Here is a 56,533-nt window from a genome sequence, read left to right on the forward strand (position 1 = left end):
CGGTACGCAGGGTCAGGCCGGTGTTCATGGAGCCGTCGAAGCCGATGAAGCCGATGGCGCCGCCGTACCACCTGCGGGTCGTGGCCTCGTGGTCCTCGATGAACTGCATGGCCCACGTCTTGGGCGCGCCGGTGACCGTCACGGCCCACATGTGGGTGAGGAACGCGTCGAGCGCGTCGAACTCCGGCCGCAGCCGCCCCTCGATGTGGTCGACCGTGTGGATCAGGCGGGAGTAGAGCTCGATCTGGCGGCGCCCGATGACCTTGACCGTGCCGGGCACGCAGATGCGCGACTTGTCGTTGCGGTCGACGTCGGTGCACATGGTCAGCTCCGACTCCTCCTTGACGCTGGACAGGAGGGTGCGGATGGCCTCGGCGTCCTCGACCGGGTTGCTGCCGCGGGCGATGGTGCCGGAGATGGGGCAGGTCTCGACGCGGTCGCCGCTGACCCGGACGTACATCTCGGGCGAGGCGCCGACCAGGTGCTCGCCCTCGCCGAGGCTGATGATGAACTCGTACGGCGCCGGGTTGCTCTGCCGCAGGCCGCGGTAGAAGGCCGACGGGTCGGCGCAGACGGAGTGGAAGACCTGCCCGGGCACGACCTCGAACAGGTCGCCGCGCTTGAACTTCTCCTTCGCGGCCGCCACGACCTTGGCGTACGTGCCCCTCTCCGGGTTCTCGGGCAGCTCGCCGGGGGTGACGGGCTCGGCGGTGGCGCCGGTGCGCTCCAGGCCGCGGGTGGTGGCGCCGTCGACGGTGAACTCGTAGCGGAATTCGACGCTGGACTCGCGCTGCCGGTCGATCACGATGATGCGGTCGGGCAGGTGGAGGACGAGGTCTCGCTGGTCGTCGGGGCGGACGAGCTCCTGCCTGATGGGCTCGAACTGGAAGGCCAGGTCGTAGCCGAACGCGCCGTAGAGGCCGAGGTGCGGGTCGTCGCCCTTGAAGGCGGCGATGACCTCGCGGATCGCGGTGAACACCGTGGGCCGGCGGCTGCGCATCTCCTCCGGCAGCAGGTCCTCCGATTCGGGGACGTACACCTCGACGCGGTCCGGCGTCGGCTCGGCGACCGGCTTCCCGGCGGCCAGCAGGCAGGAGGCGACGGCGGGCAGCACGACCCTGCCGCGCTCGTTCAGCGCGGTCGCCGAGATGACGCGGCCCTTGGCCACCAGCTCCAGGCACGGGTCGACGTAGCCGAAGGCCCATCGGCTGTAACGGCCCGGGTAGTCCATGCCCGAGGAGAACGCGCCGCCGCGCCTGTGCCCGAGCGAGGTCACGATCTCTTCGAGTGCGGCCTCGTCCACCTCGCGCGCCTCGCGCTCGACACCGATGCCCCCGGCGGTGGTATATCCGCTCGTCTCCACTTCCTGCCCCTTTACCACGTCAAATGATCGAGCCCCGGGGGCGGACACGCGAAAGGCCGCCATCCGGGGCGGCCGTCCGTTGAGAAATGCGAAACACGCGCCGCCTAGGAGCGGCGCCACCACTGGAGCTGAGCGTGACTTCGCATGCGAACAGGTTAACCGGCGGACCATGATCGCGCAACGCCGACCCGCCCCCTGCCGGCATACGGCGCGCCGGCCCCCTCGCGCCCGGTGGGCGGCCGAGGGTGGGGTGGGTGCGCGAGTTTGAATACAGAGCTGTACTGTATTCATGGATCGAGAGGAGAACCACGATGTCCGAGACCGAGGCGATCACCCTCCCCACCCTGCGGCCGAACCCGTTCGACCCTCCCGACGGCCTCGCCGAGCTGCGCGCGACCACCCCCATCACCCGCCTCGCCTACCCCGACGGCCACCTGGGCTGGCTGGTCACCAGCCACGCGCTCGTGCGCGAGGTGCTGGCCGACCGGCGCTTCAGCACCCGCACCGAGCTGCGGCACGTCCCCATCGAGAGCACCACCACGGGCCGGCCGAGCCCGCCCGGGATGTTCATCGGGATGGACCCGCCCGATCACACCCGTTACCGACAGTTGCTCACCGGCGAGTTCACGGTGCGCAGGATGCGCATGCTCACCGAGCGCATCGAGCAGGTCACCGAGCGGCAGCTCGACCTCATGGAGCGGCAGGGCCCGCCGGCCGACCTGGTGGAGGCGTTCGCGGCGCCGGTGCCGGCGGTGGTGATCTGCGAGCTGCTCGGCGTGCCCGACGAGGAGCGGGCGGGTTTCATGGCCGAGGCCACCGAGCTGGTACGCCCGGACACCCCGCAGGAGCGGAAGGTCGCCACGTTCCTGACGATGCAGGCGCGCATCCGCGACCTGGTCGTGGCCAAGCGGGCCGAGCCCACCGACGACATGCTCAGCGGCCTGACCAGGAGCGACCTCACCGACGAGGAGCTGGCCAACATCGGGTTCCTGCTCCTGGGCTCCGGCCTCGACACCACCGCCAACATGCTCGCCCTGGGCACGTTCGCGCTGCTGCGCCATCCCGGCCAGCTGGCCGTCCTGCGCGACGAGCCCGGCCGGGTGGACCAGACGGTGGAGGAGCTGCTGCGCTACCTCACGATCGTCCCCTTCCTCGTCCGTACGGCGCTGGAGGACGTCGAGCTGGGCGACGAGCTGGTCAGGGCCGGTGAGACGGTCACCGTCTCGATGCCGTCCGCCAACCGCGACCCGGGCCGCTTCCCCGACCCGGACGTCCTCGACCTGCGCCGGGACACCGGCGGGCACGTGGGCTTCGGCCACGGCGTGCACCAGTGCCTGGGCCAGCAGCTGGCCAGGGTGGAGATGCGGGCCGGCTATCCGGCGCTGTTCAGGCGGTTCCCGTCGCTGCGGCTGGCGGTCGAGCCGGAGCAGGTGCCGCTCCGTACCGACATGCTCATCTACGGGGTCCACAGCCTCCCGGTGACCTGGGACGTCCAGGGATGAGCGGCCGGGTCTGCCTCGTCACGGGCGCGTCGTCCGGCATCGGCCGCGCCACCGCGCTGGAGCTGCTGCGCGCCGGCCACACCGTGTACGGCCTGGCGCGCCGCGTGGAGCGGATGGACGCGCTGCGCGACGCCGGCGGCCACGCGATCGGCGCGGACGTGACCAGCGACGCCGACCTGGAGCGGGCCGTGCGGACGGTCCTCGACGAGCAGGGGCGCATCGACGTGCTGGTGAACAACGCGGGCACCTCCGTGTACGGCGCCACCGAGGAGGTCCCGATGGAGCGGGCGCGGCAGGTGTTCGAGGTCAACCTGTTCGGCCTGGCCCGGCTGACCCAGCTCGTCCTGCCGCACATGCGCGAGCGCCGCTCCGGCACGATCGTCAACATCTCCTCGATCGGCGGCGAGATCGCCCTGCCGCTGGGCGCCTGGTACCACGCCTCCAAGCACGCGCTGGAAGGGTATTCCGACTCGCTCCGGGAGGAGGTGGGGCGGTTCGGGGTGCGGGTCGTGGTGGTGCAGCCCGGGATCATCAAGACGGAGTTCGGCGACGACACGCCGCGCGAGCTGCGGGAGATCTCGGGGCACGGGGCATACGCGGACGACGCGGAGTGGATGGCGCGGCGGACCGAGGCGGGGTTCGGGCCGGGCAGCAAGGCGTCGGACCCGAGCGTGGTGGGCCGGGCCGTCGTGCGGATCGTGGCCGCGCGCGACCCGAAACCCCGCTACGCCGTCGGCTACCTGGCCGGGCTGCTGCTGTGGGTCAATAGACTCCTGCCGGACCGCCTCTACGACAAGATGGTGACCCGCCGCGCATGATGACCACCGACGACCTCGGCACGACCGGCACGCGAGCCGCGCGACCGGCCGGGCGGCCGCGCAACCAGGAGGCCGACACGGCCATCCTGGCGGCCGCGCTCGACCTGCTCATCGAGTACGGCGCCCAGCAGACCAGCATCGAGCAGGTCGCCAAGCGGGCCGGTGTGACGAGGGCGACGGTCTACCGCAGGTACACCGACAAGACGGCGCTGCTGGTGCGCACCCTGAAGTGGGCTTTGCACGACAACGACCCGGCGCTCACCGGCTGGCGCGACCTGGACCACATGTTCGAAGAATGGGCGCTGCATCTCGCCGATCCGCGTAACCGGGTCCTGCTCCGGCGGGTCTTCGGCACGGTCGACGACTATCCCGAGCTGGTGCGGACGTACCGGGAGAGCAACGGCGGGCGGCGGGCGGCGGTGGTGCGCGAGGCGCTGACCGCGGCCCGCGAGCGCGGGGAGCTCCCGCCCGACCTCGACGTGGACGTGGTGCAGGAGCTGCTGACCAGCGCGGTGACGGGCCATCTGGTCGGCCGTCCCGACGACGAGGGCGCCGAGGAGATCAAGGCGTACTTCCTTACGATCATGCGGCAGGTCGGTTACCGGCGACATATCAGCTGACCAGATTACATTTCAGGCAGTCACGTTACATTTCGCGACACGTCTTGCTTTCCCGACACGATCTCTTCACGCTTCTCGACAGAAGCGTAAAGATCACCTCTTGTCTCGAGGGACTCGAAGGAGAGTCGCGTGCCCAACACCCCCCGCTGGCGTGCGGTCCTGGCCGGGATCGCCGTCATCGCAGGCTTATGCGTGCCGCAGGCCCCGGCGCTGGCCGCGCCGGAGCCCGCGAAGATCGACGCCGCCGTCCAGGCGCAGCTCGACAAGGACGACAAGGCCACCTTCTGGGTCCGGCTGAAAGGGGCGGCCGACCTGAGCGGCGCCCGCCGGGCCGTCACCAAGGACACGAAGGCCGAGCTGGTCTTCGAGGCCAAGACCGAGCGGGCCGCCGCCTCCCAGGCGGGCCTGCGCAAGCTGCTCGACTCCCGCCGCACCGACTACACCCCGTACTGGATCGTCAACGCCGTACGGGTGACCGCCGACGCGAAGCTCGCGGGCGAGATCGCCAAGCTGGCCGAGGTCGAGAGCATCCAGCCGGTCCGCACCGTCAAGCTGCCCGACCCCACGCCCGGTAAGGCCGAGGCCAAGGTGAACGCGGTCGAGTGGAACATCGACCGGGTCAACGCCCCGCGCGTCTGGAGCGAGCTGGGCAACCGCGGCGAGGGCATCGTGATCGCCCACATCGACTCCGGCGCCCAGTTCGACCACCCCGAGCTGGTGCAGAGCTACCGGGGCAGGAACCAGGACGGCACGTTCACGCACGACTACAACTGGTTCGACCCGGCGCACGTCTGCCCGACCGCCGCGCCGTGCGACAACAACGGCCACGGCACGCACACCATGGGCACGATGGTCGGCGCGAACGGCATCGGCGTCGCGCCCGGCGCCAAGTGGATCGCCGCCAAGGGCTGCGAGGTCAACACCTGCACCGACGCCTCCCTGCTGGCGGCCGGGCAGTGGGTCCTGGCGCCGACCGACCTGAACGGCCAGAACCCGCGCCCCGACCTGGCCCCCGACATCGTCAACAACTCCTGGGGCGGCGACGGGTACGACCCCTGGTACAAGGAGACGGTCGAGGCGTGGGTCGCGGCCGGGATCTTCCCGGCGTTCGCCAACGGCAACGAGGGCCCCGCCTGCCGCACCAGCGGCTCGCCCGGCCAGTACGTGGAGAGCTACAGCGCGGGCGGCTTCGACATCAACAACGCGCTGTACAACCGCTCCAGCAAGGGCGAGGGCGAGAACGGCGAGATCAAGCCGAACATCGCGGCCCCGGCCGTCAACGTGCGCTCCTCGACCCCGGGCAACTCCTACGAAAGCTTCACCGGCACCTCGATGGCCTCGCCGCACGTGGCGGCCACGGTCGCGCTGATCTGGTCCGGCTCGCCCGGCCTGCAGGGCAAGGTGGCGGCCACCCGGCCGCTGCTCGACGGCACCGCCGTCGACGTCAGCGACACCAGCTGCGGCGGCACCGCGGCCGACAACAACGTCTGGGGCGAGGGCCGGCTCGACACGTACGCCGCCGTGCAGGCCGCGCCGCACGAGGACCTCGGCGACCTGCGCGGCACCGTCACCTCGGCCGGCTCGCCCGTGGCGGGCGTGACGATCACGGTCTCGGGGCCGCTGAGCCGTACGGTGACGACCGGCCAGGACGGCACGTACGCCGTGCCGCGCCTGCTGCCGGGCGACTACCAGGTCAGCGCGGAGAAGTTCGGCTACGAGAAGGCGGGCGCGACGGCCACGATCGCGGCCGGGCAGTCCGCGACCGCGGACGTGTCCATGACCAGGCTGCAGTCCGGCGTGGTGTCCGGCACGGTCAGCACCGCGGGCACGCCGGAGGCGGGCGCGACGGTGGAGGCCACCGGCACGCCGGTGAGCGCCGTGACCGACGCCTCGGGCCGCTACAGCCTGACGCTGCCGCGGGGCGACTACGAGCTGCGGATCACGCCGGTGTCCCGCTGCTCCAGCGGCACGACGGCGTCCGTCTCGGTGGCCGGTGACGTGACCAAGGACATCGAGCTGCCGCTGCGCGGCGACAACTTCGGCTACACCTGCAAGAGCGGCGCGCAGGCGTACGTGGCGGGCACCGAGAAGCTGGCGCTGAGCGGCGACGACGAGGCCGTGCAGGTGACGCTGCCGTTCCCGATCCCGTACTACGGCACGGGGTACGGCAAGGCGTGGATCGGCACGAACGGGTACGTCTCGTTCGCCACCGACCGGGTCACCACCGGCAGCAACGGCCGGCTGCCGACCACGACCACGCCCAACAACGCCGTCTACCCGTACTGGGACGACCTCATCATGGACGCCCAGGCCGGGGTCTACACCGGGGTGACGGGCACGGCGCCGCACCGGACGTTCGTCGTGGAGTGGCGCAACGCCGGCTTCTACAACGCCGCCGGCCTGCGGGTGTCGTTCTCGGCGCTGCTGGGTGAGGACGGCTCGATCGCCTTCCGGTACAAGGACATCGACAGCGAGCGCGAGCAGGGCTCCAGCGCCACCATCGGCATCGAGAACGCGGGCGGCACCGACGCCATGCTCTACTCCTACGAGGAGCCGGTGGTGTCCACCGGGCAGGGCCTGACGTTCACGGCCAGCCGGCACGGCCTGGTCACCGGCGCGGTCACCGACGCCAACGACGGCAAGCCGCTGGCCGGGGCGACGGTGAAGGTGGGCGACGTGGCCACGTTCACGACCGCCGAGGACGGCTCGTTCTACGGGCAGGTGCTGGCCGGCGACTACGAGGTCGTGGTGTCCAAGGAGCACTACGGCACCTTCACCAAGGCCGTCACGGTCGCGCCCACCACGGTGACGCGGATCGACACGGCGCTGGTCACCGGCCAGGTGAGCGCGTCGGCGGGCGAGCTGACCGTGGTGATGCCGGCCGGGTCCACCCGCACCAGGACGCTGGAGCTGACGAACCTGGGCGCGCCGACTCCGTACACGGTGGCCTCGGAGCCGTGGTTCGCCACGACGCCGGCCTCGGGCGAGCTGGCCAAGGGGCAGAAGGTGACCCTGAAGGCCACGCTCTCCAGCGCGGGCGTCGCGCCCGGCACGGTCAAGACCGGCACGCTCCTCGTCCGGTCGGCCAGCGGCCGGCAGCCGACCATCGAGATCAAGGTGTCGGTCGTGGTGCCGAAGCTGCAGGTCGCCATCGACACGGGCGCCACGAAGAACGTGGTCGACGGCGCCGGTGACACCTGGACGCCGGACAAGAAGTACGCGGCGGGGAGCTACGGCTACGTGGCCACCTCGACCAGCACGTCGAGCACGTCCAAGACCATCGCGGGCACCGCCGACCAGGCGCTGTTCAGGACCGCGAGGGAGAAGATGCTGGAGTACCGCTTCGACAACGTGCCCGCCGGCACGTACACGGTCGAGCTGGACTTCGCCGATCTGAAGAGCACGCAGCCGGGCAAGCGGGTCTTCGACGTCCTCGTCGAGGGGCAGCTGGCGATCCCGGCGCTCGACCTGGCCCTGGAGGCCGGCACGTACACGGCGGTGAGCAGGCAGTACACGGTGAAGGTCACCGACGGCCAGCTCAACGTGCGCTTCGCCACCCGGCAGGGCGCCACGATCGTGAACGCCGTCCGCATCTCGGAGCGCCCCGACCGGGCGACCCCGTAGCGGCCCACGGGTGCCCCCGGGCTGTCACGGCCCGGGGGCATCTGTTACTGGTTAGTACATGAGACGCGTGCGGCTCCAGCGGGATCTTCCCGTTCCGATGCCCGACGGCGTGACACTCCTGGCCGACCACTACGCCCCGGCCGGAGGCGAACGGGCACCCGTCATCCTGATGCGCTCCCCGTACGGCCGGCGCGGCCTGTTCGGCTGGTACTACGGCCGCGGCTTCGCGCGGCACGGCTTCCACGTCGTCATCCAGAGCTGCCGTGGCGGCTTCGGCTCCGGCGGGCTGCTCGATCCGCTCGGCGACGAGCACGACGACGGCCTGGCCACCATCGCCTGGCTGCGCAAGCAGGCCTGGTACGGCGGCTCGTTCGCGATGTTCGGCCCCTCCTACCTCGGCTACACGCAGTGGGCCGTCGCGCCCTACGCCGGGCCCGAGCTGAAGGCCATGGCCACGCAGATCACCGCCTCCCAGTTCAGGGACGCGGCGTACGTGGGCGGCGCGTTCGCGCTGGAGTCGACGCTGAGCTGGACCACGCTCACCGACAGCATGTCGCGCCGGTTCGGCGGCGCCGCCCTGCTGACCGCGCCCCGGCTGACCCGCAGGGCGGTCCTGTCCGGCCGCCCCGTGGCCGAGCTGGACCTGGCCTCGGCCGGGCGGCCGCTCCGGTTCTACCAGGACCTGCTCATGCACCACGCCCACCCGGACGTCCCCTACTGGGACAAACGTGACTTCTCACCGCAGGTGGGCGAGGTGGAGGCGGCCGTCACCATGCTGGGCGGCTGGTACGACGTCTTCCTGCCGTGGCAGCTCAAGGACTACACGGCGATGCGGGCCGCGGGGCGGCGGCCGTACCTGACGATCGGGCCCTGGTACCACATCGACACCCGGCACGGGCGGCCCGCCATGGCCGAGTCGCTGGCCTGGTTCCGCGCGCACCTGCTGGGCGACCGCTCCGGGCTGCGGCCCGACCCCGTGCGCCTGTACGTGACGGGGGCCGAGGAGTGGCGTGACCTCCCCGACTGGCCGCCGCCGGGGATGCGGGAGCAGCGCTGGCACCTGCAGCACGGCTTCGGGCTGGGGACGGACGGGCCCCTGGACGCCCCGCCCGACCGGTTCCGGTACCACCCCTCCCATCCGACGCCGGTGATCGGCGGGCCGGTCCTGCTCGGCGACTCCCGGCCGCGTGATCAGCGGCGGCTGGAACAGCGGCGCGACGTGCTGGTGTACAGTTCGGCGGCACTGGAGTCGGACGTGGAGATGATCGGGCCGGTGCGGGGCGAGCTGTTCGTGCGGTCGAGCACGCCGTACGTGGACGTGGTGGTGCGGGTGTGCGACGTGCACCCGGACGGGCGCTCGTTCAACGTGTGCGAGGGCGTGCGCCGCCTTTCGGCGTCGGACTCCCTCGACGGGGTACGGCGGGTCTCCGTGGACCTGTGGCCGATCGCGCACCGGTTCGGGCGCGACCACCGGATCAGGGTGCACGTGGCGGCCGGGGCGTACCCGACGATCGCCCGCAACCCCGGCAACGGCGACCCGCTCGGCGGGGGCGACGGCGCGATGGTGCCCGCCGACATCGAGGTGTTCCACTCCCCCGACCGTCCCTCCGCCGTGGTGCTGCCGCTGTGCGCGCCTCGCGGTTGATGTCGCTGGTCCTGCTGCTGCAGGGCCGGGGCGGGATGACGGCGGCCGAGCTGGCCAAGGAGCTGGAGGTCTCCGAGCGGACCGTGCACCGGGACGTGCTCGCGCTGTCGGAGGCGGGCGTGCCCGTCTACGCCGACCGGGGACGGGGCGGCGGCTACCGGCTGCTGGACGGGTACCGGACGCGGCTGACCGGGCTGGACCGGGCCGAGGCGGAGGCGCTGTTCCTGTCGGGGGTGCCGGCGGCGCTGCGGGAGATGGGGCTGGAGGAGGTGGCGGCCACGGCCCGGCTGAAGGCCGCCGCCGCGCTCTCCCCCGCGCTGCGGGACGCGCCGGCCGTCGCGGCGCAGCGCTTCCACCTGGACGCGCCCGGCTGGTTCGTCGGCGACGACCCCCCGCCGGAGGCGCTCGCGCCGCTGGCCAGGGCCGTGTGGAACGACCGCCGCGTCTCCGCCGTCTACAAGGGGAAGGTGCGCACGCTGGAGCCGTACGGGCTGGTGCTCAAGGCGGGCGCCTGGTACCTGGCCGCGCGGCTAGGGACCCGGTTCCTGATCTTCCGGGTGCACCGGTTCGGCGCGGTGTCCGTGCTCGCCGAGCCGTTCGGCCGGGAGCCCTCCTTCGACCTGGCCGCCTTCTGGGCGGAGCAGTCGGCGGAGTTCAGCCGGTCGCTGCTGCGGGACGTGGTCACGCTGCGGCTCAGCGAGCACGGGGTGCGGATGCTGCGGCACATCGCCGACCCGGCCGCGCTCGACGACGCGCTCGCCTCGCTCCAGCCGGACGGGACGGTGCGGCTGGCGGTGGAGTCGGTGCCGGTGGCGTACTCGCAGGTGCTGCGGTTCGGGCCGGAGGCGGAGGTGCTGGACCCGCCCGAGCTGCGGGAACTGGTCGCCGACGCCGCCGCCCGCACGTCCGCCCTCTACCGGCCCTGACCGGCCTTCAGCGGTACTCGGCCGGGTCGGTGTCCTTGCCCGGCTCCCGTGCCTCCGTGATGAAGCTCCACACCCGCGGGCGGCTGCCGTCCACGTCCGTGAAGCCGTACGCGCCGGCCAGGTCCTCGCTGGAGACCGACCTGCCCGACCAGCGCTGCCGATCGGGGTCGGTGGCGAGGGCGGCGACGCCTCTGCCGACGTACGCGGGGGTCTCGGAGACCATCCAGGTGACGTCCACCTTCGCCTCGCGCCAGTTGTCCTCGGTGACGCCGAAGTTGTCGAGCATCGCCTCCGAGCGCAGGAACCCCGGCGTCACCGCCACCGCGGTCCCCCCGTACGGGCGCAGCTCGCGCGACCAGGCGAAGGCCAGCCGGTTCACCGAGACCTTGGCCAGGTCGTAGTAGACGTTCTCGCGGTAGCGGGTCTCGTTGAAGGCCCAGGTGCCGTCGGTGACCTCGACGACCAGGCCGCCCTCGTTCCTGATCAGCAGCGGGAGCAGGTGGCGGCTGCTGATGATGTGCGTGTCGACCGCCAGCCTGAGCAGCCGGAAGCCCTTGTCCATGTCGTGCTTCCAGACCGGGGTGTCCCAGGCCCAGAGGTGGTCGCTGCCCCACACGTCGTTCACCAGCACGTCGAGCCTGCCCTGCTCGCGCTCCACCCGCTCGGCCAGCGCCTCGACCTGGCCCGGGTCCAGGTGGTCGACCTGGACCGCGATGCCCGTCCCGCCGGCCGCGGTCACCAGTTCGGCCGTCTCCTCGATGGTCTCCGGCCGGTTCATCTCCGAACGCCGCTCCCGCGTGCTCCTGCCCGTGCAGTAGACCGTGGCGCCGGCCGCGCCCAGCGCCACCGCGATGCCCCGTCCCGTTCCGCGGGTCGCCCCCGCCACCAAAGCAATCATGTGGCCGATCGTTCCCCGAATACCCGACATCTCGTGTCATGTTTTTTCATATAACCCTGTGATAAGTACGGAGTTACTATGAACAGCGAATTCGAGCTCCGCGGGGTCAACCATGTCGCGCTTGTCTGCTCGGACATGAAGCAGACCGTCGACTTCTACTCGGGCGTGCTGGGCATGCCGCTGATCAAGACGATCGAGCTGCCCATGGGCTGGGGCCAGCACTTCTTCTTCGACTGCGGGGGCGGGAACGCGCTGGCGTTCTTCTGGTTCCCGGACGCGCCGGAGGGCGTGCCGGGGGTGTCGGCGCCGAAGAACCTGCCGGATCGGGGGGAACTATTGTCGGCGGTCGGGTCGATGAACCACATCGCCTTCGACGTGCCGCCGGAGCGGATCGAGGAGTACCGGGAACGGCTCGTGGCCAAAGGGGTGGACGTGGGGGTGCTGCTCAACCACGACGACAGCGAGTTCGGGGTGGCGCCGGAGATGCACGACGGGGTGTTCGTCAGGTCGATCTACTTCAAGGATCCCGATGGGGTGCTGGTGGAGTTCGCGGCCTGGACGCGCCGGGTGGGGCAGCCGGGGGACGTCCACCACGACCCCAAAACCGCCGCCGACCGCACCGTCTGACCCACCAACGCGGCACCCGGCTTGACGGCACGACCCGCCACCCCACCGGGCCGGGCACCGTCGACGGCGCCGACCTCCACCGCACCCGACCCGCCGACGCGGCGCCCCGAAGCGCCGTCGCGTGTTACCGACCCATCACGGCGCCTACGACGGTCCCAGGACGTCGCGCCATGCCCGCACGCCGCCCTGCAACGGCCCGTCCTGTCCCGTTATCCGGGGTCTCGCCGGTGCGGTGGCTTGGTGGGGTGCGGGACCGTTCGTCGCGGGGAAGGGACCATTCGGCGATCAGGGGGAGGCGTGCGGCGGGTGAGTGTTTATGGTTTCTGTGGCGACGCGTGTGGCCCCCTGTCAAGGGCCAAAGATTTAGGCCAAACCGTAATATTGCCGACATTTGGATTAATACCGCCGCAAAGCTACTCTCCCTCCATTGACTACCCGTCAGGAACCGGTCACAGCCGGCTCCAGATCCACTCATCGGAGGGTTGATGACTACCGGGGAACCCGGGCAGCCACGCACCGACCGCAGCCCCTGGAACTGGCTGCTGATCCTGCCCATCGTGCTGCCGCTGCTGACGTTCCTGTTCAACGCCGACGAGCCCCGCCTGCTGGGCTTCCCGCTCTTCTACTGGCTGCAGCTGGCCTTCATCGTGGTCGGCGTCGTGTCCACGACCATCGTCTACAGGATGACCAAGTGAGCGCGCACACGACCGAGCTGGTCGTCTTCGTGCTGCTGTTCCTCCTGGTCACCGTCATGGGGTTCGTGGCCGCGCGGTGGCGGCGGCCGAACGACCTGGCCAGCCTCAACGAGTGGGGGCTCGGCGGGCGCAGCTTCGGGTCCTGGATCACGTGGTTCCTGGTGGGCGGCGACCTCTACACCGCCTACACGTTCGTGGCGGTGCCGGCGCTGGTGTTCGGCTCCGGCGCGATCGGGTTCTACGCGCTGCCGTACACGGTCGTGGTGTACCCGCTGGTGTTCCTGGTGCTGGCGCGGATGTGGTCGGTGTCGCACGTGCACGGGTTCGTCACCCCTGCCGACTTCGTCCGGGCCCGCTTCGGGTCTCCGACGCTGGCGCTGGTGATCGCGATCACCGGGCTGGTGGCGACGATGCCGTACATCGCGCTCCAGCTCATCGGCATCGAGGCGGTGCTGAAGGCGATGGGCATCACCGGGCACCTGCCGATCGTCATCGCGTTCGCGATCCTGGCCGCGTACACCTACCAGTCTGGCCTGCGAGCGCCCGCGCTGATCGCGTTCGTGAAGGACGCGCTGATCTACATCGTGATCCTGGCGGCCGTCATCTACATCCCGGCCAAGCTGGGCGGCTGGGACTCGATCTTCGACGCGGCCAAGGCCAAGTTCGACGCCACCCCGGTGCCGGGCGACGGCATCCTGCTGAACGCCAACAACCAGCTCCAGTACGTGACGCTGGCCTTCGGCTCGGCGCTGGCGCTGTTCCTCTACCCGCACAGCCTCACCGGCGTGCTGGCCTCGAAGAACCGCAACGTCATCAAGCGCAACATGTCGGCGCTGCCCGCCTACAGCTTCGTGCTCGGCCTGATCGCGCTGCTCGGCTTCATGGCCATCTCGGCCGGCATCAAGCCGGTGGTGAACGAGGCGGGCACGGCCGACACCAACACGATCGTGCCCCTGCTGTTCGACAAGATGTTCCCCGACTGGTTCACGGGCGTCGCGTACGCGGCCATCGGCATCGGCGCGCTCGTCCCGGCGGCGATCATGTCGATCGCGGCGGCGAACCTGTTCACCCGCAACATCTACCGCGAGTACTTCAACAAGACCGCCAGCGACGCCCAGGAGGCCAACGTCTCCAAGGTCGTGTCGCTGGTGGTCAAGGTGGGCGCGGTGCTGTGCATCCTGCTGCTCGACCCGCAGTTCTCGATCGACCTGCAGCTCATCGGCGGCGTGATCATCCTGCAGACGCTGCCGTCGGTGGCGCTGGGCCTGTACACGCGCTGGTTCCACAAGGGCGGCCTGATCGCCGGCTGGGCGGCCGGCCTGGCGACGGGCATGTGGATGCTGTACCTCACCCCGAACCCGGCCAAGCACCAGGAGCACTTCGGCGGCTCGGCGTTCGCGCTGTCGAACCTTGGCTTCGACACCAAGATGACGATCTACACCGGGTTCCTGGCGCTGGCCGTGAACCTGGTGGTGGCGGCGCTCGGCACGCTCCTGTTCCGGGCGACCAAGGTGGCGGACGGCGAGGACGCGACGGCCCGCGACGACTACTTCGCCGACGAGGGCGATCCGAAGGTCAAGGACCTGGACCTGACCGGTTCGCACTGATCCCCCGGGTGACGGCCCGTCCCGCTACGAGCGGGGCGGGCCGTCAGTCTTGCGGGTAGGCGGGGTTGGCGACCGCCAGCTTCGCCCGTACGGCCTGCTCCAGGGCGGTGACGAGCGCGTGGTCGTCCTCGATCCGGCCCTCGCGGATGGCGGCGGCCAGCTCGGCGTCGTCGGCCATGCCGAGCGCGGCCAGCCGCGCCGCGTGCTCGCGGGCCTGCTCCGGGCCGAGCGTGATCTCCCGTTCCACCATGCCGAGCACGTTGATCGCCACCCGCGCGTGGAAGCGCACCCGCCCGTCCACGGCCGGGAGCACGTCGCTCTGGAGGAAGTCGCGGACGGCGGCCACGAGCTGGGCCGCCGTGGGCACGTCGTGCGGAGCAGATGTCATCTGATTTCTCCTCAAGGCACTATTTATTCGCGTCCGATCGATGAACGGCTAGCCTGCGGCCATGCGCACAGAGTCTCCCACCGCCTCCCCCCTGGGCCCGCTCCCGGCGCTCGGGCCCCGGCTCATCCGGGCCGAGCTGTTCGTCGTGTTCTCGGTCTCCCTCGGCGCCAGCGGCCTGCTGGCGCTGCTGCGGCTGATCGGCTCGCTCACGGCGCCCGAGCAGCTGAAGGGCCAGCAGGCCGTGCTGGTCCGGTCGATGGCGCCCGGGCGGCCGTGGCTCGACCTGGCGCTGCAGCTCGCCGACATCGCCGTCAGCGTGGCGCCGGTCGCGCTGGTGGCGTACCTGATGGTGCGCTCCGGGGAGTCGCTGCGCACGATCGGCGTGGACTTCCGGGAGAAGGGCCGCGACACGGTGCGCGGGGCGGTGCTGGCGGCCGCGATCGGCGGAACCGGGCTGGCGTTCTACCTCGTCGTGTGGGCCACGGGCGTGAACCTGACCGTCGTCGCCGGCCAACTCCCCCAGGTGTGGTGGCAGGTCCCGGTGCTGCTGCTCGCGGCCGCGCAGAACGGGGTGCTGGAGGAGGTGCTCGTCGCCGGATACCTGCTGCACCGGCTCGGGCAGGCCGGGTGGACTCCGTGGAAGGCGGTCGCGGTGTCGGCGCTGCTGCGGGGGTCGTACCACTTGTATCAGGGGTTCGGCGGATTCGTCGGGAACGTCGTGATGGGCGTGGTGTTCGGGCGGCTCTACCAGCGCTGGGGGCGCGCGATGCCGCTGGTGGTGGCGCACACGCTGATCGACGCCGTCGCCTTCGTCGGGTACGCCTTCCTGCACGGCCGCGTGAGCTGGCTGCCCTGAAACCGTCCCGAAACCGTTGACCTGACAACTGGTTTCGGGTGAGATCCGGAACATGAGCTTCGCCGTTCCCGACGGTGTCCGGCCGATCCGCGACGCCGTCCACGCGTTCATGACCGAGCGGGTGGAGCCGGCCGAGCCGGTGCTGCACGCGGGCGGGCCCGAGGCCGCGGCGGCCCTGGACGAGCTGCGGTCCGAGGCCAGGAAGGAGGGCCTGTGGGCGCTCGGCCACCCGCGTGAGCTGGGCGGCGGCGGCCTGCCGTTCCTCGACTACGTCTACGTCAACGAGGTGCAGGGCCGCAGCGAGTACGGGCAGCTCGCGCTGGGCACGTTCACGCTGCAGGACTCGCTGATGCTGCACGAGCACGCCTCCCCCGAGCAGCGCGAGCGCTACCTCGAACCGCTCGTGCGGGGCGACATCTGGCCCAGCTTCGCCATGACCGAGCCGTCGATCTCCAGCAGCGACCCCACCCAGATCAGGACCGCCGCGGTGCTCGACGGGGACGAATGGGTGATCAACGGGCACAAGTGGTTCACGACCGGGGCCTCGCGGGCCGCGTACACGACCGTCATGTGCCGGACCGAGCAGGACGCGCCGCCCCATCTGGCCTTCTCCATGATCCTCGTGCCGACGGACACGCCCGGCTACCGCATCGTCCGCGAGACGCCCGTGCTGGGGCTCGACGGGGCGCACTGCGAGGTCCGGTACGAGGACGTCCGCGTCCCCGCCGCCAACCTGCTCGGCCCGCGCGGCCACGGGTTCGTCATCGCGCAGCGGCGGCTCGGCCCCGGCCGGATCTTCCACTGCATGCGCTGGCTCGGACAGGCGCAGCGCGCGTTCGACCTGATGTGCCGCAGGTTGCAGGAGCGGACCGCGTTCGGCGAGCCGCTGGCCGGGAAGCAGCTCATGCGCCAGCACGTGTTCGACTCCTACGCCGAGATCCAGGCCGCCCGGCTGCTCACGCTCCACGCCGCCGAGGCCATCGACGCGGGCTCGCAGGCCCGGGTGGAGATCGCCGCGATCAAGGTGGTCGGGGCGCGCACGCTGCACAACGTGATCGACCGGGCCATCCAGGTGTACGGCGCCGCCGGGCTCACCCCCGACACGCCCCTGGATCGGATGTACCGGCACGCGCGGGCCGGGCGGATCTACGACGGGCCCGACGAGGTGCACATCGACGCGGTGGGGAGGCGCATCCTGGGCGAGTACGCGGCGGGCGGCAACTGGGAGTTCGGCCTGCGATGACCCGGCTCCACGAGATCGTCGGCGAGGTGTTCGGGGCAGGCGCGTCGGTGCCCTTCAGCGCCCGGCTGCCGGGCGGGGCATCCCGGGAGACCTGGGCCCTCGACGTCGTCACGGGCTCCGAGCGGCACGAGCTGATCCTGCGGCTCGACTCCCCCGGGGCCGCGCTGGAGGCCGGCGCCCCGCTCGCGTCGGAGGCCACGCTCATGCGGGCCGCGTCCGGCGCCGGGGTGCCGGTGCCCGCGATCGTCGCCGCCGGGGAGTCGTACATCCTCATGACCCGCGTGGCCGGCGAGACCATCCCGCGCAGGATCCTGCGCGACGACGCCTACGCGGCGGCGCGGCCCCTGCTGGCCGGGCAGTGCGGGCGGGCCCTGGCCGCGATCCACCGCATGCCGCCCTCCTGCCTGGAGCAGGAGGCGCCGGAGGATCCGCTGCGGCGCTGGCGGGACGTGCTGGACCTGCTGGGCGAGCCGCACCCGGTGTTCGAGCTGGCGCTGCGCCGGCTGGCCGCCGACCGGCCCATCGACCGGCCCACCGGCACGCGGCGCACGGTCGTGCACGGCGACTTCCGCAACGGCAACCTCATCGTCGGGCCTGACGGCATCAGGGCGGTGCTCGACTGGGAGCTCGCCCACCTCGGCGACCCCCTCGAAGACCTCGGCTGGCTCTGCGTGAAGGCGTGGCGGTTCGGCTCGCCGCTGCCGGTGGGCGGCTTCGGCGCCTACGACGAGCTGATCGACGCGTACGAGGCCGCCGGCGGGGACCCGGTGGACCGGGACGCGCTGCGCTGGTGGGAGACGTTCGGCGTGCTCAAGTGGGGGATCATCTGCGTCATGCAGACCATGCGGCACCTGCGCGGCGGCGCCCGGTCGGTGGAGCTGGCCGCGATCGGCCGGCGCGTGTGCGAGAACGAGTGGGACCTGCTGCGCATGCTCCGGGGAAAACCCGTTGCCCCGGCGTGACCCCGGACCGCACGCTTGACCGGTGACCATCCTGGAAGCGTCCCATCTGGTCAAGCGGTTCGGCGGGGTCACCGCCGTGCGCGACCTCAGCCTCACCGTGGGCGAGGGCGAGGTCGTCGGCCTGCTGGGCCCCAACGGCGCGGGCAAGTCGACCACCCTCCACATGCTGCTCGGCCTGATCACCCCCGACGCGGGCACGATCCGGCTGTTCGGCCTCGAGCTGGCCCGGCACCGCACCGAGACGCTCAGCCAGGTCAACTTCGCCGCCAGCTACGTGGACCTGCCCGGCGTGCTGCACGTGCACGAGGTGCTCGACGCGTTCGCCCGGCTCTACGCGCTGCGCCACCCGCGCCGCCGGGTGGAGGAGATGATCGAGCTGTTCGAGCTGGGCCCGCTGCGCAGGCGGAAGGTGATGGACCTGTCGTCGGGCCAGCGCACCCGCGTGCACCTCGCCAAGGCGCTGCTCAACGCGCCCAGGCTGCTGGTGCTCGACGAGCCCACGGCCAACCTCGACCCCGACGCCGGCGACCGGGTCCGCAGCCTGCTGTCCCGCCTGGCCAGGGAGGAGGGCAGCGCCATGCTGATCACCTCGCACAACATGCGCGAGGTCGAGCGCATGTGCGACCGGATCCACTTCATGTCGGACGGCGTCGTCGTGGCCGCCGGCAGCGCCAAGGAGTTGGCCGGCCACTACGGGGCCGAGGACCTGGAAGAGGTGTTCCTGAAGGTGGCACGCGGATGACCACGCCGATGACCACGGTGACTCTGCCCCCGTTGAGCCTGGCCGCCCGGCGCACGCGCGTCATGGGCGTGGTCCGGCGCGACTTCGCGGCGCTGCGGCGCAGCCCGGTCAGGATGTTCGAGATCCTGTTCTGGCCGACGATCGAGCTGGTGCTGTGGGGCTTCGTGACGCTGTTCCTGCAGGCGCAGCGGGTGCCGTTCGTGGTGGCGTTCCTGCTCGGAGCGGTGCTGCTCTGGCAGGTGCTGCAGAAGGCCAGCAACGAGATCTCGATCGCGTTCCTGGAGGACATCTGGTCGCGCAACCTGCTCAACGTGCAGGTCAGCCCGCTGTCGAGCGTCGAATACCTGGCCGGGCTCGTCCTGTTCTCGCTGGGCAAGGTGGCGTTCGCGGTGGCCGTGATGGCCGGGCTGGCCCTCGGCCTGTACGGGTTCGGGCTGTCGAGCATGGGCGTGGGGCTGGTGCCGTTCATGGGGATCCTGCTCGTCCTCGGCTGGTCGCTGGGCCTGGTCGGCATCGCGGCGGTGCTCCGCTTCGGCGAGAACGCGCAGGTGATCGCCTGGTCGCTGGTGTTCGTGGTGCAGCCGCTGGCCGGGATCTTCTACCCGATCTCGGTGCTGCCCGAGCCGCTGCGGACGATCTCGTGGCTGCTGCCCGCCTCGCACGTGTTCGAGGGCATGCGCACGGTCATGGGCGGCGGCGCGGTGCCGTGGGACCGGCTGGCCTGGGCGGGCGGGCTCAACGTGGTCTACCTGGCCGGCACGGTGGGGCTGTTCGCCTGGGCGCTCAGGTATGCCCGGCGGCATGGGAAGCTCTCCCGTTTCGGGGACTGACGGCGGCGGGCTGCCGGACGAGGGCCGCGGCGATCACGTCCACCAGGCCCTCGACCACCTGTACGCGGTCCACCTCGGGGTGCTCCAGCCACCAGTCGCCGGTCGTCTGCACCATGCCGACGAACGCGTGCCCCAGCACCTGCGCCCGCACTGGGTCGGCCACCGCGCGCTCGCCGGCCAGCAGGCCGCCGAGCTCCTCGCCCAGCCCCCGCACGAGCGCGGTCATGTGGGAGCGGAACCTCGAGTCCTCGGCGCTGGCCCGGTGGAACAGGAACCGGTAGAGGTTGCGGTTGGCCGAGATCAGGTCGAGGTAGACGCCGATGGTCGCCCGCGCCCGGCCCCGCAGGTCGGCGCCAGGGGCGACGAGCTCGGGGCGCAGCTGGGCGATGACCGTGCGCACGTGGCGGTCGGCCAGCGCCTGGTAGAGGCCGCTCTTGTCGCCGAAGTGGCGGTAGAGGATGGGCTTGGTGATGCCGGCCTCGGCGGCGATGGCCGCCATCGAGACCTCGGGGCCCTGGGTCAGGATGACCCGGTCGGCTGCGTCGAGCAGCGCTCTGCGCCGGTCGGGGTCCCGTCCACTCACCCGCCCAGGATAGGCCGCCCCGGAATCCGCCCTTCATCTGCCCAGGACGGACCGCAACCGGCCGGGCAGCAGCGCCGAGAGCACCAGGAGCGCGCCGATGATCGTGTAGAGGCCGGTCATCCCGGCCATCGTGCCGGGCGGCTCGGTCAGCTCGGCCCAGGGGACGCCGTTCGGCTGCGACCACGGCAGGCCGCCCTCCCGCGCCCAGGGCAGGCTGCCCGCCACGCCGAGCGCGGCGTTCAGGTCGAGGGCGAACACGGCCCCCGCCGCCGCCAGCGGGATGCCGCAGCCGAGGGCCGCCGCGGGCCAGGCGGTCAGGAGGGTGACGATGACGGCCACCGCGACCAGGTAGCCGAGCGCCGCGGGCGACGGCCCGAACGTGGCGCTGCTCGTACGCAGGGCTCTGGCGGCCGCCTCGGTCAGGTAGTAGACGGGCACGAGGGCGGCCACGCCTGCGGCGGCTCCCACCAGATGTCGATTCTCACGGGTCACACCGCCTTCGTCCCCGCCTCGTACGCCGATTACGCACGTCAGACCGCTGTCCGCTGGCAGCGCGACCGCCTTTACGTCGTAGATCACACGTTCGCCTCGAAATCGCGAAATTACTGGAAAATACTGGGACTGTTGGTACGCTCGCGCCATGAGTGACCGGCTGGACGATCTCGAACGGCGGATCGACGAGCTCCGGGCGGGCGTGCGCAAGGCGATGCGGGTCAGGGACGGCGCCACGGCCCGCGCCCTGCGCGCCGAGCTGCGTACCGCGGAGCGCGAATGGGACGCCCTCGTGAGCGGCGAGCCGGCTCAGGCCAAGCCGGAGCCACCGCGCCTGGTGACCGTGCGCGAGCAGGTGAACCAGGGGCTGCGGCTGCTGGGCGCGGCCGCCCAGCCGCGGCTCGTCGTGGCCGTCAGCGACGTGTTCTTCGGCGGCACGATCCGCAGCGCCCAGCTCACCAGCCTGCGCAGGGACGAGGAGCGCTCGTTCCGGTCGTCGCCGCACGGGCGGCCGTACTACCTGTGCGCCGCGCTGACCGACCGCCTCTCCCCCGCCCGGGGGCTGCTCACGCTCAGCACCTGGCCGCTGGAGCGGCGGGTGGTCGGTCCGCTCAGCCCTCGCGTCGACTTCCTGACCTGCGCCATCGCGGTGGCCTCGCACGAGTCGGCCGACGGGCGGGCCGACCGGTTACTCCTGCGGATGGCCAGGAACATCCCCGGCGCCACTGACGGCACGCTGGGCCCGTCCGACCCGGATCGGGTGATCGAGGCGGCCCGCGCCGAGCTGCGCGTGCACGGCGACCGCGACACGCGGGATCGCGCCGAGCTGGCAGAACGCGCCGCGGCGCAGCTCGGTGACGCCGCCCGCCTGTTCGGCGCCGCTACGCTGAGCACGATCAAGAAGGAGAACGCGAAGTGAGCGGCTTGAAGCGCGAGGGCGAACACATCCAGCGGCTTGACGCGTTGCGCGGCACGACGCCGCCCCGCCCGCACGACGCCCGCGCCATCGCGGCCCTGGCCGCCAACCCCGGCTGCACCCGCCGGGCCCTGCTCGACGGCGCCGGCATCGACAAGGACGCCGCCGCCCGCCACCTCGGCTTCCCGGCGCCGTTCGGCCAGTCGCCGTTCGCGATCACGCGCGGCAACATGTTCGAGGCGCTGGTCAAGGCCGACGGGTGCGCGGAGCTGCTGCGGATGCTGCGCGAGCTGCTGCGCCTGCCGGTCGCCGAGGTCGCCTACCACGACGTCGAGAACGTCGGCGCCCACCTGCGCCACGCCCACACCCGCGCGCTGATCGACCGCGCGGCCCGCGACGGCCAGGACGCGGGCACGCTGTACGACCACCCGCTGCTCACCCTGGAGATCGCCGGCCACACCGCCTACCTGGAGCCCGACGTGGTGGCCTTCCAGCTCGGCGGCCGGTTCCACATCGTGGAGATCAAGTCGTTCGCGGTGATCGACGGTCAGGCCGACCCGGCGGCGGTGGCCGCGGCCGCGCGGCAGGCGGCGGTGTACGTGCTGGCGCTGCGCACGCTCCTGGAGGAGCTGGGCCACGACCCGGCGAAGGTCTCGCACGACGTGGTCCTGGTCTGCCCCGAGAACTTCGCCAACCGGCCTGTCGCGACCCTCGTCGACGTGCGCAAGCAGATGGCCGTGCTGCGCCGCCAGCTCACCCGGATGACCACCCTCGACCGGCTGCTCGAAGGGCTGCCCGACGACCTCACGTTCGACCTGCGGCCCGGCGAGGACGGGCGGCCCACCCGGCCCGTCGCCGAGCTGGGCGACGCGCTGCGCAGGGCGACCGCCCGCTACGCGCCCGACTGCATGTCCGCGTGCGACCTGTGCTTCTTCTGCCGCGACGAGGCCCGCCAGGAGGGCGCCTCCGACCTGCTCGGCCGGCAGGTGCGCGACGAGCTGGGCGGGGTGGCCTCGGTGGCGGAGGCGCTCGGGCTGGCCGACGGCGCCCACGACCCCGCCGAGGGCCAGGAGGAGATCGCCCGGCTGCTTCGCAACGCCGAACGCCTGCGCAGGGAGTGCCTCACGTGAGCATGCTGACCTCGCTCGCGCGGCTGCGGGCCCTGGAGGAGGGCATCGCGCAGCCCGTCGCGACCGTCAGGCACTGCCATCTGTCGGACCGGCCGATGGTGTTCATCCCGCTCAAGCTCTCGGGCGAGGCCGCCGCGCCGCTGGCCGCCATGCTCGGCACCGACCGGGACCGGCCGCGCCTGCTCGTGGTGACCCAGCCGCGCAACCGCGACCTGCGCTTCGCCTGGGCCGCCGAGCTGGCCGGGGTGCTGCTGCCGTACGTCGAGGGCTTCATGGCCGACACCGAGACGGTGGAGCGCAAGAACGCCGACCCCTACGAGCGCGTGCTGGACGCGCCGCAGCTCATCGTGCCCAACCAGACCGGGGTGGCCTTCACCAGGCTGCTCGGCCGCTCCACCCGCTTCCGCCGGGCCGACGGGCCCTATCCGGTGCCCGAGGCGGTGCCGCTGCTGGGGCGGTGGCTGACGTACTTCGCGGAGCGGGCCGCCTACCCGGGCTCGTCGATGATGCTGGCCGCGACCGAGGAGCTGGGCCGGCACTGGGCGAGCGGGCAGAGCTCGCTGGAGGACGCCAACCTGGCCGCGCTGCTGGCCTGGATCACCAGGGGGCCGGACGACGAGGCCGAGGACCCGCTGATCTGGCCGCCCGCCGGGCCCGCGACCGATCCGGGGTTCGACGCGGAGGTGCTGTCGCCGGCGATGGACAGCGAGTCGCCCGAGCGCATCACCGAGGCGCTGCGCACCCAGCTCGAGCCGACGTGGCGGCTCATGTGGCAGGCCGTCGAGCTGCTGGCCGGGCTGGAGGAGGGTTCGAGCGCCGCGCAGCGGTGGGAGCAGGACCGCGGCTCGTTCAGCGGCATGGCGGTGCACATCGCCGAGGGGGCGCCGCCGCAGGCCAGGCGCGACGGGGCGGTGGCCGCCGCGGCCAAGCTGGCCCGCATGGAGCGGGCCCAGGCCGCGTACGACGTGCAGCGCGCCTACGACGACCCCCTGGTCATGGCCGAGTACCGGCTGACCGGGGAGGCGTTCGCGGGCGAGGTGATCGAGACCGTCCCCGACAACACCGAGGGCGAGGGCCGCTCCCGCAAGCTCCGCCCGCTCGTGGTGATCAAGACCGACGACCCGGTACGCCTGGCGCCCGGCACCTCGCTGGGCACCCCGCAGCGCCGCGGCCAGGGCGCCGAGCTCGTGGAGGCCGGCCAGGGCCTGGTCACCCTGAAGATCACCAAAGGCATGGGCCGGGGCAGGACGGCCGCGCCGGGAGCGGTGCCCGAGGTCGGCGAGCGGGTCTGCTACACCTCGCTGACCGACGACTTCCAGGGCTCCCCCCACCTGCCCGACTCCGAGGCCACGCCGTGGACGCACGGCGGGCCACCGCAGGAGTACGTGCCCGACGACGAGGACGCCCAGGAGGAGTGGTCGTGACCGACAGCCCGGAGCAGGTCATCAGGAACGTCCTCGCCGACCTGCCCCGGCACCGCGGCGTCGTGGTCGACTCGCCGCCCGGCGCGGGCAAGTCCACGCTGGTGGTGCGGGCGGCGGCGCACATCGCGGCGACCGGCGAGCCCCTGATGATCGTCGCCCAGACGAACGAGCAGGTCGACGACCTGGTGACCCGCATCTCCGAGAAGCACCCCCACCTGACGGTGGGACGGCTGTCGGCCGGTGGCTACGTGCCGCCGCTGCGGCTGCTGGAGCTGGCCGGCGTCCGGGTCGGCACCCGGATCCAGGATCTCGGCGACCCGGACATCGTCATCGCGACCGCCGACAAGTGGGCCTGGATCGGCGGCCGGGTGTGGCCGTGGGCGATTGTGGACGAGGCGTACCAGATGCGCTCGGACAAGCTGCTGCGGATCGCGGGGCTGTTCGAGCGGGCGCTGTTCGTGGGCGATCCGGGGCAGCTCGACCCGTTCTCGATCGTGGACGGGGACCGGTGGTCGGGGCTGTCGTGGGATCCGCTGCAGAGCGCGGTGTCGGTGCTGCTGCGCCACAATCCGGACATCCCGGTGCACCGGCTGCCGGTGTCGTGGCGCCTGCCGGCCTCGGCCGCGCCGGTGGTGTCGCAGGCGTTCTACCCGTTCACCGGGTTCCGGTCGGGGACGTCGCACGGCGATCGGCGGCTGGAGCTGGTGACCGGCGGCATGGGGACCGTGCACGACCGGGCGCTGGAGGAGGCCGCCCGGTCGGGATGGGCGCTGCTGGAGCTGCCCAACCGGCACACCGTGCGTACCGACGGGGAGGCCGTGCAGGCGGTGGCCCTGCTGGCCGAGCGCCTGCTGCAGCGCGGCGCCATTGCCTCCTCCGAGCAGGGCGAGCGGCCGGTGACGGCGGACCGCATCGCGGTCGGGGCCGCCCACCGCGACCAGGTGGCCGCCATCCGGGCCGCCGGGGTGCCGCCGGAGATCACCGTGGACACCGCGAACCGCCTGCAGGGGCGCGAGTACGACGTGACCGTCGTCCTGCACCCGCTGTCCGGCCGCCGCGACGCCACGGCCTTCCACCTGGAGTCGGGGCGGCTGTGCGTGCTGGCGTCGCGGCACCGGCACGCCTGCGTCGTGGTGGCCCGGGCGGGCATCGCCGAGCTCCTGGACGCCCACCCCTCGGCGGAGCCGGTGCAGCTGGGGGTGCCGGTCAAGTTCCCCGACGGCTGGGAGGCCAACCAGTCGATCCTCGACCACCTGTCCCACCACCGCGTCTGAGAACGCCGGTCCTCAGACGCGGTGCTGCCAGACGTCGATGACCAGGACGGGGCGCATGCCCGCCGACTCGTAGAGCCCGAGCGCCGGGGTGGTGTTGTTGGAGTCGACGTGCAGGATCGTGCCCTTGCGGCCGCGCGCCGCGTCGGCGGCGAAGGCGTGGCGGAGCAGGAAGCGCCCCAGGCCCCGGCCCCGGAACTCCGGGACGACCGCGAGCGTGGCCACGTAGCCGCAGCCCTCGTCCGGGACGAACTGGTTGTTGGCGATCAGCACCCCGGCGGGGCGGCCGTCGAGGCGGGCCAGGGTGAGCTGGGCCCAGTCCGTCGTCGACTGCGCCTGGCGGCGCGAATACCACACGTCGTAGTCGACCGGCACGAACCCGAAGTGCTCGGCGAAGCCCTCCTGGTGCACCCGGTGCGCCGCGCGCCGCGCGTCGTCGCTCTCCCCCGTGTGCAGGGTCAGCCCGGCGGGCGGGGCGGGCGGCGCCACGGGCGCCCCGTGGTCGATGCGGTGGTCGATGCGCATGCGGTGGAAGCTGGTGCCGGGCGAAAAGCCGCGTGCCTCGGCCGTGGCCCGCTTGGCGGTGTCGGCGCGGTAGATGCCGATGTGCAGGGTGGCGCCGTCGTGGCCGGCCTCGGCGGCCAGCTCGCCGGCCCGTCCGATCACCAGGGGCCAGAGCCGGTCGTCCAGGCCCGCCCGCCCCAGATCAGGGCCGGGCCGTACGATCACCTCGACGTCCACCGTGTCGCTGTCGCCGACGCGGCACGCCCAGGCCCACCCGTCGAGCCGGCCGTCGCCGTCGCGGGCGAGCCAGCCGTCCCTGTCGCGGTCGAAGCCGGGCTCGGCCAGCTCGTCGGCGACGTCGTCGAGCGTCATGTCGGGAGAGCCGATCACCGTGGTGTCGTAGGCCGCGATCAGCTCATGGATGGCCGCGGCGTCTTCCACGCGCGGGCGGCCGAGGGTGTGGTGCATAGCGGGGATTGTCCACAAAACACCGGCCGCGCGCCTCCCATTTTTTTCCCGAGATCGGAACGGGAGGCGCGCTCTGCCGGGTGCTCAGCCCGCCGCGGGGCTGACGGCCTGCTCGTCCTTGGCGGGCGCCGGGGCGCCGCCGCGCAGCGGGATCTCCTTGACGAACGCGGCCAGCACGGGCACGACGACCGCGAACAGGATGGCCCACCAGAAGACGCCGGAGATGGAGGTCGCCAGCGACTCCAGCAGCCCGGTGCGCATCTGCGCGGGCATCTGGGCGACCGCGCCGGGGTCCATCCTGCCGCCGCTCTTGGCCACCCGCTCGGCCGCCTGCGCGCCGAAGCGAGAGGTCAGCTCCGACAGGAGGTGGTTGTTGAAGATCGCCCCGAACAGCGAGACGCCGAACGAGCCCCCGATCGACCTGAAGAACGTGGTGGCGCTGCTGGAGACGCCCAGGTCCTTCTGCTCGACGCTGTTCTGCGCGATGAGCATCGTGGTCTGCATGAGGAAGCCCATGCCGAGGCCGAGCACGGCGATGTAGACGCCGGTGACCCAGGAGGCCGTGTGGACGTCCATCGTGGACAGCAGCCACATGCCCACCGCCATGCCGATCCCGCCGAGCACCGGGTAGATCTTGTACTTGCCCGTGACGGTGATCGCCTTGCCCACGAACAGCGACACGACCATCGCGGCGCCCATCATCGGCAGCATCAGCAGGCCGGAGTTGGTGGCAGTGGAACCCTGCACCATCTGCTGGAACAGCGGCAGGAAGTTGATCGCGCCGAACATGGCGAAGCCCAGCAGGAAGCCGATGATCGAGATCAGCGTGAAGTTGCGGTTGGCGAAGAGCTGCAGCGGCATGATCGGCTCCTCGACCTTCCGCTCGACCGCGACGAACAGCGCCAGCGTGACCACGGCGATCGCGACGAGGGAGAGGATCTGCCAGGAGCCCCACGCGTACTCGTTGCCGCCCCAGGTCGTGATGAGCACCAGGGCGGTGATGCCGACGGACAGCAGGCCCGCGCCCGCCCAGTCGATGCGCACCTTGTTGCGCAGCTTCGGAAGGTGCAGCTGCGTCACGATCATGGCCAGCGCGATCGCGCCGATCGGCAGGTTGACGTAGAAGGCCCAGCGCCAGTCGATGTTGTCGGTGATGAAGCCGCCGACCAGCGGGCCCGCGATCATCGCCAGCGACATGACGCCGGCCATGATGCCCTGGTACTCGCCGCGCTCGCGGGGCGGCACCAGGTCGCCGATGATCGCCATGACGTTCACGATGAGGCCGCCCGCGCCGAGCCCCTGGATCGCGCGGAACGCGATCAGCTCGGCCATGCCGCCGTCCGGCCCGCCGAGCAGCGACGAGCCCGCCATGCCGCAGAGCGCGGAGCCGACCATGAAGATGACGATCGAGATGATGAAGATGGTCTTGCGACCGTACAGGTCGCCGATCTTGCCCCAGATCGGCGTCGAGACGGTCGTGCCCAGCACGTACGCCGTGACGACCCACGACAGATGCGTCAGACCGCCGAGCTCCCCGACGATGCGCGGCATGGCCGTGCCCACGATCATGTTGTCGAGCATCGCCAGGACCATGGCTAACATCAGTCCCGGCAGAACGACCATGACCTCACGGCGTCGTCCGACTGCCTCCGCCACCAGACACCCCCCATTTGCATTTTGGATCTTGCTTACTTGCCGCCCGGCAAGCATAGAATAAGGTAGATACTTACTTGCCGGCCGTCAAGTCGAAAAGGTGTGAAGTGCGGGAAGACACTCGGACCCGGATTCAGGAGATCGCGCTCCGGCTGTTCACCGAGCAGGGATACGAGGCGACGTCACTGCGGGAGATCGCCGAGGAGCTCGGAGTGACGAAGGCCGCCCTGTACTACCACTTCAAGACGAAGGACGACATCGTCACGAGCCTGGTCGGCAACCGGCTGGTCGAGCTCGAGGAGCTCCTGGCGTGGGCCCGGAGCCGGCCGAAGACGCCGGAGACGCGGCGCGAGCTGGTCGAGCGCTACGCCGCGGGGATCAGGCGGACCCAGCACATCGGGGTGGCCAGGTTCCTGGAGCGCAACCAGACCGCCCTGCGTGACCATCCGACGCTCACCAAGACCCGCGAGCTGATGATGGAGCTCGTGGCCGAGCTGAACGAGCCCGGCGCCACGCCCGTCGAGCGCGTCAGCCGGGCGACGGCGCTGTTCGCGATACACGCGGGGAAATGGATGATCGAGGAGGGCCGGCTGTCCGAGGACGAGGTCGACAAGGCCTCCCTGGAGGTTGCCATGCGCCTGCTGGAGCCATAGCTTCCGGCCCCCGAACCTCTGACGGGACGATTGACGCACCGTAACGGGGGAAGGGGACTGAGCACGCATCCAGACAGAAGGAGGAGGCCCCGAATGGAGGCCACGATAGCGCTCCGACTGCCCAGGGATGCGGCGAGCGTCCCCCTGATAAGGAAGATGCTGGACGGCACGCTGCGTTCCCTCGGCGTCGATCCGCAGATCCGTGACGACATCGAACTCATGCTCACCGAGGCGTGTTCCAACGTGATCAGACACGCGGAGCCAAGCGACGACTATACGGTCAGCGCGTCCGTGCTCGATGACCGGTGCGTCATCAAGGTCATCGACAACGGAGAAGGCTTCGACCCGAACATGATCATCAACCCCGAGCCGGGCTCCGAGCACGGGCGCGGACTGCTGATCATGCGCGCGCTCGCCGACGACATCCGGTTCGTCAACAGGCACGAGCACGGCGCGGTGGTCTGCCTGGAGAAGCGGCTGCGGTACGCGCCGGGGGCGGCCGGGCTCCACCTCATGGCCATGTGAGCCGGCCCGCCCCATCCTTCAGAGGCGTGTGTGCCGATCCACCGGCCGATGCCCGCGGATCCGCGGGCCGCGCGGGTGCCCGTGTTCCCTGGAGCGGGCGGCGCCGAGCAGGAAGCGGCGGCGCGTCCCTGACGTGCTCCCGCTCAGCTCCGCCCGCAACCGGGCGGGAACGGCGTCGCCGCTGCGTTTGAGCGTCAGCCTCGGCCCGCGCCGGGCCAGCCTGGTCAGCCGCCGCCACAGGCCGCGCCAGTCGGCCACCATCGAGCCGGCCAGGCACCCGAGGACGACCAGCGCGACCACCGAGATGGCCAGCACGGCAAGGACGATGAGCAGGAGCACGACGGCGAGGGAGCCGATCGTGCCGAGCACCTCCATCATTCGGCGGAGAATGCCCGGCGCTCAGCGCTTTATGCCAAATTTCCGGGATAGATCGTCCTTACTCCAGCGCGCTATCGCTGCGCAGGTCGAACCGGCCCGGCAGGATGTCGAGCCGGCGCAGTATCACGCCCTCGCGCAACGCCCACGGGCACACCTCCAGCCGGTCCACCTCGAACAGGTCCATGGCCGCGTCGGCGACCAGCGCCCCGGCCGCGAGCTGCGCCGCCCGCCCCTCGGACACGCCGGGCAGCTGCGCCCGCTCGGCGCCGCCCATGGTGGTCAGCTTGACCGCCCAGTCGGCCATGGCCTGCCTGGACAGCGGGCGGGAGACGTAGGGGCCGTCGCTGGAGGGCGCCGCGCCGGCGATCCTGGCGAGCTGCTTGAACGTCTTGGAGGTGGCCACCGCGCGGTCGGCCTCGCCGTTCCTGACGACGTCGCCGACCGTGCGGGCGATCTCGGTCCGTACGTGCTTGCGCAACTTGCGCACCTCCTCGGCGGACGGCGGATCGGCGGTGAACCAGTCACGCGTCAGCCGCCCGGCGCCCAGCGGCAGCGAGACCGCCACGTCGGGCTCCTCGTCCACACCGGAGGCGATCTCCAGCGAGCCGCCGCCGATGTCGAAGACCAGCAACCGCCCCGACGACCACCCGTACCACCGCCGCACCGCCAGGAACGTCAGCCTGGCCTCGTCACGCCCGGACAGCACCTCGATGTGCACGCCGCTGCGCTCCTCGACCTGTGCCAGGACCTCCACGCCGTTGGCCGCCTCGCGCACGGCCGAGGTGGCGAAGGCCAGCAGGTCCTCGACCCCCTTGTCCTCCGCCAGGTGCACGGCCTCCTCGACGAAGGCGCCGAGCCGCTCGACGCCCTCGTCAACGAGCCGGTTGTCCTCGCCCAGGTATTCCGTGAGGCGGAGCCCCTCCTTGTGGGAGTAGGCGGGCATCGGCCGGGCGCCCCTGTGGGCGTCGACGACCAGTAAATGGACAGTGTTCGAGCCGATGTCCAGCACGCCGAGTCGCATGGGAAAACGCTACCGTTATGCGGCTTTTACAGCGAAGTTGAGTCGGAAGTGGTTGAGCATGGCCGGCAGCGCCCCCTCCAAGCGTACGGACGGTCTGACTGAGCGCTCGCGCAGGACGGCGTCCAGGAGGGCCGCGGCGGTGAACAGCACGAGGTCCTCCCCCGCGCAGCTCGCGAACCCGGCGCTGAACGGCACGCCCGCCCACTCGCCGCCGCCGTCGCGCCACAGCTCGGGGCGGTAGGAGTCGCCGGGCTCGGCCCTGTTCACGTACGGGCTGTAGATCGCCGCGGTGGTGCCCTCGGGGACGTCCCATCCGGTCGGGCCGACGGCCTCGCGCACGATGGTGACCGTGATGGGCCAGAGCCGCACGGACTCCAGCACGGTGGCCCTCAGGTCGGCGGGCCCCTGCTGGGCGGCGGCCAGCGCGAGCGCCCGGTAGGCCGCGGCGGCGGCCCCGTCGAAGGCGAACAGCCAGTGCGGCACCTGCCCCTCGGGATGCACGTCGGCCGCGGCGCGCGCGCGGGCCAGCTCGGCCGCCAGGCTGCCCGGCTCGGCCCGGGCCAGGTGCCCGGCCAGCCGGCGCCGGAAGGCGTTGAACACGTCGGTGCGGAGCCCGCGCAGATCCGACCAGTTGGCGTCGGCGCGCAGCCGGTCGAGCTGCCGGGTGAGGATCACGTCGTCCCGCGCCCCGTCGCCGAGCACGATGCGCCGCACGATCCGCCAGTGCGTGGCGTGGAAGCGCGGCCAGGTCAGCAGCCCGTGGCGGGGCAGCGTGGCGGCCTCCTCCTCGACGACCCGGGCGAAGGGGGCGAAACCGGAGCAGAGCACCTGGTCGTTCAGGGCGCGCCGGCGCTCGCGCAGGCCGGGTTCGCGGGTGATCAGCAGGCCGTCGGGCTGGAAGTGGCCGAGCGCGCCGCGTTTCGCCCTGGTCGCCGGGGTGAAGTCCCGGTCGTCGAGCACCGCGCGCACGTCGCGCGCGGCCAGCGGCAGCATCACCCAGCCGCGTCCGGGCACCCGTACGAGCAGCGGGCCCTCGCCGTGCTCGGCGCGCAGCCGGGCGAGCAGCCGGATCGCCCGGCCGTCGGCGTCGGCGAGCTCCGCCAGCCGCACCGCGTACGGGCGGCGCGCGACGGGGCCCTGCGCGATCGACGGCAGCGCCACCGCGGCGGCCAGGGCCAGGGTCTCTTCGGCCGTGACCCGGGGCAGCCGTGTGATCGTGGACATGTTCCAGGGACTACCCTTCCTTGGTGTCGTGGACACGTTTGGGGGACTTTTGAGCACTTGCTGTGGGCCGGGCAGAGACGGCGCAGCCGCGCAACCGTACGCGGGGCCCTACGCGCAGCCGGTGATCGCCGTGCGGCGGGAGGCGCCGCGCGGGATGGTGCGCGTGCCCGGCGGAACGTTCCTCATGGGCGGCGAGGACCCCGACGGGCGGCCCGAGGACGGCGAGGGGCCGGTGCGCGAGGTGCGGCTGGACCCGTTCATGATCGATCCGACGTGCGTGACGAACGCGCAGTTCGCCACGTTCGTGAAGGAGACCGGCTACGTCACGGAGGCCGAGCGGATCGGCTGGTCGTTCGTGTTCACCCAGTTCGCCACGGGCGGGGTGATGGACGCCAGTGTGCCCGGCGCGCCCTGGTGGGCGGGCGTCGAGGGCGCCTCGTGGCGCTCGCCGGAGGGCCCGGGGTCGTCGGCCGGCGACCGGCAGAACCACCCCGTCGTGCACGTGTCCTGGAACGACGCGACCGCGTACGCCACGTGGGCGGGCAAGCGGCTGCCCACGGAGGCGGAGTGGGAGATGGCCGCCCGCGGCGGCCTGGAGCGCAAGCGCTACCCGTGGGGCGACGAGCTGGCGCCCAAGGGGCGGCAGCGGTGCAACATCTGGCAGGGCCGCTTCCCGGTGGCGCCGAGCAAGGGGACGGTGCCGGTCAAGTCGTTCCAGCCCAACGGGTACGGCCTCTACAACGTCTCCGGCAACGTCTGGGAGTGGACGGCCGACTGGTGGGGTACGGCCTGGGAGGCGTTCGCCGACAACCCGGCCGGTCCCGCGCAGGGCACGGCGAAGGTGATCCGCGGCGGCTCGTACATGTGCCACGACTCCTACTGCAACCGCTACCGCGTGGCCGCCCGCACCTCCAACACGCCTGACTCCTCCACCGGGCACACGGGTTTCCGCTGTGCGGCCCTAGTCTGATCGCATGTCACGAACCCTGCGACTGTTGATCACCGGCGGCGGCACCGGTGGTCACACCTATCCGGCTCTGACCACCCTGTCGGCCGTCCAGCGGCGTCAGGTGCCCCACGACGTGCTCTGGGTGGGCACGGCCAACGGCCTGGAGGCGCGGATCACGTCCGAGCACGGCATCCCGTTCAAGGCGATCACCACGGGCAAGCTGCGCCGCCGTCCGAACCTCAAGGAGCTGGGCACCAACATCGCCGACGTCTTCCGCATCCCGATCGGGGTGCTGCAGGCGGTGGGGCACGCGGCCCGCTACCTGCCGGACGTGGTGTTGTCGACCGGGGGCTACGTGGCGGTGCCCATCGGGGTCGCGGCCAAGCTGATCCGCCGGCCGCTGGTGATGCACGAGCAGACGACCGTCGTGGGGCTGGCCAACCGCATCCTGGCCAGACTGGCGACCAGGATCGCGCTGTCGCACGAGTCGTCGCTGGACTATTTGCCCGCCTCCGCCCGCTCGAGGGCCGTGGTGACCGGAAACCCGATCAGGCCCGAGCTGCTGCAGGGCAACCGGGCGGCGGCGTACGACCTGTTCGGGCTGACGTTCGAGGTGCCGCTGATCTACGTGACGGGCGGCGCGCAGGGCAGCAAGCAGGTCAACACCCTGATCGCGGAGATCCTGCCGCGGCTGCTGCCGCACGCGCAGGTCGTGCACCAGTGCGGGCCGGCGTGGATCGACCAGATGCGGGCCGTGGCGCTGCCCGTGGACCTGGCCGATCGCTACCATCCGGTGCCGTACGTGGGCGGGGAGCTGGCCGACCTGTTCGCCGCCGCCGACGTGGTGATCTCCCGCAGCGGGGCGGGGACGGTGTCGGAGCTGACCGCCATCGGCAAGCCCTCCGTGCTGGTGCCCCTGATCCCCACCGGGGGTGACGAGCAGCGCAAGAACGCCGCGTACCTGGTGTCGGCGGGGGCGGCCCGGGCCCTGCTGGAGCCGCATCCGACGGCTGAGCAGCTGCTGGCCGAGCTGATGCCGTTGCTGGCCGACCCGGGGCTGCGGCATTCGATGGGGCAGGCGTCGGCCAAGCTCGGCCGCGTGGACGCCGCCGACGCCTTGTGCGACCTCCTCCTGGAAACCGCCCGGCCCACCTGACCAGGCGCCCCCTCGTCCGAAGTGCGGACCGTACTCCGGCTGAGGTCCCTTCGAGGTGAGGAGCATCGGCCGGAGGGCGGGAGCCGCCGGCCGCACCCCGGCTGAGGCCCCTTTGGCGCCACCCCGGCGATCGGCGCGGGCCGCCCCTCCTGCGGGCCCGAGGACACCGGCCGGAGTACGGCGCGTTTGGGGCCGGAGGGACGGCCGCGTCATGGGCCGGGGTACGGCGGAGAGGTCAGGGGTCGAGGTAGCGGAAGGCTTCGTGGGCGGAGGTGACGCTTCGCCGCAGCGCCTGCTCCAGCCGGTCCGCGTCCTGCGCCAGCCGCTCCAGCTCCGGCACCGCGAACCCGTCGGCCCCCGTCTCGGCCACCAGTTCCTCGTACTGGTGCAGCCGCCCCCGCAGCTCCTCGATCTGGTGGTGGGCCTGGTACGCGCGCTCGGCGTCCGCGACGTTGGACGCGTAACGTTCCAGCGCCTCGACGCGGGCCAGCACGGCCGCCTCGCTGCTGTCGAGGGCCCGCGCGAGGGGTTCGGCCACGGCCTCCACCTCGGGGGTGAGCCCCTTGGACACGGTCTCCCTGTGCTTGGTGCGCAGCGCGGACAGCTTGGCCAGCAGGCGGGCGATCTCCCACTCCTGGGCGGGCAGCATCACCGCGTTGCTCACGTCGTCGAGCAGGCCCTCGGCGTTGACCCGGGACTCGGTCACGACGGCGATGGCGCGCTGGGCGCGGGCGAGCAGGCGGGCGGAGGCCTCGTCGAGGTCCTCGGTGAGCACGTAGCGGCCCTCGTACCAGCGCAGCTGCTCGTAGACCTCCCGCTCGTACTCCTCCTCGTCGTCGTCGGGCAGGTCGTTGCGGATGAACAGCACGATCATCATGGGGATGCCCAGCAGGACGAGCATCAGCAGGCCGAGGCCCCGGCCGACCAGCCCGCTGACGGCCATCATCCCGAAGAGCGCCACCGATCCGAACGCCGCGACTATCCGGTACTGCGCGCTCGACAGGGCCCGCCTCGACTCGGGGGCCCAGCCCTGGCGCATCTTGAGCAGCACCCGCCGGCTCTCCCTGAGCAGCTGCGCGTCATCCGGCGGCACCTCGGGGTCTACCACCACATCCGCCACGAAATCGGATCCTAAGGGAAGTCACCCCCTCAGGTGGCGAAAAGCTTCGTGCGCGGAGCTGACACTGTCACGAAGCGCTTGTTCAAGGCGGTCGGCGTCGTCGGACAACCGGCTCAGCTCCGGTACGGACGACCCGTCGGCGCCCGACTCGGCGAGGAGTTCCTCGTAGCGGGGCAGCTTGGCGCTGAGGCGTTCGATCTGGTGCCGGGCGCGGTAGGCGCGCTCGGCGTCGCCGACGTGGCCGGCGTAACGTTCCAGCGCCTCGACGCGGGCGATCACGGCCTGCTGGCTGCTGTCGAGCGCCTGGGCGAGGGGTTCGGCGACGGCGGCCACCTCGGGGGTGAGGCCTTCGGAGACGACCTCCTCGTGCTCGGCCCGCAGCTCCGACAGCTTGGCCAGCAGGCGGGCGATCTCCCACTCCTGGGCGGGCAGCATCACCGCGTTGCGCACGTCGTCCAGGAGGCCCTCGGCGTGGACGCTGGAGCCCATGACCTGGTCGATGGCGGTCTGGGCGCGGATCATGAGGGCCTTGGCGGGCTCGTCGAGCTGTTCGCGTACGACGTAACGGCCCTCGTGCCTGCGGGAGCTGTCGTAGACGGCCAGCTCCAGCGCGTGCGCGCGCTCCACCTCGGCGTCGGGCCTGGGCCTGAGCAGGACGCTGACCACGAGCAGGGCGGCGCCGGTCATGATCACGGCGAAGGGGGTGTAGCGTCCGGCGACGAAGAGAGCCAGGCCGTAGACGGCCGCGACGGCGGCGGTCCCGGTGGCGGCCAGCCTGGTCACGACGCCGACCAGCGGGCGATGGCGCTTGTGCGCGGGCACCCAGCCGGCGTGGATGCGTACGAGGAGCTTGCGATTGTCACGTAAGAGGGCCGCGACGTCGTCGGCCACCGCCGGATCGACTATCACCTTCGCATGACGTCCGGGCACGTTGTCGATCCTATGTCCGGGCGTCATCCTTCGAGATAGCGGAACGCCTCGTGGGCGGACCGGACGCTGCGTCGTAAGGTGCGTTCGAGCACGTCGGCGTCCTCGGTCAGGCGCTCGATCTCGGGCACGGCGAGCTGGTCCGCGCCCGACTCCGCCAGCAGTTCCTCGTAGCGCGGCAGCCGGGCACGCAGCTCCTCGATCTGGCCGCGGGCGTGGTAGGCGCGCTCGGCCTCGGCCACGTGGCCGGCGTAACGTTCCAGCGCCTCCACGCGGGCGACGACGGCGGCCTCGCTGTTGACCAGGGCCCGTTCGAGCGGCTCGATCACCGCGGCCACCTCGGGCGCGATGCCCCTGGCCAGCAGCTCCCGGTGTTCCAGGCGCAGCGCCGACAGCTTGGCGAGCAGGCGGGCGATCTCCCACTCCTGGGCGGGCAGCATCACGGCGTTGCGGGCGTCGTCGAGCAGTCCTTCGGCGTTGACGTGGGAGCGCAGCACCGACCCGATGGCCCGCTGCGCCCTGACCAGGACGGCTCGCGCCTCCGGGTCGAAGTCCTCGAGCAGCAGGTAGCGGCCGTCGTACCAGCGGGCCTGCTCGTACACGGCGCGCTCCTGCGGCCGGTCGTCCTCGGGCACCTCGCTCATGGAGGCGATCTTGACCAGGACGATGAAGACGTACGTGCCGAGCAGCACGAACCCGGCCGGCGCGAACGGCGAGGCGAGCAGGAGGCCCATGAGCGCGACCACGAAGGGGGTCGCGGCCAGGAGCATGGCGCTGGACGGGCTCTTGTGGCGGGACGGGGGCGTCTCGGCGGGCGGCACCCATCCGGCTCTGATCCTGGACAGCAGCGGGGCGTTGGCACGCAGCAGTCCGGCTACTTCCGGAGGCACTCCGGGATCGACGACCACACCCACGCTCTGTCCTGGCACCCTGGCGCCCCCAACGCTCGTGATGTACGGATATTACGTAACATTCCGGTGGAGTGTCAGCCTCAAAAGGGTCAGCCGGGGGAATCGGCGGGGGCGATCCCGGGGCGCGTCCATGGCCGGCCGGGCTCATGAGGGCGCCCCGACCAGCAGCGCGGCGGGCCGCCGGGCCTTTCAGGACGCGCGAGATCCGTTCGCCGATGCTCTCGGACGCGCAACATGATCGTAGCCACGGGGGTAACCACCCGACCGGCGCGGCGCCGGCCGCCGCACGGCCAGGGCGGCGGCCACGCAGGCGACGGGGATGGCGGGCAGGACGTAGCGGTGGTCGAAGTCGAGCGCGGCCACCGGCGCCACGAGCAGGAACACCGCGAACGACCACGGGAGCAGCGCCGTGCGCGGGCGCAGCACGGCGCCGGCCCCGCCGGCCAGCAGCAGGACGCCGAACAGCGTGCCGTGCAGGAACCACGGGTACGGGTAGGCGGCCAGGATCGAGGCGAACGGCTCGACGGACCGCATGCCCCGGATGTCCGGGTCGTACTCCTTTCTGACCTGGTCCACGAGGGGCTGGCCGGACGGCAGCGGCCAGGAGCCCCGCTGGAAGGCCGTGGTCGGGCTCATGCGCTTCGGGTGGGCGACGGGCTCCCACGTGAAGGCGAGCGAGGTGTCCCGGACGACCTCGCGCAGGTAGTCCAGGGGCTGCGCGGCGATGGCCCGGAGCGCGAACGCCCTGGCCAGGTCGTTGTGGGTGAACCGGTCGCCGGGCAGGCGGTTGAGCGAGGCCCGCGGGTCCCAGACGTACTCGGAGGCGGCGTCCAGGACGGTGCCGTTCGGGCAGAGCGCGGCCTGGTCCGCGGGCGGCCTGATGATCGAGCAGTCGGCGAAGGTCATGGTGCGGGCCCACAGGGCGACGCCGTCCGAGCCGCTCAGCGCGAACCTGCCGTGGTGCTGGGCGTACCAGCCGGCGTAGGCGGCCAGCGGCAGCGCCCCCGCCACCACCAGGGCGAGGGTCGCGCGCCACCGTGCCTGCCACCGTGCCTGCCACGCGGTCCGCCGCAGCAGGAGGTAGAGGGCGGCCAGGCCGAGCAGCGGCACGGTAGCGGTACGGGTCAGACCGGCCAGGGCGAGGAGCAGCCCGGCCACCGCCGCCGCCCGCGTGGACACCTCCCCGCGCCACATGAGCACCAGCAGCGCGGCCACGATGAGGAAGATCACCTGCGTGTCCGACAGCACGGCGTGCTCCAGGCGCACGAACGCCGGGTCGAACAGCACCGGCACCGCCGCCAGCGCCGCTCCCCAGGCGGGCAGCGACCGGCGGCGCAGCAGCAGGTAGATCATCACCCCGACGGCCAGGCCCATCGCGTGCTGCACCCCCGCGACGAGCTCCACGCTCTGGAAGGGCCGCAGCGCCCACAGGAACCAGGAGTAGCCCGCCGGGTGGAACGCGCCCTGCGGCCGCAGGCGCACGGCCGTGTCCAGGTAGGTGAACGAGTCGTACCAATAGAGCCGCGCCGTGTCGTACCCCAGCATGACCAGCACGCGCAGCGCGGCGGCGAGCGCGAGCACGCACCCGAACAACCCGTGGTCACGTGGCCCCGCGAGCGTGGGCGCCATGGTCTTCTCCCCCGAGACCGCCAGGCGGATCCCGGCTTCAGGGGGGCCAGTCCAGCGCGCCACCTATAACCTGAACGTCACCGATTCTGGTTATGCGCGCGTTATGCCGGCCAGAGCAGACTGGCGGGCATTTAACATCTTTTGGGGGCAAGGTGCGCGTTTTGGTCGCTGAGGATGAGCGCATGCTCGCCGACTCGATCGCCGAGGGGTTACGCGGAGAAGCGCTGGCCGTCGACGTCGCCTACGACGGGGACGCGGCGCTCGAACGGCTCGGCGTGCACGACTACGACGTGCTGATCCTCGACCGCGACCTGCCGCAGGTGCACGGGGACGAGGTGTGCAAGGCCGTGGTCGAGCGCGGCTGGCTGGTGCGGGTGCTCATGCTGACCGCCGCGAGTGACGTGCGTTCCCGGGTGGTGGGGTTGTCGCTGGGGGCCGACGACTACCTGCCCAAGCCGTTCGCGTTCGAGGAGCTGGTGGCGCGGGTGCACGCGCTCGGGCGGCGGGCCAGGAGGGCCGACCCGCCCATGCTGGAACGGGCCGGGGTGCGGCTGGACTGGGCGCACCGGCAGGTGTTCAGGGAGGGCCGGTACGTGCCGCTGGCCCGCAAGGAGTTCGGCGTGCTGGCCGAGCTGCTGCGGGCCCAGGGAGCGGTGGTATCGGCGGAGACGTTGCTGGAGAAGGTGTGGGACGAGCACATCGACCCGTTCACGAACACGGTCCGCACCACGATGATGAAGCTGCGCAAGAAGCTCGGCGAGCCGCAGGTCATCGAGACCGTGCCGGGATCGGGGTATCGCATCCCATGAGCATGCGCCTGCGTTTCGCCCTGCTCAGCGGGGGCGTGTTCTTCGTGGTCGCCTCCCTCGCGCTGGCCGCCGTCTACTTCGTCGTCCAGACGAGCCTCCAGTACCGGGCCTCCGTGTTCACCCCCGACGAGATCCGGGTGGATCGGGACGGCTACAGCCTCTACGCCCCGCGCTACCAGGACGGGTATGAGATAGCCAGGGGGTTCGCGCTCAAGACGCACCTCACTTACCAGACCAGCGTCCTCGCCAACCTGCGCACCGCCGGCGGGCTCGCGGTGCTCGCCGGCACCGGGGTGGCGTTCGGGATCGGCTGGCGGACGGCGGGCATGGTGCTGCGCCCGCTCAGGAACGTCACCGACACCGCCCGCCGGGTCGCCCAGAGCCACAACCTGAGCGAGCGGATCGGCTACGACGGCCCCAAGGACGAGATCAAGGAGCTGACCGACGTCTACGACACCATGCTCGCCCGGCTGGCGCGCTCGTTCGACGGCCAGCGCCGGTTCGTCGCGAACGCCTCGCACGAGCTGCGCACCCCGCTCACGATCAACAGGACGCTCGTGGACGTGGCCGTGCGGCGGCCGGACGCGACCGAGGACGTCAAGCGGCTCGGCGAGTCGCTGCTGCTGGTCAACGCCCGCCACGAGCGCCTGATCGACGGCCTGCTGGCGCTGGCCGAGGGTGAGCAGGCGGTGCTGGACCGGCGGCCGTTCGACCTGGCGGATGTGGCCGAGCACGTGCTCGACCAGGCGGCGGCCGAGGCGGCCGAGCGTGAGGTGACCATGCACCGGCTGCTCGACCCCGCGCCGACGGCGGGCGAGGCGGTGCTGGTGGAGCGGCTGGTGCAGAACCTCGTGGAGAACGCCATCCGGCACAACCACGCCAAGGGCGAGGTGTGGGTGACGACGCGGCGGCGGGCCGATCAGGTCGAGCTGGTCGTGGCCAACTCGGGGCTGCAGGTGCCGTCGTACGAGATCGAGACGATCTTCGAGCCGTTCCGGCGGCTGCACGGCGACCGGCTGCGCTCGGACCGGGGCAGCGGGCTGGGGCTGTCGATCGTACGGGTGATCACCGAGGCGCACGACGGCACGGTCACGGCCACGCCCAGGGACGAGGGCGGTCTGACGATCAGCGTGGAGCTGCCCGTCGGCTCCGAGCCGGCCTGATCAGTCCAGGCCCTGGATCTCCCAGAGCGCCGTCTCCGGGACGCCCGCCTTGACGAGCTGCTCCCAGGTGCCCACCCGGTCGGCCGGGTCGGCGAGCATGGCGCGCAGGAGCGGCCGCAGCTCCGTGTGGTCCGCGCCCTCCTCGGTCCACATCGCGCCCAGGGCCCGGTGCATGGCCGGCGACCGGACGGCCACGGTCCGCACCAGCTCGTCCAGGATGGCCAGGCGGTCCCGGTACGGCAGGAAGCGGCCCTCCCCCAGCGCCGCGACCAGCAGGTCGAGCAGGCGCCGGTGCCGGGCCGAGTGGCCGGTGGCGACCGCGACGACGACGTCGCCCATGCCGCCGGTCTCCGCGCCGCCGAGCACGACGTCCTCCTTGCCGTCCTCGAGCACGCGGTGCGCCGACAGGGCGGTCACCAGCCCGGTCCAGCCCTCCTGCCCGAGCTGCCCCTTCCACAGGTGGCTGAGCGAGGACCACTGCTCCAGGTGGTCGGGCCCGGACAGGATCGACGACACGCGGACCGGCTGCTCGGACGCGCAGACGATGAGCAGGGTGAGGTTGGCCGAGTAGGCGGCCAGGCGGCGGGTCATCGTGTGGCGTACCGGCCGGAATCCGATGAAGTGGCGGCGGGGCCGCTCGTGCAGCGACCGGCGCAGCAGCCCGGCCAGCAGCTCCACGCAGCGCTCGCGTACGGCGGAGGGCACCTCGTCCAGCAGCTCCAGGATGAACCCGACGGTCGGCCCGCGCTCGGCCAGGCACGAGTGGGACGTGACCGCGTACAGCAGGTCGTCGTCCACGGCCTGCACCAGCGCGAGCGGCTCGTCCCCGGCCAGGCGGCGGCGCCGGTCGAGGTCGCGCAGCGCGTACATGGTCAGCCAGGCCACCAGGAACTCGCCGAACGTGGCGTGCAGGAAGGCGTGCCCGTTCCTGCGCACGAAGAAGAACCGCTCGGTGGCCTTGCGCGCCCAGTCGACGCGCGCCTCCCCTGGTTGATCGGGGTCGCCGGGGTCGTCCTCGCCGCCCTGGCACAGGGCGGGCAGGTCGCGGTTGAGCGCCTCGTCGGTGATGACCTGGCGGCCGCCGGCCAGCATGGACAGGGCCACCGCACCGAGCAGGACCAGCTCCTGGTCGATGGCCACCCGGCGCACGCCGCCGGTCTCGCGTTCGGTGTAGTCGCGCAGCAGCACCTCGTACAGGCGGGCGCGCCCGAGCGGGCCGTGGTCGCGCTGGAGCGCGTTGCTGCCCGCGTCGTAGAGGGCCAGCAGCAGCAGGAGCAGCGGCTGCCTGGCCATCTCGCCGTGGACGAGCGCCGCCTCGGCGGGCAGGGGCTTCAGGTCGCGGCGGGCGAGCAGGCCGCGGTTGCGCCGGTCCCAGATGGTCAGCCACTGCCGCACCTGGTCGTCGTCGAACGGCTGGAGCTGCAGCCCCAGCAGCCCCTTGGGGAACCTGATCCGGTCGGCCACCACCGTGCGGCCGGTCACGATCACCGCCACCGGGCGGCCCAGCTCCGCCTCCCTGGTCTGGAACTCCTGCACCCGTTCGAGGTAGTCGTGGCGGTCCACCCCGCCCTGCACCAGCTCGTCGAACCCGTCGAGGAGGATCACCGGCATCGCCCCGTCGGCGGCCGTCACCAGCTCGGCGTAGTCCACCTCCGTCCCCAGCACCGTGCCGAGGGCCTGCTCGACCTGCGCGGTGACGCCCGCCCGCGCGGACACACCGGCCAGCTCGACCCGGATCGGCAGGAACTCCGACCTGGCCAGCCGCGCGGCGAGCACCTCGGTGAGCTTGGTCTTGCCCGAGCCGGGCTCGCCCAGCACGAGCAGGGGTGCCTGGGTGGCGCGCAGCGAGGTCAGGTGGCCCACCAGGAACGCCTCGGTGTCGGGCACCGGCCGCTGGTCCTCCCACCAGTCCAGCTGGGCGGGAGTGGCGTCCCGGGTCAGCTCGGCGACCCGGAAGCGGGGGCTGAGGTAGCCTTCGCCGAGCAGCGGGAGCCAGACGTCCTCGGGCAGCTTGCCGGCGTGCAGGAGGGGCTGGTCGAGCGCGTTGGCGGCCATCCTGGCCTGGTGGATGACCGGCCGGTCGCCCACCCGGGGCGGGGCCAGCTCGGCCAGCAGCCAGGCCACCCGCGACAGCGCCGTGGCGGGCGCCGGCTTCTCGGTGACGAGGCTGCGCACCCCGAACTCGTGGCTGTCGAGCGCCAGCGACCGGTAGTCCTCGTCGTAGATGCGCAGCGCGCGGGCGGGCGGGCCCTCGGCCAGCATGCGGGGCAGCAGGAGCTGGTCGTCGACCGTCAGGTCGTCCCAGACGTTCAGCCCGCCCACGTATCCGGCCATGGCCTCCGACATGCGCTGGTAGGCACGTTCCACGGCGAGGCGGGTCTCGGAGTAGGGCAGATGCGGCTCGGGCGTGGGCAGCCGCTCCAGCAGCAGGCTCGCCACCAGCCGGGCGAAGCGCTCGGCGGTCGGCACGCCGTGCGAGATCTTGCCGCCGCGGTCGAGCTGGTCGAGCGTGAACGGCAGCTTCGCCTCGCCGAGCGCCTCGAAGTAGGCCGAGATGACGATCACCGCGTGCGCGGAGGCCAGCCGCTGGGTGCGGGTGTACCGGTCGACGCCGCTCTTCAGCTCGGGCATGCGCCGCACGACGTCCTCGCCGTAGCCGACGATGCTGTTGCGCATGTCGGTCAGGCCCGTCGCGAGCTGCCCCGCCCCGGCCAGCGCCCAGCCGGTACGCGCCGCCGCCGCGGCGAACCCGACCACCTTGACGAGCCGGGCGTCCTTGCACCCGAGGATCCTCAGGGCATCGGCGTAGCTCGGGGTCTCGATCATGTGCCTTCTCCCGGGGACTGGGAGTCCCATCATGCGCTGTGCGGCCGGGCCTTTTGGGGGAAGTTACCGGGCCGTCATGTTCGCTTCACGGCCTCCTCGATCTCCGGCAGCGCCGCGGGATCCTCGATCGTGGAGGGCGTGGCGTACGGGTTGCCGTCGGCGATGTCCCGCATGGTCGCGCGCAGGATCTTGCCCGAGCGCGTCTTCGGCAGCCGGGCCACCACGACGGCGCGGCGGAAGGCGGCGACGGGGCCGATGCGCTCGCGTACCAGGGCGGTCAGCTCGCGCTCGATCTCCGCCGGGTCGCGGTCGGCGCCCGCCTTGAGCACCACGAACCCGACGGGCAGCTGGCCCTTCAGCTCGTCGGCCACGCCGATCACCGCGCACTCGGCCACGTCGGGGTGGGCGGCGATGACCTCCTCCATCGCGCCGGTCGACAGGCGGTGCCCGGCGACGTTGATCACGTCGTCGATGCGGCCCATGACGTAGAGGTAGCCGTCGGCGTCCACGTGGCCGCCGTCGCCGGTGAGGTAGTGGCCGGGGTAGCGCTCCAGGTAGGAGCGGGCGAAGCGGGCCTCGTCGCGGTAGAGGGTGGGCAGCGCGCCGGGCGGGAGCGGCAGCCTGACGGTGACGGCGCCGTCCACGCCCGGCGGGCACTCGTCGCCGCCGGGGTCGAGGATGCGCACGTCCCAGCCGGGGACGGGCTTGGTGGGCGAGCCGGGCTTGAGCGGCAGCGGCTCGATGCCGACGCAGTTGGCGGCGATGGGCCAGCCGGTCTCGGTCTGCCACCAGTGGTCGATGACGGGGATGCCGAGCAGGTCGGAGGCCCAGTGATAGGTGTCGGGGTCGAGGCGTTCGCCGGCGAGGAAGAGGTAACGCAGCCCCGACAGGTCCCATTTTTTCGGGAAAAGGCCGGATGGGTCCTCTTTTTTGATGGCCCTGATCGCGGTCGGCGCGGTGAACAGCGTGCGCACCCCGTACGTGGACACCACCCGCCAGAACGCGCCCGGGTCGGGGGTGCCGACCGGTTTGCCCTCGTACAGCACGGTCGTGCAGCCGGCCAGCAGCGGCCCGTACACGATGTAGGAGTGCCCGACCACCCAGCCCACGTCGGAGGCCGCCCAATAGACCTCGCCCGGGGCGGCGCCGTACACGTGGGACATGCTCCAGTGGAGCGCGACCGCGTGCCCGCCGTTGTCGCGCACCACGCCCTTGGGCAGGCCCGTGGTGCCGGAGGTGTAGAGGATGTAGAGCGGGTCGGTGGCGGCCACGCTGACGCAGTCGGCCGGCTCGGCGTCGCGCACCGCCCGCGCCCAGTCGAGGTCGCGGCCCTCGTCGAGCTCGGCCACGGCCTGCGGCCGCTGCAGGATCACGCACCTGGCGGGCCGGTGCTCGGCCTGCTCCAGCGCGGCGTCCAGCAGCGGCTTGTACGCCACCACCCGCGACGGCTCGATGCCGCAGGACGCCGAGAGCACCACCTTGGGCCTGGCGTGGTCGATCCGCACGGCCAGCTCCCTGGCCGCGAACCCGCCGAACACCACCGAGTGCACCGCACCGAGCCGCGCGCAGGCCAGCATCGCGATCACGGCCTCCGGCACCATGGGCATGTAGATCACCACGGTGTCGCCCGCCGTCACGCCGAGGTCGCGCAGCATGCCGGCCGTCCTGGCCACCTGGTCGAGCAGCTCGGCGTACGTGTACGTGCGGGCCGTCCCGGTCACCGGGCTGTCGTATATCAGCGCCGCCTGGTCGCCGCGCCCGGCCGCCACGTGGCGGTCGACCGCGTTGAAGCAGGTGTTGAGCCGCCCGTCGGGGAACCACCGGCCGCCGGCCGTCACGGTCGCCGGCGCCACGTCCCAGGAGATCCCCAGTGCGGCCTCGGACCAGAACTCGTCGGGTTGCTCGATGCTGCGCCGGTAAGCCTGCCGGTAAGCCTCGCCATAACCGCTCACTTATCGATCAGACCAGTCCACGGGCCCATGGCGCAAGATATCCGGGTGACCGATGACATGATCCTTACCGTCGTCATGGGGTCGAGGGCGTACGGACTCGAGACGGAAGCCTCCGACACCGACCGGCGGGGCGTCTTCGTGGCGCCGACGGCCGCGTTCTGGCGGTTGGAGAAACCGGCGACGCACCGGGACGGGCCGCTGCCCGAGCAGTTCTCGTGGGAGGTCGAACGCTTCTGCGTCCTCGCGCTCGAGGCGAACCCCACCGCCCTGGAGTGCCTGTGGTCCCCCATGGTGGAGGTGATCACGCCTGCCGGGCGGCGGCTGCGCGAGCTGCGCCGGGCCTTCCTGTCGGAACGGGCGCGGCACTCGTTCGCCGGGTACGCCGACTCGCAGTTCCGCCGGCTCGACCCGGCCGCGCCCAAGTGGAAGCAGGCCATGCACATGATCCGGCTGCTGCTCAGCGGCCTGCACCTGATCCGCCACGGCGAACCGCTGGTCCAGGTGGGACCCTATCGGGAGCGGCTGCTGGCGATCCGGCGCGGCGAGGTGCCGTGGGCGGAGGTGGACGCCTGGCGGACCGAACTGGCCGCCGAGGTGGGCGCCGCCGGCAGCGTGCTGCCCGAGCGGCCGGACCGGGAGCGGGTGGAGGAGTTCCTGGTCGGCGTGCGAAAGGAGAACCTGTGAAGCTGCCCGATTGGCTGGCCGAGATCCCCGGTGAGCAGCCGTACCCGCTGGTGTTCGCGACGGTGAGCGGGGCGCACCTGTACGGGTTCCCCTCGGTGGACTCCGACGTGGACCTGCGCGGCGTGCACGTGCTGCCGGTGGAGGAGGTGGCGGGGCTGCGGCACGGGCCGCAGACGCTGGAGCGGATGTGGACGCGCGACGGCGTCGAGGTGGACCTGGTGACGCACGACCTGGCCAAGTTCTGCCGATTACTGCTGGGGCGCAACGGCTATGTGCTGGAGCAGCTGCTGTCGCCGCTGGTCGTGACGTCGTCGCCGGTGCACGAGAGGCTGGTGGCGCTGGCCCCCGGCTGCCTGACGCGGCACCACGCCCACCACTACCTGGGGTTCGCGCGGACGCAGTGGCGGCTCTTCACCAAGCGTCTGGAGCTGAAGCCGCTGCTCTACACCTTCCGCGTGCTGGCCACCGGGACGCACCTCATGCGCACCGGCGAGCTCGAGGCCGACCTGACGCGCCTGTACGCGTACGGGCCCGCGTACCTGCCGGACCTGGTCGCCCGCAAGGTGGAGGCCGAGCACGTGCGCGCGCCCTCCACGCTCGGCCTGGAGGCGGACGTGGAGCGGATGACGGCCGCGCTGGAGGCGGCGCGCGACTCCTCCGTCCTGCCCGAGCGGGCCACGGCGGAGGCGGCGCTGCACGACCTGGTGGTGCGGGCGCGCGTGCGCGGGTGGAGCTCCCTGACGTGACGTCGGCAGGCGGGAAGCCGGCGGGCCGGACGGACGCGCTCGGGGTCGTCGGCGGGGAGCCGGCGGGCAGAGCGGACGGGCTCGAGGCCGTCGGCGGGGAGCCGGCAGACGCGCCCGGGGTCGTCGGCGGCGAGCTGGTGGGCCGGACGGACGCGCTCGGAGTCGTCGGCCGGGAGCTGGTGGGCCGGACGGACGCGCTCGGAGTGGTCGGCGGGGTCCTGGCGGCGGGGTCGGGGTGCGTGGTGGTGGAGGGACCGGCGGGCATCGGCAAGAGCCGCCTGCTGGAGGAGGCCGCGGCGCGGGCGCGGCTGCGCGGGACGGCGGTGGTGCTCGGCCGCGCCACCGAGCTGGACCGGGTGGCTCCCCTGTCCACCCTCCTCCGCCCGCTCGCCTCCGATGGCGGGCCGCTCGCCTCCGATGGCGGGCCGCTGGGCCCGGGGTTCGGGGGTGACGGGTTCCGGGTGGTCGAGCGGGTCGGTGAGGTGGTCGAGCGCTTCACGCGCACCCGGCCGCTGGCGATCGTCCTGGACGACGTGCAATGGGCGGACGAGCTGACCTGCCTGGCGCTGCGGCAGCTCATACCGGGACTGGCCGGGTCCCCCGTGGTGTGGCTGCTGGGGCGGCGGCCGCTGCCCCAGCAGGAGGCGGTGGACCGGCTCATCGAGGAGGGTGCCCGGCGCGTGCCGCTGCCTCCGCTCGGCCCGGAGGAGGCGGCCGAGCTGGGCGCGCGCCTGCTCGGCGCCGCACCTGGCCCGTCGGTGCTGGAGCTGGTGCGGGGCAGCGGCGGCAACCCGTTCCTGCTGGAGGAGGTGCTGACGGGGCTGCGCGCCGAGGGCCGGATCTCGGTGCGCGACGGCGTGGCCGAGGTCGCGGCGGGCGGCGCACACCCGGTCACGGGCCCAGCGGGTGGCGGGGCGAGTGGCGGGGCGGGCCGCGGGGCGGATGGCGCGGCGAGTCACGGGGCGGGTGGCCCGGCGGGTGGCGGGATGAGCGGCCCGGCGGGTGGCGGGGCGGGTGGCGGGGTGGTGTTGCCCGCCGGGTTCGTGGCGGCGGTCGAGAGGCGGCTGCGCGACCTGTCCGCCGAGGCGCGGCGGCTGCTGGAGGCGGCCTCCGTGCTGCGGCGGCCGTTCTCGGTGCACGAGGCGGCGGGGGTGCTGGGGGTGACGGCGGGGGCGCTGTTCGGGCGCGTGGAGGAGGCCGTGAGGGCGGGCGCGCTCGTCGGTGAGGGGGATCGGCTGGCGTTCCGGCACGACCTCATCCGGGAGGCCGTCTACGGCGGGCTCGGCGCGCCCATCAGGACGGCGCTGCACCGGGAGACGGCGTCCGTGCTGCGGGCCGAAGGCCGGCCGCCAGCCGAGCTGGCCGAGCACCTGAGGCATGGCGCCCGACGGGGGGACGCGGCGGCGGTCCGGGAGCTGCGGGCGGCTGCCGAGGAGATGACGGCCGCCGCCCCTTCGGCCGCCGCCGACCTGATGCTGCGCGCCCTCGAACTGGCCCACCCCCGAGACATCGCACCGGAGGCGACTCAAGGCACCACGCCAGAGGCCACGCGCCGCACCACGCCGGAGGCCACACGCCGCACCACACCAGAGGCCACGCCGGAGGCCACGCGAGGCACCACGCCGGAGGCCACACGCGACACCGCGCCGCTGGTGGCCGGGGCCGTGCGGTTGCTGGCTTCGGCGGGGCGGCTGGGTGAGGCCAGGGAGCTCGCCGACCGCCTCGGCGTACCGCTCACGGCGGCCGAGGAGGCGGGGGTCGCGCTCGGGCTGGCCGAGGCGCTCAAGCACATCGGCGACGACCGGGGCGTCATCCGGCGGACCGGCCAGGTGCTGGGCCGCTCGGGCGTGCCGGGTCGGGAGCGGGCGCGGCTGCTGGCCGTACGGGCCCACGCGCTGATGATGACCGGCGAGATCGACGCGGCCGCCGAGGCGGCGGCCGGCGCGGTCGCGGAGGGCGAGGTGTTCGCCCAGGTGGTGGGGTTGCAGGCGCGATCCACCGTGGCGCTGTTCCGGGGCGACCTCGACGGCGCGCTGCGGCACGCCGAACGGTCGGTGGAGCTGGCCGACGCGGCGGGCGGTGAGGCGGCCCACCGGCATCCGCGGTTGTGGCTGGGCGCGGCGATGGTGGCGCTGGACCGGTTCGAGGAGGCCGAGGGCCAGTACGCGGTGGTCGAACGGGAGGCCGGGCGGCTGGGCACGGCGTGGGCGCTGCCGCTGCTGCACCGGTTCAGGGCCGAGCTGCTGCTGGCCTGGGGGCGGCTCGACGACGCGGCGGCCGAGGCCGAGGCGGGGCTCCGGGTGGCCGGGCAGCTCTCGGCGATGGCGCTGGCCCCGGCGCTGCTCGGCGTCCTCGGCCATGTGGCGCTCCTCCGGGACGAGACGGAGGCGGCACGCGGATACCTGGATCGGGGCCGCGAGCTGGCCGGGGAGGGGCCCGGCCTGGTGTCCGAGGAGTTGCGGTGGCGGCGCGATCTCCTCGACGAGGCGACGGGCGCCTCCCATGGCCACAAGCTCCTCGGCGAGGCGACGGGCGCCTCCCATGGGCGCGAGCTCCTCGGCGAGGCGGCGGGCATGGGCGTCTCCGATGGGGGCCCGTCCTATGGCGGGGCCCTGGCGTACCTGATCGTGCAGGAGCCGTGGACGGCGGCGCGGTGGCGGGCGGATCCGCGCGTGGTCGCGTGCGTGCGGGACCTCGCCCGCCGCAACCCCGGCGTCACGTCCCTCGCCGCCGGGCTCGCGCACACGGAGGGCCGGCTGGACGAGGCCGTCGAGCTGTACCGGAGCGCCCCGCGGCCGCTCGGGCTGGCGGCGGCCCTGGAGGAGGCGGGGCGGCGGGAGGAGGCCTTCGAGGTCTACCGATCGTGCGGGGCCGCGGCGGGAAGAGTGCGGCGGGGGGTGGCAGGGCGCGGGTGGGCGGCGCTGACGGCCTCCGAGCTACGCGTCGTCCGGCTCGTCGCCCAGGGCATGACGAACCGGGAGACGGCGGCGGCCCTGTTCCTGTCGCCGCACACGGTCGACAGCCACCTCCGCCACGCGTTCGCCAAACTGGGGGTGAACAGCCGGGTGGAGCTGACCAGGCAGGTGCTGGCGCACGAGCCCTGCCAATGAGTCAGCCCGTGCGGTCGGCCTGGAGCACGGGCAGCAACTCGCGGGCGTCCTCCTCGGTGATCTCGATCCCGAGGCGCTCGCGCAGGCCCTCGGCCAGCTCCGCGGGCGTGCTCGCCGCCAGGTCCTCGGCGCGGACGCGGGCGTCGGCCGTGGTGCGCTGGGCCAGCACGTGGTGGACGAACGGCGAGCGGGGGCTGTTGGCGACGTAGAAGTTGGCCACCTCGAAGTCGCTCGGATAGTGCGGCTCGTCCGGGCGGAACGCGTACAGCTCGGCCGGGCCCGCGTGCAGCACCCGGAAGTCGCCGTCCCGGCCCAGCCGCCACTCCCACGGGCCGGACCGCGCCGTCGCCCCGTCCTCGAAGGCGATCGGCACCACCAGCCCCTCACCGCCGAAGCCCACGTCGGCCAGCCACGTGCGGCCGTCCGCCTCGACGGTGAGCGTGGCGTGCGAGCGCGGCAAGTGGCGGCGGCCCAGCCGGATCCTGGCCAGGTGCCGGGTCAGGACGAAGCCGAGGCGTTCGAGCGCGGCGGCGAACAGCAGGTTCTGCTCGTGGCAGTAGCCGCCGCGCCCGCCCGTGACGAGCTTGTCCTGGAGGCTGCCCACGTCGAGGGCGATGCCCCGGCCGAGGACCACGTCGAGGTTCTCGAAGGGGATGGAGCGCACGTGCGCGAGGTGCAGCGCGCGCAGCGTCTCATATGTCGGCGCGAGCGGGCCGCCGTGTCCGATCCTGGCCAGGTACGCCTCAAGATCGAGCTTGTCGATGTCCCATGTCATGAGATCGACGATCTCGTACGCGACGGCCCGCCCACATCACGCGTTCACGGGATTCGCCGACAGGACGAGCCTGATGGCGAAGTTGTGATAGCCGGCGCGTTCGAACGCCCTGGCCATCGGCATGTTGCCGGAGTCCGTGTCCGCCAGGATCCGCTGGACCCCGCGCTCGGCGTGGACGCGGGTGATCTCGCCGAGCAGGTCGTCCACGTACCCGTGGCCCCGGTGCTCGGGCACCACGCCGAGGTAGCCGACCACGGGCCCGCCGTCGTTGGCCGACGGCAGGGCAACCCCGACGAGGTCCCCGCTCTTGTCGTACGCCAGCCGCCACCACGACCGGTCGCCCCGCATGGACCGGTTGTCGCGGACGTCCTCGCGCGCCTGCTCCAGGGGGTCCCTGGTGACCAGGGCCTGCCGGGTGTGGAAGTCGAGCGTCCCGACGGCCACCCGGCGGAACGCCTCCACGAACACCTCGTCGTCGTCATCCCCACGGAAGACGAGCCGGTCGGACGGCTCGGGGACGGGCCCGGCCGTCCATTCGTACCGGAGCCGTTCCAGCTCCTCGGTCAGCCCGGCGCGACCGGCCGCCTCCCAGCGCCAGGCGATGGCCGCCGATGCCTTCGGGTGGTCGCGCCAGCCGCGGGTGACGAACACGTGGTACTCGATCGCCCGCCCGTACGCGTCGTGGGCGCGGCGCAGCAGCTCCGCGGCCAGCCCCACGCGATCGTCCACCGACGGATGGACGTACACGCAGTCGAGCGCGAGGGGCCTGTCGCCGTCGGGGAAGCTCCACCAGACGGCGCGGGCCAGGATCTCACCGTCGTCGGCGACGGCGAGCCAGATGCGGTCGTATCGGTAGTTGCCGCTCTCCAGGAACGAGAGCAGGCGTTCGGGATGCGCCCAGCTGATGGACTCGTCGACGACGCAGCCGAGCAGGCGGTCTAGATCGTCCTCGACCGCGGGACGGAAAAGCACAATTCCTCCGAGAAGTAGAAGCGGGCACGGTGAGTGCCCGAAGTAGTGCCGAACATCTCAGCGCCTCCTTTCTTCCGGCTTTTCGGCGTCACGGGGCACTGTAGCGGAAATATCGCGACAGGATGGGCTCGTGAGGTCCTACGACGACACCCTGCCCCTGCAGCCCCCGATCCGGCTGCCCGAGGAGGCCACGCTCGCGGCGGCCGTCCGTGCCGCTCCCCTGGCCGAGGAGCTGAAGCCGGAGGGCTCCGACGCGGAGGTCCTGACCTTCTGGGCGGGCCACTGCCGCGAACGGCTGGCCGCCGACCAGGGGCTGCTGCTGGAGCTCATCAGGATGTTCCTGTCGCGCGAGCCGCATCCGGGCGCTGTGCCCGAGGTGCTGACCGGGCTGGGCCTGGTACGCCAGGCGGAGCCGTACACGCTGAGCTGGCTCGGCCTGTGGGCGGCGCGGCTGATCATCGCGGAGACCACGGGGCAGGAGGTGCCGGTCATCGGGTCGCTCGCGGACGCCGACGCCACCAAGCTGCTGCACGGCCTGCGCTCCTACCCGGAGACGGAACGCGGCGAGGAGCTGGCCGGGTGGCTCAAGGGCCGGGACCCGGACGCGGCGGTGGCCGAGATCGCCTCGGCGCTGGCCCCGGTGAGCCCGCTCAGCCGGGCGGTCGGCGTGGAGCTGCTGTCGTCGGACTTCGGCGAGGAGGGGAAGCGGGCGCTGGCCGGGCTGCTGGAGGAGCCCGGGCTCGGGGCAGTGATCGCCACCAGGACGGAGCGCGACGACCGCCCGGCCGCCCCGGAGGAGATCGCCTGGGTGTTCGTGGACATGGCGGCGGCGCTGCTGGAGTTCGGGGGCGAGGCGGGCGAGGTGATCGAGTCGATCGCCATGGGGATGGACGCGGAGGAGCAGGCGGGGACGATCGCGATCCTGGCGTTCGGGGACCATCCGTGGACGGGGCAGGTGCTGCGGGTGCTCATCGACCACCACCCCGACGAGCGCGTCGCCGCCGCGGCCCGCAAGGCCCTGCGCCGGCTGCACGGGCTCGCGGACCTGCGCGGCTGACGTGCGGCGGCCCGGCGCTCGCGCCTGGCGCTCGTGGCGGATGGGCGCCGCCGACGTGCGCGGCAGGCGGTACGGGGTGCGCCGGGTGCCCGGGACGGCGGCGGGCGGCGGTAGAGTCGGCCCGGTGACGACGCATGCGATCTCCCCGCAGACCGGCATCCTGGGTGACGCGTTCGCCTGCGAGTGCGGCGCCGTGCTCGCCGGGCGGATGACGGCCGAGCTGCACGCCGCCGAGAACGGCCTGTGCTCGGTCTGCCTCGGGTCCGGCCAGGAGGAGATGGCGCCCGGGCTGACGCACGGCTGCACGGCCTGCGCGGCCACCGGGGGCCGCAAGGAGCAGGTCATCTGGCAGCTCGCCTACGCCGAGGCCGAGCACCTCATCACGATCGCCGTCGTACGCGGGATCGTCGCGACCTTCGACGGCCCGTTCCACCTGTCAGAGGCCGCCGACGCGGTGCGGACCGGGATGGGGCTGCCCGCCGGACGGCTGCCGGTCGGCCCGCGGGTACGCGACCTGCTGCTGGAGATGCAGGCCGCGGGCGAGATCACCATGCTGTCGGCGCCGGACGAGATGATCGGCTCGGACATGGTCCTCTACCGCGACCCCCAGTGGCAGCGGGCCCACACCCTGGGCCTGTGACCCATCCGGCACGTGCCGGGGACGCGCGGCCGGGGACACGACCGCGCCGTTGACGCGCGCCCGAGGGCTCGACAGCCGCGACCGCGCCCGCTGATGCACGCCCGGGGGCTCCACAGCCGCAGCCGGGGACGCTGACCGCGCGCCGTGGCGCCGGGCGTCGTCAGGCGCGGCAGATGATCTCACCGTGGACGATGGAGATCCAGCCGTCCTCGGCCTCCGCCCACTTCAACCACCCCTGCGAGATCCGCCGCAGGTCGGCCTCCGTGGCCGCGCCGGTCGACAGGGCCTGCTCGGCCATGGCGGAGCCCAGGATGCGGTCCGCCCACATCCCGCCCCACCAGGCCCGGTCCTCCGGCGTGGCGAAGCACCATGTCGAGGAGGTGGCGGTGATGTCGGTGAAGCCCGCCGCCCTGGCCCACGACAGCAGCCGCCGCCCCGCGTCCGGCTCGCCGCCGTTCGCCCGCGCGAGCTTCTGGTACAGCGCCATCCACTCGTCCAGCTCCGGCAGCAGCGGATACCAGGCGAACGCCGCGTAGTCGCTGTCGCGCGCCGCCACGTACCCGGTCGGCTTGGTCACCCGGCCCATCTCCCGCAGCGCCCGCACCGGGTCGCCGACGTGCTGCAGCACCTGGTGCGCGTGGACCACGCAGAACGTGTCGTCGGGGAAGTCGAGGGCGTGCGCGTCCGCGACGGCGAAGCCGACGTTGTCCAGCCCCCTGGCGGTGATCTCGGCCCTGGACAGCTCGAGCGCCTCCTCGGTCACCTCCGACGCCGTCAGGTGGCCGACCAGGCCCGCCAGGTCGGCGGCGATCGTGCCGGGGCCGCTGCCCACGTCCAGCACCTTCATGTGCGGCTTGAGGTGGGGCAGCAGGTAGGCGGCCGAGTTCTCGGCGGTGCGCCAGCGGTGCGAGCGCAGCACGGACTCATGGTGGCCATGCGTGTAGACGGCGTTCATCGGCAAACTCCTTCGGTTCCGCTCCGACGCCGATCACTCTAGCGCTTGTCTCATCATCCAAGAAGAAACGTCTTGAATATCGAGACTCCGAAGAGACCGTAAACTTTGTTGCGAAACGTTCGCAAATTCGGAGAGAGGCGTTGGTCGTGGGAGAGGTCCGGCCGATCGTGCACGTCGGAGACCCGGTGCTGCATCACCCGTGCGAGCCGGTCACCCGGTTCGACGACGCGCTGGCGGCGCTGGTGGAGGACATGTTCGCGAGCATGTACGCGGCGGAGGGCGTGGGCCTGGCCGCCAACCAGATCGGCGTGGCCCTGCGCGTGTTCATCTACGACTGCCCGGACGCGGACGGGGAGCACCACAAGGGCGTCGTCGTCAACCCCACCCTGGAGCTCCCCGAGGTGGGCGAGCGCCATCTCGACGCGGACGACGAGGGCTGCCTGTCGGTGCCCGGCCAGTACGCGCCGCTCCCCCGCCCCGACCACGCCACCGTGCACGGGTTCGACGCCGCCGGGGAGCCCGTCACGGTCGAGGGGACGGGGCTACTGGCCCGCTGCCTCCAGCACGAGACCGACCACCTCGACGGCTACCTGTACATCGACCGCCTTCCCGCCAAACGCCGCAAGCGGGTGCTGGCCGCCTACGAGGAGGCCCGTTCCACTATCGCGGACAAAGCACCGCTATAGTGGAGAAATGGAAGGCGAAGGGGTCCTGTCGAGCGGCCTGTCGATGGCCGAGCTCGGGCTGCGGATCCGCACGGAGCGGCGGGCGCGCGGGCTGACCGTCGAGCGGCTGGCCACGCTCAGCGGCATCAGCCGGAGCATGGTCTCGGAGGTCGAGCGGGGCGCCAAGACCCCGACGGTGCTGGTGCTCGACCGGCTGGCCACGGCGCTCGGCACGTCGATCGCCCGGCTGCTCGACGAGCCGGCGCACTCGGCGATGCGCGTGCTGCGCCACGCCGGGCAGCGGGTCCTGCGCGACCCGTCCGGCTGGGAGCGCCGCGTGTTGTCGCCGGTGCTCGGGGACGTGGAGTTCGAGTTCATGCGGACGACCCTCGGGCCCGGCGTCGACGCGGGCGAGTTCGCGCCGCACGCGCCGGGGTCGCGGGAGTACCTCGCGGTCGAGCGCGGCAGCCTGCGGCTGACGATCAACGGCAGGCCGTACGAGCTGGCGACCGGCGACTCGGCCTACTACCCCGGCGACTGCCGCCACGCCTTCGCCAACGACGGCGCCGACGACTGCGTCTACTACCTCGCCATGGAGCTGGGCGGCGCCGGACAGCACGACCCCTGGAAGGAGCCCTCCGATGGCTGATCTCCACCCGACCGACGTGGCCGCGGCGGCGGCGATCGCCGCCGAGCACCTGGCGGGCCTCGGCGAGCGGCCCGTGTGGCGGCCCGTGCCGGAGTCCGAGCGGGCCTGGCTGAGCGGTCAGGAGCTGCCCGAGCGCGGGCGGCCCCTCGGCGAGCTGCTCGAGGACGCCCGTACGCATGTGCTGCCGTACCCCATGGGCAACGGCCACCCCCGCTTCTTCGGCTGGGTGAACTCCCCGCCCAACCCCGCGGGCGTGCTCGTCGAGCCGCTGGCCGCCGCCTTCAACCCGAGCTGCGCCGGCGGCGACCACGCGGGCCCGCACCTGGAGCGCGCGGTGGTGCGGTGGCTGGCCGAGCTGGTCGGCTTCCCGCACCCGCCGGGTGGCGGCTTGCTGACCAGCGGCGCCTCCATGGCCACCGTGATCTGCCTGGCCACCGCCCGCCAGCGGGCCGCGCTCGCCGACGGCTGGGACGCCCGCGAGGAGGGCCTGTCCGGGCGGCCGCCCATGGTCATGTACGTCACCGAGGAGGGCCACAGCTGCCTGTACAAGGCCGCCCAGCTCCTCGGCCTCGGATCGCGGCAGGTCCGCGTGGTCCCGGTGGACGGCGCGTACCGGATGGACGTGGGCGCGCTCCGCACCATGGTCGAGGAGGACCTGCGGGCGGGCCTGCGGCCGTTCTGCGTGGCGGGCAGCGCGGGCACCGTCAACTCCGGCGCGGTCGACCCGCTCGACGAGATCGCCGACGTGGCCGCCGAGCACGGGCTCTGGTTCCACGTGGACGGCGCGTACGGCGCGCTCGGCGTCCTGGCCGACGGCGCCGCGCCGCATTACGCGGGCCTGGAGCGGGCCGACTCGCTGGCCCTCGACCCGCACAAGTGGCTCGGCGTCCCGGTGGGCTGCGGCTGCGCCCTGCTGCGCGACCCGGGGGCGGCGCGGGCCGCGTTCAGCCTGGTGCCGTCGTACCTGATCGACGACAACGCGGGCGATCTGGGGTGGTTCTCCGAGTACGGGCCCGAGCAGACCCGCCCGTTCCGCGCGCTGAAGACCTGGGCCACGCTGTCGCACCTGGGCCGCTCCGGCGTCGAGCGCCTGGTGAACCACACGACCGGGCTGGCCCGCACGCTCGCCGCCATGGTTGAGGAGGCCGCCGACTTCGAGCTGCTGGCTCCGGTCACCACCTCGATCACCGCTTTCCGTTACCGGTCCGGCCCCGATGACCTGGATGCCCTCAACCGGGCGATCCCGGGCG

The 56,533-nt window shown here is 72.5% G+C and carries 51 protein-coding genes (2 of these 51 running past the window's edge); 32 read left to right on the forward strand and 19 right to left on the reverse strand.

Features of this window, described 5'->3' with window-relative positions:
* On the reverse strand, positions 1 to 1,363 hold the 5' portion of the coding sequence (locus tag ABZX61_RS27950; RefSeq protein WP_350734686.1) for an anthranilate synthase component I. 764 nt of this gene lie to the left of the window's left edge; the window shows 1,363 of its 2,127 coding nt (coding positions 1-1,363); the start codon lies at positions 1,361 to 1,363; its stop codon lies beyond the left edge, outside the window.
* A gap of 311 nt (positions 1,364 to 1,674) precedes the next feature.
* On the opposite strand from ABZX61_RS27950, the gene ABZX61_RS27955 reads away from it, so the two are divergent.
* From ABZX61_RS27955 to ABZX61_RS27980, 6 genes are all read left to right on the forward strand, one after another.
* Positions 1,675 to 2,865 carry a cytochrome P450 gene (locus ABZX61_RS27955; RefSeq protein WP_355198980.1) on the forward strand — a complete coding sequence of 397 codons (1,191 nt, stop codon included), beginning with the start codon at positions 1,675 to 1,677 and terminating at the stop codon, positions 2,863 to 2,865.
* Positions 2,862 to 3,683, forward strand: coding sequence for an oxidoreductase (locus tag ABZX61_RS27960; RefSeq protein ID WP_355198982.1), 822 nt, complete (start codon positions 2,862 to 2,864; stop codon positions 3,681 to 3,683). The genes ABZX61_RS27955 and ABZX61_RS27960 overlap by 4 nt, the downstream gene beginning before the upstream one ends.
* Positions 3,680 to 4,303 (forward strand): TetR/AcrR family transcriptional regulator, encoded by a 624-nt coding sequence (locus ABZX61_RS27965; protein ID WP_350734690.1) that lies wholly within the window; start codon positions 3,680 to 3,682, stop codon positions 4,301 to 4,303. Before ABZX61_RS27960 ends, ABZX61_RS27965 begins: the two co-directional genes overlap by 4 nt.
* 129 nt (positions 4,304 to 4,432) lie before the next feature.
* Complete coding sequence (locus tag ABZX61_RS27970) at positions 4,433 to 7,927, forward strand: S8 family serine peptidase (RefSeq protein ID WP_355198984.1); 3,495 nt, start codon at positions 4,433 to 4,435, stop codon at positions 7,925 to 7,927.
* Positions 7,928 to 7,985: 58 nt separating this feature from the next.
* Positions 7,986 to 9,572 carry a CocE/NonD family hydrolase gene (locus ABZX61_RS27975; protein ID WP_355198986.1) on the forward strand — a complete coding sequence of 529 codons (1,587 nt, stop codon included), beginning with the start codon at positions 7,986 to 7,988 and terminating at the stop codon, positions 9,570 to 9,572.
* On the forward strand, positions 9,554 to 10,498 hold the full coding sequence (locus ABZX61_RS27980; protein WP_355198988.1) for a WYL domain-containing protein: 945 nt from the start codon (positions 9,554 to 9,556) through the stop codon (positions 10,496 to 10,498). Before ABZX61_RS27975 ends, ABZX61_RS27980 begins: the two co-directional genes overlap by 19 nt.
* A 7-nt stretch (positions 10,499 to 10,505) precedes the next feature.
* On the opposite strand, the gene ABZX61_RS27985 is transcribed toward ABZX61_RS27980, so the two are convergent.
* Complete coding sequence (locus ABZX61_RS27985; RefSeq protein ID WP_355198990.1) at positions 10,506 to 11,396, reverse strand: SDR family oxidoreductase; 891 nt, start codon at positions 11,394 to 11,396, stop codon at positions 10,506 to 10,508.
* A 78-nt stretch (positions 11,397 to 11,474) separates the two neighbouring features.
* Here ABZX61_RS27985 and ABZX61_RS27990 point away from each other — a divergent pair, with 78 nt between their 5' ends.
* From ABZX61_RS27990 to mctP, 3 genes are all read left to right on the forward strand, one after another.
* On the forward strand, positions 11,475 to 12,023 hold the full coding sequence (locus ABZX61_RS27990; protein ID WP_355198992.1) for a VOC family protein: 549 nt from the start codon (positions 11,475 to 11,477) through the stop codon (positions 12,021 to 12,023).
* Positions 12,024 to 12,508: 485 nt separating this feature from the next.
* Positions 12,509 to 12,718 carry a DUF3311 domain-containing protein gene (locus tag ABZX61_RS27995; RefSeq protein WP_350734699.1) on the forward strand — a complete coding sequence of 70 codons (210 nt, stop codon included), beginning with the start codon at positions 12,509 to 12,511 and terminating at the stop codon, positions 12,716 to 12,718.
* Positions 12,715 to 14,325 carry a monocarboxylate uptake permease MctP gene (gene mctP / locus ABZX61_RS28000; protein ID WP_355198995.1) on the forward strand — a complete coding sequence of 537 codons (1,611 nt, stop codon included), beginning with the start codon at positions 12,715 to 12,717 and terminating at the stop codon, positions 14,323 to 14,325. The genes ABZX61_RS27995 and mctP overlap by 4 nt, the downstream gene beginning before the upstream one ends.
* Before the next feature lie 43 nt (positions 14,326 to 14,368).
* Here the strand turns inward: mctP and ABZX61_RS28005 are convergent, their stop codons facing one another.
* Entirely contained in the window at positions 14,369 to 14,713 is a 345-nt protein-coding gene (locus tag ABZX61_RS28005) for a DUF6285 domain-containing protein (RefSeq protein WP_350734703.1), read from the reverse strand.
* Between the two features lie 61 nt (positions 14,714 to 14,774).
* On the opposite strand from ABZX61_RS28005, the gene ABZX61_RS28010 reads away from it, so the two are divergent.
* From ABZX61_RS28010 to ABZX61_RS28030, 5 genes are read left to right on the forward strand one after another with little or no spacing between them, the layout of a single operon-like run.
* Positions 14,775 to 15,569 carry a CPBP family intramembrane glutamic endopeptidase gene (locus ABZX61_RS28010; RefSeq protein WP_355198997.1) on the forward strand — a complete coding sequence of 265 codons (795 nt, stop codon included), beginning with the start codon at positions 14,775 to 14,777 and terminating at the stop codon, positions 15,567 to 15,569.
* Between the two features lie 52 nt (positions 15,570 to 15,621).
* A complete protein-coding gene (locus ABZX61_RS28015) occupies positions 15,622 to 16,812 on the forward strand; it encodes an acyl-CoA dehydrogenase family protein (RefSeq protein ID WP_355198999.1) in 1,191 nt (396 codons plus the stop codon).
* The gene (locus ABZX61_RS28020; protein ID WP_355199001.1) at positions 16,809 to 17,774 is read left to right on the forward strand and encodes a phosphotransferase family protein; all 966 of its coding nucleotides are present in this window, start codon (positions 16,809 to 16,811) and stop codon (positions 17,772 to 17,774) included. The genes ABZX61_RS28015 and ABZX61_RS28020 overlap by 4 nt, the downstream gene beginning before the upstream one ends.
* Before the next feature lie 22 nt (positions 17,775 to 17,796).
* Positions 17,797 to 18,516, forward strand: a complete 720-nt coding sequence (locus tag ABZX61_RS28025; protein ID WP_355199003.1) for an ABC transporter ATP-binding protein — start codon at positions 17,797 to 17,799, stop codon at positions 18,514 to 18,516.
* Positions 18,513 to 19,346: an ABC transporter permease gene (locus ABZX61_RS28030; RefSeq protein ID WP_355199005.1), complete on the forward strand. Its 834-nt coding sequence runs from the start codon at positions 18,513 to 18,515 to the stop codon at positions 19,344 to 19,346. Before ABZX61_RS28025 ends, ABZX61_RS28030 begins: the two co-directional genes overlap by 4 nt.
* Here ABZX61_RS28030 and ABZX61_RS28035 read toward each other — a convergent pair.
* Positions 19,300 to 19,929: a TetR/AcrR family transcriptional regulator gene (locus tag ABZX61_RS28035; protein ID WP_355199007.1), complete on the reverse strand. Its 630-nt coding sequence runs from the start codon at positions 19,927 to 19,929 to the stop codon at positions 19,300 to 19,302. The genes ABZX61_RS28030 and ABZX61_RS28035 overlap by 47 nt on opposite strands.
* A gap of 33 nt (positions 19,930 to 19,962) precedes the next feature.
* On the reverse strand, positions 19,963 to 20,421 hold the full coding sequence (locus ABZX61_RS28040; protein WP_355199009.1) for a hypothetical protein: 459 nt from the start codon (positions 20,419 to 20,421) through the stop codon (positions 19,963 to 19,965).
* A 148-nt stretch (positions 20,422 to 20,569) separates the two neighbouring features.
* Here ABZX61_RS28040 and ABZX61_RS28045 point away from each other — a divergent pair, with 148 nt between their 5' ends.
* From ABZX61_RS28045 to ABZX61_RS28060, 4 genes are read left to right on the forward strand one after another with little or no spacing between them, the layout of a single operon-like run.
* A complete protein-coding gene (locus ABZX61_RS28045; RefSeq protein WP_350734717.1) occupies positions 20,570 to 21,340 on the forward strand; it encodes a hypothetical protein in 771 nt (256 codons plus the stop codon).
* On the forward strand, positions 21,337 to 22,467 hold the full coding sequence (locus tag ABZX61_RS28050; RefSeq protein WP_355199011.1) for a hypothetical protein: 1,131 nt from the start codon (positions 21,337 to 21,339) through the stop codon (positions 22,465 to 22,467). Before ABZX61_RS28045 ends, ABZX61_RS28050 begins: the two co-directional genes overlap by 4 nt.
* A 2-nt stretch (positions 22,468 to 22,469) precedes the next feature.
* A complete protein-coding gene (locus ABZX61_RS28055; protein WP_355199319.1) occupies positions 22,470 to 23,891 on the forward strand; it encodes a hypothetical protein in 1,422 nt (473 codons plus the stop codon).
* On the forward strand, positions 23,888 to 25,165 hold the full coding sequence (locus ABZX61_RS28060; protein WP_355199013.1) for an AAA family ATPase: 1,278 nt from the start codon (positions 23,888 to 23,890) through the stop codon (positions 25,163 to 25,165). Before ABZX61_RS28055 ends, ABZX61_RS28060 begins: the two co-directional genes overlap by 4 nt.
* Before the next feature lie 12 nt (positions 25,166 to 25,177).
* Here the strand turns inward: ABZX61_RS28060 and ABZX61_RS28065 are convergent, their stop codons facing one another.
* The gene (locus tag ABZX61_RS28065) at positions 25,178 to 26,134 is read right to left on the reverse strand and encodes a GNAT family N-acetyltransferase (RefSeq protein WP_355199015.1); all 957 of its coding nucleotides are present in this window, start codon (positions 26,132 to 26,134) and stop codon (positions 25,178 to 25,180) included.
* Between the two features lie 84 nt (positions 26,135 to 26,218).
* Positions 26,219 to 27,790 carry an MDR family MFS transporter gene (locus ABZX61_RS28070; protein ID WP_355199017.1) on the reverse strand — a complete coding sequence of 524 codons (1,572 nt, stop codon included), beginning with the start codon at positions 27,788 to 27,790 and terminating at the stop codon, positions 26,219 to 26,221.
* Between the two features lie 104 nt (positions 27,791 to 27,894).
* Here ABZX61_RS28070 and ABZX61_RS28075 point away from each other — a divergent pair, with 104 nt between their 5' ends.
* Positions 27,895 to 28,440, forward strand: coding sequence for a helix-turn-helix domain-containing protein (locus tag ABZX61_RS28075; protein WP_350734725.1), 546 nt, complete (start codon positions 27,895 to 27,897; stop codon positions 28,438 to 28,440).
* A gap of 93 nt (positions 28,441 to 28,533) precedes the next feature.
* Positions 28,534 to 28,965: an ATP-binding protein gene (locus tag ABZX61_RS28080; RefSeq protein WP_350734726.1), complete on the forward strand. Its 432-nt coding sequence runs from the start codon at positions 28,534 to 28,536 to the stop codon at positions 28,963 to 28,965.
* 18 nt (positions 28,966 to 28,983) lie between these two features.
* On the opposite strand, the gene ABZX61_RS28085 is transcribed toward ABZX61_RS28080, so the two are convergent.
* The 3 genes from ABZX61_RS28085 to ABZX61_RS28095 are packed head-to-tail and all read right to left on the reverse strand — an operon-like array spanning position 28,984 to position 31,588.
* Positions 28,984 to 29,343: a hypothetical protein gene (locus ABZX61_RS28085; RefSeq protein ID WP_355199020.1), complete on the reverse strand. Its 360-nt coding sequence runs from the start codon at positions 29,341 to 29,343 to the stop codon at positions 28,984 to 28,986.
* Positions 29,344 to 29,401: 58 nt separating this feature from the next.
* The gene (locus tag ABZX61_RS28090) at positions 29,402 to 30,364 is read right to left on the reverse strand and encodes a Ppx/GppA phosphatase family protein (RefSeq protein WP_350734730.1); all 963 of its coding nucleotides are present in this window, start codon (positions 30,362 to 30,364) and stop codon (positions 29,402 to 29,404) included.
* A 15-nt stretch (positions 30,365 to 30,379) separates the two neighbouring features.
* Positions 30,380 to 31,588 carry a cytochrome P450 gene (locus ABZX61_RS28095; RefSeq protein ID WP_355199022.1) on the reverse strand — a complete coding sequence of 403 codons (1,209 nt, stop codon included), beginning with the start codon at positions 31,586 to 31,588 and terminating at the stop codon, positions 30,380 to 30,382.
* A gap of 121 nt (positions 31,589 to 31,709) precedes the next feature.
* Between ABZX61_RS28095 and ABZX61_RS28100 the strand changes: the two genes are divergently transcribed.
* Positions 31,710 to 32,558, forward strand: a complete 849-nt coding sequence (locus tag ABZX61_RS28100; protein ID WP_355199024.1) for a formylglycine-generating enzyme family protein — start codon at positions 31,710 to 31,712, stop codon at positions 32,556 to 32,558.
* 4 nt (positions 32,559 to 32,562) lie between these two features.
* A complete protein-coding gene (locus ABZX61_RS28105) occupies positions 32,563 to 33,693 on the forward strand; it encodes a UDP-N-acetylglucosamine--N-acetylmuramyl-(pentapeptide) pyrophosphoryl-undecaprenol N-acetylglucosamine transferase (protein ID WP_350734736.1) in 1,131 nt (376 codons plus the stop codon).
* A gap of 235 nt (positions 33,694 to 33,928) precedes the next feature.
* Here ABZX61_RS28105 and ABZX61_RS28110 read toward each other — a convergent pair whose 3' ends face one another.
* From ABZX61_RS28110 to ABZX61_RS28125, 4 genes are all read right to left on the reverse strand, one after another.
* Complete coding sequence (locus ABZX61_RS28110) at positions 33,929 to 34,813, reverse strand: hypothetical protein (protein WP_350734738.1); 885 nt, start codon at positions 34,811 to 34,813, stop codon at positions 33,929 to 33,931.
* Between the two features lie 21 nt (positions 34,814 to 34,834).
* Complete coding sequence (locus tag ABZX61_RS28115) at positions 34,835 to 35,743, reverse strand: hypothetical protein (RefSeq protein WP_350734739.1); 909 nt, start codon at positions 35,741 to 35,743, stop codon at positions 34,835 to 34,837.
* A gap of 23 nt (positions 35,744 to 35,766) precedes the next feature.
* Positions 35,767 to 36,654, reverse strand: coding sequence for a hypothetical protein (locus ABZX61_RS28120; protein WP_355199027.1), 888 nt, complete (start codon positions 36,652 to 36,654; stop codon positions 35,767 to 35,769).
* A 186-nt stretch (positions 36,655 to 36,840) separates the two neighbouring features.
* A complete protein-coding gene (locus ABZX61_RS28125; RefSeq protein WP_355199029.1) occupies positions 36,841 to 38,280 on the reverse strand; it encodes a phospholipid carrier-dependent glycosyltransferase in 1,440 nt (479 codons plus the stop codon).
* 152 nt (positions 38,281 to 38,432) lie between these two features.
* On the opposite strand from ABZX61_RS28125, the gene ABZX61_RS28130 reads away from it, so the two are divergent.
* Together ABZX61_RS28130 and ABZX61_RS28135 are read left to right on the forward strand one after the other, a co-directional pair.
* On the forward strand, positions 38,433 to 39,089 hold the full coding sequence (locus tag ABZX61_RS28130) for a response regulator transcription factor (RefSeq protein WP_350734744.1): 657 nt from the start codon (positions 38,433 to 38,435) through the stop codon (positions 39,087 to 39,089).
* Between the two features lie 2 nt (positions 39,090 to 39,091).
* Positions 39,092 to 40,252: a HAMP domain-containing sensor histidine kinase gene (locus ABZX61_RS28135; RefSeq protein ID WP_355199032.1), complete on the forward strand. Its 1,161-nt coding sequence runs from the start codon at positions 39,092 to 39,094 to the stop codon at positions 40,250 to 40,252.
* Here the strand turns inward: ABZX61_RS28135 and ABZX61_RS28140 are convergent, their stop codons facing one another.
* Both ABZX61_RS28140 and ABZX61_RS28145 read right to left on the reverse strand, forming a co-directional pair.
* Positions 40,253 to 43,078 (reverse strand): hypothetical protein, encoded by a 2,826-nt coding sequence (locus ABZX61_RS28140; protein WP_355199034.1) that lies wholly within the window; start codon positions 43,076 to 43,078, stop codon positions 40,253 to 40,255. It lies immediately after the preceding gene.
* 74 nt (positions 43,079 to 43,152) lie between these two features.
* Complete coding sequence (locus ABZX61_RS28145; RefSeq protein ID WP_355199035.1) at positions 43,153 to 45,030, reverse strand: propionyl-CoA synthetase; 1,878 nt, start codon at positions 45,028 to 45,030, stop codon at positions 43,153 to 43,155.
* Between the two features lie 45 nt (positions 45,031 to 45,075).
* Between ABZX61_RS28145 and ABZX61_RS28150 the strand changes: the two genes are divergently transcribed.
* Genes ABZX61_RS28150 through ABZX61_RS28160 form a run of 3 tightly spaced genes read left to right on the forward strand, consistent with a single transcriptional unit; the run spans position 45,076 to position 49,570 of the window.
* A complete protein-coding gene (locus ABZX61_RS28150) occupies positions 45,076 to 45,714 on the forward strand; it encodes a nucleotidyltransferase domain-containing protein (protein ID WP_355199037.1) in 639 nt (212 codons plus the stop codon).
* Entirely contained in the window at positions 45,711 to 46,460 is a 750-nt protein-coding gene (locus tag ABZX61_RS28155; RefSeq protein ID WP_355199039.1) for a nucleotidyltransferase domain-containing protein, read from the forward strand. The genes ABZX61_RS28150 and ABZX61_RS28155 overlap by 4 nt, the downstream gene beginning before the upstream one ends.
* Positions 46,457 to 49,570, forward strand: coding sequence for an AAA family ATPase (locus ABZX61_RS28160; protein ID WP_355199041.1), 3,114 nt, complete (start codon positions 46,457 to 46,459; stop codon positions 49,568 to 49,570). Before ABZX61_RS28155 ends, ABZX61_RS28160 begins: the two co-directional genes overlap by 4 nt.
* Position 49,571: 1 nt before the next feature.
* Here the strand turns inward: ABZX61_RS28160 and ABZX61_RS28165 are convergent, their stop codons facing one another.
* Positions 49,572 to 50,345, reverse strand: a complete 774-nt coding sequence (locus tag ABZX61_RS28165) for an arylamine N-acetyltransferase (RefSeq protein ID WP_355199043.1) — start codon at positions 50,343 to 50,345, stop codon at positions 49,572 to 49,574.
* Between the two features lie 36 nt (positions 50,346 to 50,381).
* The gene (locus tag ABZX61_RS28170) at positions 50,382 to 51,317 is read right to left on the reverse strand and encodes a GNAT family N-acetyltransferase (RefSeq protein WP_355199046.1); all 936 of its coding nucleotides are present in this window, start codon (positions 51,315 to 51,317) and stop codon (positions 50,382 to 50,384) included.
* A gap of 130 nt (positions 51,318 to 51,447) precedes the next feature.
* Here ABZX61_RS28170 and ABZX61_RS28175 point away from each other — a divergent pair, with 130 nt between their 5' ends.
* Positions 51,448 to 52,374 carry a hypothetical protein gene (locus tag ABZX61_RS28175; protein WP_350734758.1) on the forward strand — a complete coding sequence of 309 codons (927 nt, stop codon included), beginning with the start codon at positions 51,448 to 51,450 and terminating at the stop codon, positions 52,372 to 52,374.
* 124 nt (positions 52,375 to 52,498) lie between these two features.
* Positions 52,499 to 53,014: a hypothetical protein gene (locus ABZX61_RS28180; protein WP_355199048.1), complete on the forward strand. Its 516-nt coding sequence runs from the start codon at positions 52,499 to 52,501 to the stop codon at positions 53,012 to 53,014.
* 160 nt (positions 53,015 to 53,174) lie between these two features.
* Here ABZX61_RS28180 and ABZX61_RS28185 read toward each other — a convergent pair whose 3' ends face one another.
* Positions 53,175 to 53,969, reverse strand: coding sequence for a methyltransferase domain-containing protein (locus ABZX61_RS28185; RefSeq protein ID WP_355199050.1), 795 nt, complete (start codon positions 53,967 to 53,969; stop codon positions 53,175 to 53,177).
* Between the two features lie 146 nt (positions 53,970 to 54,115).
* On the opposite strand from ABZX61_RS28185, the gene def reads away from it, so the two are divergent.
* The 3 genes in view from def to ABZX61_RS28200 are tightly spaced (at most 7 nt apart) and all read left to right on the forward strand, a layout consistent with a single transcriptional unit that may run on beyond the window.
* Positions 54,116 to 54,655, forward strand: coding sequence for a peptide deformylase (gene def, locus ABZX61_RS28190; protein WP_355199052.1), 540 nt, complete (start codon positions 54,116 to 54,118; stop codon positions 54,653 to 54,655).
* A gap of 7 nt (positions 54,656 to 54,662) precedes the next feature.
* Positions 54,663 to 55,283 carry an XRE family transcriptional regulator gene (locus ABZX61_RS28195; RefSeq protein ID WP_350734765.1) on the forward strand — a complete coding sequence of 207 codons (621 nt, stop codon included), beginning with the start codon at positions 54,663 to 54,665 and terminating at the stop codon, positions 55,281 to 55,283.
* A protein-coding gene (locus ABZX61_RS28200; protein ID WP_355199055.1) for a pyridoxal-dependent decarboxylase crosses the window boundary here: on the forward strand, positions 55,276 to 56,533 show its 5' portion. Its footprint extends 149 nt past the window's final position; only the first 1,258 of its 1,407 coding nucleotides appear in the window; its start codon is at positions 55,276 to 55,278; the stop codon falls past the right edge of the window. The genes ABZX61_RS28195 and ABZX61_RS28200 overlap by 8 nt, the downstream gene beginning before the upstream one ends.

The sequence above is a fragment of the Nonomuraea sp. NPDC003709 genome (genome assembly GCF_040610775.1).
GTDB lineage: Bacteria > Actinomycetota > Actinomycetes > Streptosporangiales > Streptosporangiaceae > Nonomuraea > Nonomuraea angiospora_A.

Excerpts from the sequence above, each read along its gene's own strand:
- ABZX61_RS28045 (WP_350734717.1), top strand. The coding sequence starts at position 20,570 with ATGAGTGACCGGCTGGACGATCTCGAACGGCGGATCGACGAGCTCCGG.
- ABZX61_RS27960 (WP_355198982.1), top strand. The coding sequence starts at position 2,862 with ATGAGCGGCCGGGTCTGCCTCGTCACGGGCGCGTCGTCCGGCATCGGC.
- ABZX61_RS28015 (WP_355198999.1), top strand. The coding sequence starts at position 15,622 with ATGAGCTTCGCCGTTCCCGACGGTGTCCGGCCGATCCGCGACGCCGTC.
- ABZX61_RS27985 (WP_355198990.1), bottom strand. The coding sequence starts at position 11,396 with ATGATTGCTTTGGTGGCGGGGGCGACCCGCGGAACGGGACGGGGCATC.
- ABZX61_RS28080 (WP_350734726.1), top strand. The coding sequence starts at position 28,534 with ATGGAGGCCACGATAGCGCTCCGACTGCCCAGGGATGCGGCGAGCGTC.
- ABZX61_RS28095 (WP_355199022.1), bottom strand. The coding sequence starts at position 31,588 with ATGTCCACGATCACACGGCTGCCCCGGGTCACGGCCGAAGAGACCCTG.
- ABZX61_RS28105 (WP_350734736.1), top strand. The coding sequence starts at position 32,563 with ATGTCACGAACCCTGCGACTGTTGATCACCGGCGGCGGCACCGGTGGT.
- ABZX61_RS27995 (WP_350734699.1), top strand. The coding sequence starts at position 12,509 with ATGACTACCGGGGAACCCGGGCAGCCACGCACCGACCGCAGCCCCTGG.
- ABZX61_RS27955 (WP_355198980.1), top strand. The coding sequence starts at position 1,675 with ATGTCCGAGACCGAGGCGATCACCCTCCCCACCCTGCGGCCGAACCCG.
- ABZX61_RS28090 (WP_350734730.1), bottom strand. The coding sequence starts at position 30,364 with ATGCGACTCGGCGTGCTGGACATCGGCTCGAACACTGTCCATTTACTG.
- ABZX61_RS28005 (WP_350734703.1), bottom strand. The coding sequence starts at position 14,713 with ATGACATCTGCTCCGCACGACGTGCCCACGGCGGCCCAGCTCGTGGCC.
- ABZX61_RS28065 (WP_355199015.1), bottom strand. The coding sequence starts at position 26,134 with ATGCACCACACCCTCGGCCGCCCGCGCGTGGAAGACGCCGCGGCCATC.
- ABZX61_RS28030 (WP_355199005.1), top strand. The coding sequence starts at position 18,513 with ATGACCACGCCGATGACCACGGTGACTCTGCCCCCGTTGAGCCTGGCC.
- ABZX61_RS28010 (WP_355198997.1), top strand. The coding sequence starts at position 14,775 with ATGCGCACAGAGTCTCCCACCGCCTCCCCCCTGGGCCCGCTCCCGGCG.
- ABZX61_RS28135 (WP_355199032.1), top strand. The coding sequence starts at position 39,092 with ATGCGCCTGCGTTTCGCCCTGCTCAGCGGGGGCGTGTTCTTCGTGGTC.
- ABZX61_RS28195 (WP_350734765.1), top strand. The coding sequence starts at position 54,663 with ATGGAAGGCGAAGGGGTCCTGTCGAGCGGCCTGTCGATGGCCGAGCTC.
- ABZX61_RS27975 (WP_355198986.1), top strand. The coding sequence starts at position 7,986 with ATGAGACGCGTGCGGCTCCAGCGGGATCTTCCCGTTCCGATGCCCGAC.
- ABZX61_RS28140 (WP_355199034.1), bottom strand. The coding sequence starts at position 43,078 with ATGATCGAGACCCCGAGCTACGCCGATGCCCTGAGGATCCTCGGGTGC.
- ABZX61_RS28085 (WP_355199020.1), bottom strand. The coding sequence starts at position 29,343 with ATGATGGAGGTGCTCGGCACGATCGGCTCCCTCGCCGTCGTGCTCCTG.
- ABZX61_RS28165 (WP_355199043.1), bottom strand. The coding sequence starts at position 50,345 with ATGACATGGGACATCGACAAGCTCGATCTTGAGGCGTACCTGGCCAGG.
- ABZX61_RS28055 (WP_355199319.1), top strand. The coding sequence starts at position 22,470 with ATGCTGACCTCGCTCGCGCGGCTGCGGGCCCTGGAGGAGGGCATCGCG.
- ABZX61_RS27965 (WP_350734690.1), top strand. The coding sequence starts at position 3,680 with ATGATGACCACCGACGACCTCGGCACGACCGGCACGCGAGCCGCGCGA.
- ABZX61_RS28185 (WP_355199050.1), bottom strand. The coding sequence starts at position 53,969 with ATGAACGCCGTCTACACGCATGGCCACCATGAGTCCGTGCTGCGCTCG.
- ABZX61_RS27990 (WP_355198992.1), top strand. The coding sequence starts at position 11,475 with ATGAACAGCGAATTCGAGCTCCGCGGGGTCAACCATGTCGCGCTTGTC.
- ABZX61_RS28125 (WP_355199029.1), bottom strand. The coding sequence starts at position 38,280 with ATGGCGCCCACGCTCGCGGGGCCACGTGACCACGGGTTGTTCGGGTGC.
- ABZX61_RS28020 (WP_355199001.1), top strand. The coding sequence starts at position 16,809 with ATGACCCGGCTCCACGAGATCGTCGGCGAGGTGTTCGGGGCAGGCGCG.